Source organism: Heyndrickxia coagulans DSM 1 = ATCC 7050 (assembly GCF_000290615.1).
Classification (GTDB): Bacteria; Bacillota; Bacilli; order Bacillales; family Bacillaceae_C; genus Weizmannia; species Weizmannia coagulans.
The window spans coordinates 1-50,737 of the sequence record NZ_ALAS01000287.1 but is presented as its reverse complement, the minus strand read 5'-3'; the positions used below and the strand labels follow the sequence as shown (position 1 = coordinate 50,737).

Below are 50,737 nucleotides of genomic sequence, written 5' to 3'. Positions count from 1 at the left end.
GAGCCAGGATCAAACTCTCAGTAAAGATGTTTGATAAAAGCTCAAAAAGAATTTGACGTTTCGTTTTGTCCAGTTTTCAAGGAACAATCTAAGTTGTTTTCTAAGCGACTTTAATATTCTACTGCAAACAAATACTATTGTCAACAACTTTTTCAAATCTGTATTTTTAAGCAGGCATTTAATTAGCCAACGAATAATACTATACCATGTATTTGGTACGAATGCAACAGCTTTTCGCCATTTATTTTTCAAACAAGCTGAAGCCTGCTCTCTTTCAGCAAAACAAGAAAAAGGCTTACCGCTGGCCGTAGCCAATACAATTCACAAAAAACCAGCCGCTTGAACGTTAATATTATATTAAAATGATGTTTACAAAAAGCAGCGGTTCCTGCCCCGCTGCTTTTTGTAAGTTTTGCTTTGCTTAATCCCTGCTTTTCATTAACGGGAAGAGCAGCACGTCCCGGATAGACGGGGCATTGGTCAGCAACATGACAAGCCGGTCAACGCCGATGCCGAGTCCTCCTGTTGGCGGCATGCCGTATTCCAATGCTTCAATAAAGTCTTCATCCATTTGGTGCGCTTCGTCATTCCCCTGCTCGCGCTCTTTCAGCTGGTTCACGAAACGTTCGCGCTGGTCGATCGGGTCATTCAGTTCGGTGAAGGCATTGGCATGTTCACGGCCGACAATGAACAGTTCAAACCGGTCTGTAAACCGCGGGTCTTTTTCATTTTTTCTAGCAAGCGGCGAGATTTCGACCGGGTGCCCGTAAACGAAAGTCGGCTGGATCAGTTTTTCTTCTACCCTTTGCTCGAAAAATTCATTGACGATATGCCCGTATTCCATATGTTCCGTGATTTCAATATGGTGTTCTTTTGCAAGTGCCCTTGCTTCTTCGGTGCTTGTCACATTCCAGAAGTCGACGCCCGTATATTCTTTAATTGCATCGACCATATGCAGGCGGCGCCATTCCGGTTCAAGATTTACTTCATGTTCGCCGTACCGGATGGCGGTGGTGCCGAGTACTTCTTTTGCTGTGTGCACAATCATGTTTTCAGTCAGCTGCATAATATCGTTAAAATCCGCATATGCTTCGTACAGCTCAAGCATCGTGAATTCCGGGTTATGGCGGGTATCGATTCCTTCATTGCGGAAAACGCGGCCGATTTCATAGACTTTTTCCAACCCGCCGACAATCAACCGTTTCAGGTGGAGTTCAATCGCAATCCGCATATAAAGGTCGATATCGAGCGCATTGTGATGGGTGATAAACGGCCGTGCAGCCGCCCCACCTGCAATGGCATGCATCATTGGCGTTTCGACTTCCAAATAGCCGTTCTTGTTCAAATAATTGCGGATGGACTGGATAATGCGGCTTCTTGTAATGAACGTGTTTTTACTTTCTTCACTCATAATCAGGTCGAGATAACGCTGACGGTACCGCTGCTCGATGTCCCGCAGGCCGTGGAATTTATCCGGCAACGGGCGCAGCGCTTTTGTTAACAGAATAAATTCTTTGACTTTGACGGACAATTCGCCCACTTTTGTCCGGAAAACCGTGCCTTTAAGCCCGACAATGTCGCCAAGGTCCGTGCTTTTGAATAACTCGTACTGTTCTTCGCCGACTGCGTCCTGGCGAATATAAAACTGGATTTGCCCTTTCAAGTCCTGGATATGGGCAAACCCGGCCCTTCCTTTCCGCCGTTTTGTCATGATCCGCCCGGCAATGGCAACTGGAATCTCTTTTTCTTCCAGTTGTTCTTCCGTGCATTCACCGTATTTTTGTTTTAATTCTTCCGTGTCGGTTGTCCGTTCAAAACGCTTGCCGAACGGGTCCACCCCTTTTTCGCGGAGCGCCTCCATTTTTTCTTTCCGGACCAGATACTGTTCATTTATATTTTCGCCACTCATCTTTTTTCCTCCAATCGTTAAAAATGCCGGCCAATATGATAGAAAAGGAAAGACGTCTTTCCTTATTTTCCGCCCTCTTCAAGTATGAAAGGTTCTGCCGCCCAACATTAGCCATTATAGACGTATACCTCTATTATTGTACACAATCTTTCGCGTTCAGACATCCTTTCACCAGGTTTTTTCTTTGTATGTATACAAGCAAGTACTGCCGGGATTCCTCCGGCAGTACTCCGTTACATGGCCTGTCGTTGTTTCCGTACCGGTTATACACCAATCCGTATTTCAGTATAAAGCCGCCGCCGGGTTGTTTAAAATGCCCGGGGGTACCCTTTATGGCAAGAAAGCAGTATCCCCTGTGATCTGTTTCCACAGCCGGACGCCTTCTTTGTCTGCGCATTTTTTCAGCAGCTCCGCATACGGGATTTTGGTTACAGGGTCGCAAAGTGCATTGTCCAATTCCGTGAGGGGAACCAAAACAAATGCCCGTTCATGCATGCGCGGGTGCGGAATGGTAAGATTCTCTGTTTTCATATTTTCCTGATTATACAACAAAATGTCAAGGTCTATTGTCCGCGGCCCCCAATGAATTTTCCTTTTTCTCCGTAACTTTTTTTCAATCTCAAGGCAGGCAGCGAGCAGGCCAAAAGGGGATAACCCCGTTTCAATTTTGACAGCCATGTTTAAAAACTGTCCCTGGTCTGTGTACCCGACAGGTTCGGTTTCATAAATGGATGAAGCTTTGCAAACCTTTATGCCCGGGTTGTTTCCAAGCAACCGGACGGCGTGCTGAAGATAATCAAATCGCGGTTCAATATTGGATCCGAGTGCCAAATAAGCGAGATTATCCATTCTTTCTTCTCCTTGTAATTTCTACCGCAACGGACTTGTAATGGCCGGGAATGGGCGGGTCCGGTTTGGTTACTTTGACTGTGACTTCCGCAACTTTTTCATATAAAGCGAGAATGGAAGCAGCCAGTTTTTCTGCAACAGCTTCAAGGAGCTTGAAAGGCTGCCCTTCAACAATTTTTTCCACGCATGCATAGACATCCGCATAACTGACGGTTTCTTCCAGCCGGTCGGTTTCGCCCGCCCACTTTAAATCCAGACCAAGCACGATGGATACACGGAAGCGCTGGCCCAGTTTGTTTTCCTCGGGCAATACGCCGTGGTAACCGTAAAATTCCATATCATGAATATAAATTTTATCCATCCTGTTCCCCTTTTCCGACGAGGGCGTCCATCATTTTCACCATTCTGCTTACGGGTTTTACATCGTGGACACGGACCATATGGCAGCCTTTCATGATGCCAAAGCAGCATACCGCCCCGGTGCCTTCCATTCTTTCGCCAGTCGGCAGCCCGAGCACGCTTCCGATTATGCGCTTTCTTGAAGCAGCAAGCAGGACGGGATAGCCGAGTCCAACAAGTTTGTCGAGGTTCCGCATCATTTCCATGTTTTCCTGAAAACCTTTCGCAAACCCGATACCCGGATCGAGGATGATTTGCCGGTCTTCGACACCTGCTTTTTTTGCAATCGTAATGCTTTCATACAGATCGTTCAAACAGTCCCGCATAAAATGTTCATATTGCGGGTTTTCGCGGTTATGCATTAAAATAATCGGAACATCGTACTGTGCGGCTACATCGGCGATTTCCGGATCCCGTTTTGCCCCCCATACATCATTGATGATATGTGCGCCCGCTTTTATTGCTTCTTCCGCAGTTCTCGCTTTATACGTATCAACAGAAAGCGGCGCCTGGACTTTTCCTGCCACAGAATGAATGACCGGCAAGATTCTGTCCAGTTCTTCCTCCGCTGATATCGGCTGATGCCCCGGCCTTGTCGACTCTCCGCCAATATCGAGCAGATCGGCACCGTCCTGTACCATCTGATACGCATGTTCCACCGCTTTTTCAGGCTGAAAAAAATTCCCTCCGTCCGAAAAAGAGTCGGGCGTTACATTTAATATGCCCATCACATAGGTTTTTCGGGTAAAGTCGAACGTAAACGGACCACACTTCAACTTCTGTTCTCCCCTTTTCTCAGTTCAATAATTATAGTCTACCACATCCGCAGCCGGGGATTAATACGATATGCAAAGATGCCGGCTTCCCGCAGCGGGCCCGGGTCCTGCACTGAAAATCCCAATCTTTACTGTTCAGGCAGGAAGGGGGTTGCGTTTCAACCCGCATACATAGGTTTGCGAAAAGAAAAACCCGCGGGGGCCGTTCCTCCGCGGGTTTTGCCGTTCTTAGTCTTCAAACTGGTAAAGCGGGGTACTCAAATAGCGTTCGCCGGTATCCGGAATGATGGCAAGCACTTTTTTGCCTTTGCCGAGTTTTTTCGCCACTTCAAGCGCGGCATAAACAGCAGCGCCGGAAGAAATCCCGCCGAGAATGCCTTCTTTTGCAGCTGTATCTTTTGCCGCTTTGAAAGCCTGGTCCGTTGTGACACGGATAATTTCATCGTAAATTTCTTTATCGAGTGTTTCAGGGACAAAGTTGGTGCCGATCCCCTGGATTTTGTGCGGGCCCGGTTTGCCTTCAGACAACAGCGGGGAGTCATCCGGTTCAACCGCATAAATTTTGATGCCCGGATAAGCTTCGCGCAGCGCCTGGCCAGCCCCTGTAATCGTTCCGCCGGTGCCGACACCGGCAACGAATGCATCGAGCTGGTCTCCCATTTGTTCAATAATTTCTTTACCGGTTGTCAAACGGTGGATTTCCGGGTTGGCCGGGTTTTTGAATTGCTGCGGCATAAAATAGCCGTTTTCTTTTACAAGTTGTTCCGCTTTGTTTACTGCACCTTTAATGCCTTCAGAGCCCGGGGTTAAAACGAGCTTTGCCCCGTATGCACGCAGCAGGCTGCGGCGTTCCATGCTCATTGTTTCCGGCATGACAATGACAGCTTTGTATCCTTTTGCAGCCGCAATCATTGCAAGCCCGATTCCCGTGTTGCCGCTTGTCGGTTCAACAATGGTGTCGCCTGGTTTTAAGCGCCCTTTTTGTTCAGCGTCTTCAATCATTGCAAGGGCAATCCGGTCTTTGACACTGCTGGCCGGATTGAAATATTCCAGCTTCAAATAAACTTCTGCATCATTTTCATTTGTCAGACGGTTTACTTTTACAACCGGTGTGTTGCCGACCAATTCAGCAACAGAGTTCACATACTTTGCCAAAATCATCCACTCCATATTCCGAGTATTTTTATTGGTTTAATATCTAAAAATTAACATCTTTTTACGCAATTGTCAACCAAAACGCCTTGCTATTCTATGACAAAGTGCCTAAGAAAACGGAAACGGCAAAGAGTCGCTTTTTTAGCCACTGGCGCCGGGTCTTCTTGATCAAACGGCGGGGCAAGCTTCCGGCAATCGAACAGGCCGGCCCCGGTTAGCCAACTTGGTTAAAAGCTGCCTATTCGCGCTCGAGGGGCCCGCATTCATCTGAAAAGGAAGGCCGTTTTGCTGAAAATCTCCTGCCCTCACGGCTTTTACCTTACCCTTTTGCTTCTTCAAGCATTTGTTCCAGATCTTCACGACTGAAATGGTATTTTTGGCGGCAAAAATGGCAGACGGCTTCAGCTTGTCCGTCTTCCTCGATCATGTCCCGGAGCTCCTGTTTGCCGAGGCCGATCATGGCAGAAGCAAATTTTTCTTTGGAGCAGGTGCATTCAAACCGTACTGCCATTTTCTCCAATATCTGCACATTTTCTTTGCCGAGCAGATTTGCCAATATTTCTTCCGGCGAAAGCCCCTCGCGGATGAGTTCGGAAATCGGCGCGGTATCGGAAATTTTATTTTCAATTTCCGAGATGACTTTCTCGTCTGTTCCCGGCATCAACTGGATGATAAACCCGCCGGCAGCCAGAATCGTGTTGTCAGGATTGACCAGCACCCCGACACCGACTGCAGATGGCACTTGTTCGGAAGCGGCAAAATAATACGTAAAATCTTCGCCAAGCTCGCCGGATACAAGCGGAACCTGGCCTGAAAAATGCTCGCGCAGTCCGAGGTCTTTCACAACGGTAAGCGTCCCGTCTGTCCCGACTGCACGCCGGACATCCAGCTTTCCTTTTTTGTTTAAATCAAAATGGGTTTGCGGATTGGTAACATAGCCCCGGACTTCCCCGTGTGCATTCGCATCTACCAGAATGACACCGATCGGGCCGCCGCCTTCCACTTTGATCGTAATTTTTTCATCCCCCTTCAGCATGGCCCCCATCATCGCCCCTGCTGTTAACGTTCTGCCCAGCGCGGCGGAAGCCGTCGGCCAGGTGTAGTGCCTCCGTTGCGCTTCTCCAACGGTTTCCGTTGTGTCCGCAGCGTATGCCCGGACCTGTCCGTCATACGCTAATGCTTTAATTAAATAATCCGCCAAAAGAAAAATCCTCCTTTAATGCTGTAAGTTTCGGTTATAAATCAAGTGCAACCCTTTTAAAGTCAAAAATTGGTCGACAATATCAATGCTTTTTGATTCTTTTGCAATGAGGGGCGCATGCCCGCCTGTTGCAATGACGACCGGGTCTTTTTTACTTTTTGCTTTCATCCGGGACACGATACCTTCAACCTGCCCGACATAGCCGAAAACAATGCCTGCCTGCATGGCGCTGACGGTGTTCCGGCCAATAATATCATCCGGGCTCGCGATTTCTATCCGGGGCAGTTTTGCCGCTCTCGAGTACAGGGCTTCCGCCGAGATGCTGATGCCCGGCGCAATGGCTCCCCCCATATACTGCTTTTCCTCGTTAATATAACAATAAGTGGTTGCTGTCCCGAAGTCGACAATAATTAACGGGCTGCCGTATTCGTGGATGCCGGCGACTGCATTGACAATCCGGTCTGCCCCGACCTCACGCGGATTATCATATTTAATGTCGAGCCCTGTTTTAACCCCCGGGCCGACGATCAGCGGCGAAACGTGGAAATATTTGCTGCACATCCGCTCCAGTGCGTACATGATCGGGGGCACCACAGAAGAAATAATAATGCCGGTAATATCTTTAAAGTGAATGCCGACATGGCGGAACAAGGCTTTCATGGACATGCCGTATTCGTCTTCTGTTTTATCCCTTACTGTTTGAATGCGCCAATGGTATTTTAATTCATCTTTATCGTATACACCTAATACAATGTTTGTATTCCCAACATCGATCACCAATAACATTATGCTCACCACTTTGTTTTTCTGTTTAGTTTTTATGCAACCATCATACCATAATCTCCGTGATTTAGAGAATGCTTTCATTTGGTTCCCGCTGCCATAAAAAAACACCGCCTTTTTTTCAGACGGTGCTTTTTAAAGTGGTTTTACACAATATTAAAGCTGGTCATCATCTGCCGGTCTTGACGGCCCCAGTTTCCCCGGGCGCTTTTCTTCCGGCATCCCGTTATCCGAATTATTTCCGGCACCTGGATCCACTTCTTTTATGCCGCCCTGCTTCGGCTGCAGGTTCACGCGCGGCTCGGTCCCGCCGATTTCAGCCGGATCCTGTGGCTTCGCAGACGGTTCTGGCAACGTGCCGTGTTCAAACAGATGCTTGATTTGTTTAGCATCCAATGTTTCCACTTCAAGCAGCGTTTTTGCGATCAGCTCCAGCTTGTCGCGGTGTTCGAGCAAGATCTGCCGTGCCCGTTCATAACAGGTTTTGATGATATTTTGAATTTCCGTATCAATTTCGTAAGCAATTTTATCGGAATAATTTTGGTCATTGTTAATGTCTCTGCCCAAAAATACCTGGCCTTGCGAAGAACCGAACTGGAGAGGGCCGAGCTTATCGCTCATCCCGAATTCAGTTACCATCCTTCTCGCAATGCCGGTTGCGCGTTCAAAGTCGTTGGATGCACCCGTTGACACTTCACCGAACGTAATCTCCTCGGATACACGACCGCCAAGAAGCCCCGTAATCTTATCGAGCAATTCCGGTTTTGTCATGAAGTAACGGTCTTCCTTCGGCACCATCATCGCATACCCGCCGGCCTGTCCGCGCGGCACAATGGTCACTTTCTGGACAATTTCCGCTTCATCGAGCACGAGCCCGATAACGGTATGCCCAGATTCATGGAAGGCCACAATATTGCGTTCTTTTTCTGAAATGACCCGGCTCTTTTTCGCCGGTCCGGCAATGACGCGGTCTGTCGCTTCATCAATGTCCTGCATGTCAATTTTTTTCTTGGAAGCCCTCGCCGCAATCAACGCTGCTTCATTGAGCAGGTTTTCCAAATCGGCTCCGGAAAAACCCGGTGTCCGCTGGGCAATCGCTTTTAAATCGACGGACGGGTCAAGCGGTTTATTGCGCGCATGGACACGCAGTACAGCTTCACGCCCGTGGACATCCGGCCGGTCAACCGTAATCTGGCGGTCAAAACGCCCCGGCCGCAGAAGCGCAGGATCAAGAATATCCGGGCGGTTTGTTGCCGCAATAATGATGATCCCTTCATTGGCGCTGAATCCGTCCATTTCAACAAGCAGCTGGTTCAACGTCTGTTCGCGTTCATCATGACCGCCGCCGAGCCCTGCACCACGCTGGCGCCCGACTGCGTCAATTTCATCAATAAAGATAATACAAGGCGCGTTCTTCTTCGCATTTTCAAACAAATCACGAACCCGGCTTGCACCGACACCGACAAACATTTCGACAAAATCTGAACCGCTGATGGAGAAGAAAGGAACCCCTGCTTCACCTGCAACTGCCCTTGCCAGCAATGTTTTACCGGTTCCCGGAGGCCCGACAAGTAGTACGCCTTTCGGTATACGGGCACCCAGTTCGGAAAACTTACGCGGATCTTTTAAGAATTCGACGACTTCGACAAGTTCCTGTTTCTCTTCATCCGCGCCGGCAACATCACGGAAACGGACTTTCTTTTTGTCGTCATTGTAAAGCCTTGCTTTGCTCTTCCCGAAATTCATGACACGGCCGCCCCCGCCCTGTGCCTGATTCATCATGAAGAAGAACAGAATGAAAATAATCACGAACGGAATAATGGACGTTAGGAAAGAAACCCATCCATTCGTTTCTTTTGCCTGGAGGACATCGACTTTCACTTTTTGATCGTGCGCCGCTTTATCGATCCGGTTCAGCATGGACTGGTCATCCATGACATACGTAATAAACTGTTTATTGCCGTCTTTCAGCAGGCCCCGGATCTCATAAACGCCCCTTGAAGGCTGCGTTGTTATACTCTTTACACTGCCATTATCCAAATAAGAAACAAATTGATCATAGGATATCGTTTCCGTCGTTTCGTTGCTGCGGTTAAAAAAACTTACGATCCCGATCAAGACGACAAATAATAATACGTAGAAAATTGTATTTCTGAAGATCCGATTCATTCCTTACCTCCTCCCACGGTCTTAAAAAACTATATTCAATAGTACTATAGTGGTTTTTAATTTAACAATATTTTGCACCCGTTTTTCATCTTTTTTTCACAGACCGTCTGCTTTTCCATACATATAGCCTGAATTTCACAAGGATAGTCCTCTTTTTCCGGAATTCTTATTCCCCCTCATGGGTATAAACAGCCGGCTTCAGGATGCCGATATACGGAAGGTTGCGGTATTTTTCCGCATAATCAAGGCCGTATCCGACAACGAATTCATCCGGGACAATGAAACCGACGTAGTCAGCCTGGATGTCCGCTTTCCGTCCCGATGGTTTGTCGAGCAATGTGACGATTTTAATGGATTTTGCTTTCCGGTAGCGGAACAATTCAACCAGGTAACTGAGCGTCATCCCGCTGTCAATAATGTCTTCAATAATCAAGACATCGCGCCCTTCCACCGAGGTATCCAAGTCTTTTAAGATTTTGACTTCCCCGGATGAAACAGTGGAATTCCCGTAGCTCGATACGTCCATAAAATCCATTTCCAAATATGTATCAATATGCTTGACAAGATCGGCCATAAACATCATGGCGCCTTTTAATACCCCGATTGCAAGCGGAAATCTGCCATCATACTCCTTCGTCAGCTGCTCCCCCAATTCCTTTACTTTTCGCTGGACTTCCTCTTCTGCAATTAGGATTTTTTCAATATCCTGATTCATCTTGCGATTGCCCCCTAGAAGTTGTTTGCTTACAATAGTGCACGACATAATAGGTTTCATCAGGTAAAATAAGCCCGGATTCAAATTTTGCTTTTTTCAGATTCGGAAGCCACAGGATGTTCCCTTTTGAATCGGTTACAACCGGCCACAAATCCCGCTCCGGCTTTGAAATTTTCTCATCAATAAATATATCTTTTACCTTTTTTGAACCATTTAGTCCTTTTGCTTCAATTCTGTCCCCCGGTTTCCTTGTACGGACAATAAGGGGGAGAGAAGTGTCGTTTATGTGTAATAATAGCATATTCTTTGGCAGGGATGAATATGAAATTTTGCTTTTTACAAGCTTTATCGTATACCCGTTCGGCAGATCAATCTTCATCCCTTCATCCAAGACGTATTGATATGCAGAACGGGCGGGGCGGCGCCCGAAAGAAAAGGCCATGCGCCCGTAATCCCTTACAGCCTTTAATCCGCCGGGGAGATCGGCGCTCCCGGACGGATTGGAGCCTGAAGCCAGTTTTAAAACGGCATCTGTATGTATCGCTGTGACGTCTTTTATGTCTTCATTGTAAAGATATTTTAATATTAGATGAATCGCCCGCCTTTGTAAAGGCATAGGCATCTCTTTGAACTTCCGGAGATCGAGCGTGCAAGTTCCGGGCCCTGTTTCCGCCATCTGCTTTAATTTCTCCTGCGCCAGCCCGTAAAGATAGGTTTCATCTTCCAAAAGCTCTTCACTGAATCTTTGAAAATGCAAATGGGCCCGCGGGTTTTCTTTTTGTAGAAAAGGCAGTACGGACGCGCGAAACCGGTTTCTTGCAAAGGCGGGGGATGCGTTGCTTTCATCGGTGCGCGGCTCCAGATGATAATGGGCGCAGTAATCTATGATTTCTTTTTTGGCCGTGCCCAACAGCGGGCGGATGATGTCACCCTTTGCAAACGGCCGGCGAAACGGAATGCCTGCCCTTCCCTTTCCGCCTGCGCCCCTGGTAAGCCGCATAAGCACCGTTTCCATCTGGTCATCGCCATGGTGGCCCAGTACAACTTTATTGGCGCCGGTTTTCTCCATTGCTTCAGCGAGAAAAGCGTACCGGTATTTTCTCGCTGCCTCTTCAATGCCAAGGCCTTCTTCCTCCGCTTTTTCCAGCACCGGGATTTCTGCCGTTTCACAACCGATACGGCAAGATTCACAGAAGCTTTTGACAAACAAAAGGTCTTTACGGGACGCTTCCCCTCTTAGCATATGGTTGACATGGGCGGCTGTTATCTTTACACGGAAGCGCTCTATCCGCGAAGTGAGAAAGTGGAGGAGCGCAAGGGAATCCGGCCCGCCGGAAACCGCTACGAGCAAATGGTCTCCCGCCTCAATCAGCTGGTGTTTCCTGATAAAATGGAATACGTTGTCCTCAAATGCGAGCATAAAACCTGTCCTTTTCGGTACCGTTTTGTTATTTCCATTGTAACACGGGCATTTCCAAATTTCTAAACATATTCCGCCTTGAGAATGGGTGCCGGTGTATTTATCCTGAACATTTATTTCCACCCCTTTGGCGCTGATCTTGCGGCATGGACGTTTTCGTAAAAATTTGCGCTGTCATTTTTAAACGGCCAGAAATTTGCGATGCTTTTCTTTATAAAAAGGCGCCTGTCTCAATAAAACATGTGATGGCCATCCTTGCCCGTACCCGCATGTTGCCGCTGCGCGCATCTTTTCGCCCATGCTGAAATCCCGGACAAGGAGCCGCCGCATGAACCGGCATAAATTTGTGGATATTTAAAAAGGGATGCTGGTTTGTCCGTAAGTATAATACCAGTATAACATAGAGATCATCAAGATGATCATCATGGCAGCCACGAACCTTTTAAATTTTCGGAATCTGCGCCTTTTTGAACGAGACTGTCCGGGTTTTTGTTTTTCCGGCCTGTGCGTTGTTTTGGCTTTCTTCTTTTCTCCGTCCGCAGTCAGCAGATTAAGCATGTCCTGCCTCATTTCAAAAGCTGTCTGGTATCCACCCCCCAGCGCTTTCCGCAGCACCGCCTCAAATTTGCACAGCCCGGCATGTTGCCTGACCGCCGCCATCAGCTGCGGGAAGCCATTTGCCTGTTTTTTTAAAAACCGGTTCGGATAAGCGAGATTGATCATCACCATTGCGGCGGAAAACAAATCATAGGAGGGCTCGGCTTTCCGCGATCCCAACCCCCAGTAACCCCTGTCAAAAAACTCCGTAAATTCTTTTACAGAACGCCCGATCTTTGTCATCCCGCCCGGGTCAATGCAGCGGATCCTGTTTCCAGGCGTCCCGACCAGCAAGTTTTCGGGCTTCAAATCCCCGAAAATCCATCCCTGTTCATGCAAATGCTGCAAATCGGAAAGAAGCTGGATCACAAGCACTGCCGCCCAGGAAAAACCTTTCCCGGAAACAAAGGAAAGCAGGTCCGGGCCTTCTATATATTCCATGACATAAAAGGGAATGACCTCCCGCCCGCGTTCCCAGTCATCCGCTTCCAAAAAGGAAGGCCCGAGGGACTGCCCCCGGGCCTTGGATATGGTTTTTAGTACGCTGGACTCGGAGGCCACCTGGGCAGTGCTCACACCGGCTTTTAATGCAACCAGACCGGCCGCCGATTCCGCCAGATATACAGCGCCATTTGCACCGGCCCCAAGGCGCTTTAGCAATCTGTACCGGTTTTTATGCCATTTCCCCGTCACAACCGTACCCGGCGGATCATTAAATGGATTCTTCAAAGTATTGTCCGTCATCATGCGTATGATATCCCCTCAGCTTCCTTTTCCGGTCAAAATGGCGGATCGCCTCATGAATGGCCGGCCCTGTCGGCGTAATCCCGCCTGTCTGCAGTTTCGGAAATATTGCCGCCAGCGATTCCAGTTTCGGTGTCCAGTCAAGCAGTTTCTCCGTCTCTTTCCTTTTCCCAGGAAATATAAAAACTGAAAATTGGTTATTTCCCATCCGCGCATTCAGGCTTAAAGACAAATCAAGCAAAGCTTCTTTTACCGTCTCAAGCTTCGGTTTCATGCTTGCGCTTGTATCGACGAGCACAAGAATGTCCAAATCCACTGTTTCCCCCAGCTCATCCACCACCTCCAACACATCGCCGCGTTTTTCAGGCGGCAGTGCTTCAATGGATCCGTTACTTCCCAAAATGTGTTTTAATTCCTTGTTCACGATTCCCTGAATCGTCTGGGTCATCGCTTTCCGTGTGACCATTTGCACAGTTTGCGATAATTGTTTCGTATATACGATCTGGCTGACGCCGCCCCCTGACATGGCGATATTTTGAATTTCCGCTGCCCCTTTTTCATCAATGATATCCCGTTCCATGACGCCAATTACATTAATGGTTATGCCTGCTTCCCTTGCCAGTGCCGCAGCTGCAGCCGGATCACCCCCTTGGTTTGAACATCCGTCCGTAATCAGCAAAATTTGTTTTAAAGTGCCTGCATTCATCTTTTCTCCTCCTTGTCATTGACGGCATTTCTTGCGTTTTTACCATCATCGACAATCGGGAGAAAATATATACCGTTGCCTTCCGCTTCTTCTATTTAATTCCCGCTTTTCAGACGTATCTTCGCTTGTAAAGTGCCCGCCTGAAATTCGGGCGCTTTATCAAGCAAACGTTCCAATCCTAACGAAATTCCCTTATCCGGCCGCCCGCCTCCTTTTCTATCCTGAAAAATGGTGCCCGTTGATGTTCATTCCTTTTCTCCTGTTGCCGCGTTCATTGCGGCACAGGCTTCTGTCCTGAAAATGTGCGGCAGCTGATGTTCACCCTTTTGCCCGCCCTGCACGCTTTAGCATAGGTGCCCCGCCTGAATATTCAATTTTATCCTTTCCGTACCGCATTTTTAGCTGATCGTGGACACGTGCGCTGTTTCTGCTTGCAGCCGCCGTTTTGGCCCGGCCGTTTCAGCACGTATCGCATTCAGTGTGGCACGGCATCTAAGAGATCATTTTTTTTCCTTTGCTGACCGGGATAGCCGCCCATTTCGGCGTATTGTGTTTGATTTTTGCAACGACGACCGTCATATCATCTTCAATTAAACCGGATCGCGAACGGATCACTTCTTCTATGAGCAGGTCGGCAATTTCCTGGGGATTTTCCGTTTCCAGCTCCCGGATTTTCCGCTTAATCCATAATTCCGGGTTTTCAATGTAACGCGGGCCTTCCAAAATCCCGTCACTCATCATGATTAAAATATCGCCGGCTTTCAGCTGCCGGGAAACGACATCCACATCAAATTCCTGGATCATGCCCATCGGCAAATTCCCGGATTCAATTTTGATCACTTTATCGCCGCGTTTGATAAAACTCGGCGTCGATCCGATTTTTAAAAATTTGCTGCTTGCATCCTGCAGGTCGATCATCGCCAGATCAAGCGTGGAAAATACTTCTTCCTGCGTCCTCAGCGCCAGAATGGAGTTCACCGATTTGATCGCAATTTTTTCTTCTATGCCCGATTCCAAAATCTGCCGCAAAAGCCTCAGTGTCTCATTGCTTTCGTGATGGGCGCGCTCGCCGTTTCCCATGCCGTCACTGATGGCAATGGCATACTTTCTTGAGCCAAGCTCGATCATTGAATAACTGTCACCGGATATAAAACCGCCTCCTTTTGCGGCATGCGCCACACCAGTGTCGACGACAAACGCCCTTGCCGAACGGAATGTCACATAGCCAAGCCCGCCCGACTGCGAACCGAACTCTTCTTTCTGGACAACAATTGTTTCCCCTAATATATCGGAAAGCATTGGCGCGATGATCTTTTCGCATTCGCCATAGCCACTGTACTGCGGCAAGGTTATATCAATGTCAATATTGCCCGACTCCAGGCTGTAAATTTCCACCTGGTCAATATCGAGCCCGAAGTCCTGTAATGACTCAAGAATCATTTCTTCCTGCCGCTGATGGTTCTCGCGCTCCCGCTGAATTTCCTTTGCAAAATCCCCCATGACTTCCGAAACGCCCTGCAGCTGTTCTGCGACGATTTTCCGGCTTTCTTTGATCATTTTTTTGAACTTTTGATTGGCCTGGTAAAACGTCAATTCCTGGTTGATCGCCTCTTCCACTTTTTGGGCCCTGACACAATGTTTCTCCAATTCGCGATGGACACGCCTCGAAACCGCTCCGTCCCTTTCACTCAGGTCCTCCATCGTCATTTTCATCAAATCATATGTCTTATCAAAGTTTTTCGCCCAGCACTGCTCTTTTTTGAAGCAGGTCTGGCATGTCCGTTCCGTGACATTGCTGAAAAAATAATCCAGATCCCGTTCGCGGTCCTCCTCTTCTTTCGTATGGTCATACTGCGAAAAGCTTTTGGACAGCGCCTGAAAAACGGACGAGAACTGCTCCACGCGGTGAACCGTCACATCGCGCACTTTCCTTAAATATTGCTGCTGCTCCTTCATATATTCGGCTGTCCCCGGGATATGCCGCGCCATTTTGGCCGTAAACGGGGACGGCGTTAAAAAGAAAAGGGCAATGCTCACGCATGTTTCATACAGCGCAGCGCTTAAAGACGCCCCGGCATCGCCGTACATCGTAATCAGCAGGGTAGCAACAAGCATCCCGGCAGCAGCACCCCCACGCTTCCCTTCTTTTAACAATCCGCACAGGAGCCCTGCGAACGCAAGCAGGCTCATTTGATAAAAGCTGGACACGTTGGCGAGGCTGAAAATGAGGCCGGTCACAACCCCGACAGTGGAACCGACCGTCGCACCGCCGACAAACGCAAACAGCAGGACAAGATAGCGCGAAAAAATATGCTCGACGGACAGCCCGTTCACCGTCCAGCCGATTGTCCCGGTCAAAACGGACGCGAGCACAATGATGAGGCTGACGACTTCCTCCGTCTTTAATGTTTTTTTTCGCCTTGTTTGTGATAAGATTGGAATGCTTTGCATAAATATCATGGTAAGGATAAAGGTTAAGCACGATTCCACACCCGCCATCAGGCCGTCATAAAAAGAGAGCTGGAACTGCTGCTGAAGATAAAGATAAGCGCATTTTGAAACGAGCGAGACAGCAAAGATGTAAAAGGGCAGCACCCGTGTTTCCTCTTTATGGTATTTGCCGAACAACCTGAATACAAGAATAAAGAGGATGGTCGAAGCCAGCGTGTACATCCCGTTCGCAACGGATAATGTTAATCCGCCCGCAGTGAGGCCGAGCAGCGTGATGGGCGCCTTATCCCGTTTCATCACATAGACAGCTGCGAAAAAGGGCAATGCAAACGGCGTAAAATGGGACAAAATAAGGGCCCTTCCCAGCAAAAAGCCGATGATCAAAAGGCTGATGCCTTTTTGGATAAACAACGATTCAAATTTCCCCCGGAGCTGCTTCCACCCTTTCGCAAACTCTTTTTTTGTTTCCTCAAGATCCACATGGCCCCCCTGCTCGATCATTCCCCGCTCAACTTTCCCCAAATTCATCATAAACTCCCCCTCATCACTTTGATACAAGCAATTATAAAAGGACAAGTTTTAAAAGTTTGTCAAAATTCCAATGCAACACCAAAGAAAAGTTCGACTTTTTCCACAAATATGCGATGCATTTTACAATTTTTTTTAAAAAGAGAAGTTGACAAATGGGTGCAGTGCCGTTATTATAGAAAATGTGCTTTTTCATTTAAGCCATGGCGGCGTAGCTCAGCTGGCTAGAGCGTACGGTTCATACCCGTGAGGTCGGGGGTTCGATCCCCTCCGCCGCTATATTCGTTTTGAAAAAACCGGCCCGTTAAAGGCCGGTTTTTTTCGTGTGATTCGGCGATTTTTGTCCGAAACAGTAAAAAGAAAAAGCGGATCCGACAAACATTTCTGTTTGAACCGGTTCCGCCCTCCAATGAAAAGCAATGATACGGATATATGAGTCAACTAGACAGCAAGTTAGCCTCTTCTCGCGCCGCGGCCGCCGCGTTTCGATTCTGTATTTCGTTTGAGCGAAGACAGGCGATCTTCACTGTCTTTCAAAAAGCGCGCCATTTTGGATTCAAAATCTTCTTTTCCGCGGTTATTTCCCCGGCCATGCCTTTGCGGCCGATGGGACTGGGATTGGGATTGGGATTGCTGCGCCTGGTCTTTCGCCTTGCGGATCGACAAACCGATTTTCCCGTCTTTTTCGACATTCAGCACCTTTACTTCAACGATATCGCCGACTTTTAAATGGTCATGAATATCTTTTACATAGTTATCAGCAACTTCACTGATATGAACCAGCCCGGTTGAGCCGTCCGGCAATTCGACGAAAGCCCCGAAATGCGTGATGCCTGTTACTTTACCTTGTAACTTGCTGCCTGCTTCAATTGACATAAAAAAATTTTTCCTCCTTAAAAGATAAAAAATCAACCTTTAACATATTATAACGAACATGAAAAAAGAGTGTCAATAAGACACGTCTTCTTCTTGGGCATTCTTTTTGGAATCAGGCAGATTAAAGATGATCTCCCCTTTTTTGGAAAGGAAATATTCGCTGCGGGCGAGTTTTGCAATATAGTTATCATCTTTCAGTTTCTTAATCTCGCTTCTAAGCATCGCCTGCTGCTTGTCAATGTCCCTTACCTGGTGCTCCAGCTTTGCTTTTTGTTCTTTTTTTGCAGCGAGCTGTGCGTTCCGTGAGACTAGGGTAGAGACGAGCAGTGCGGAAACAAGCACTGCCATAACACCGAAAAGCGCCAATCGCCGGAAAAGCAGCTTGCGCCTTCTTGCCAGTACTTTTTCTTTGACCGATTGCTGTTTCGTATAAGCATTGTCCATTGAAGCAATATTGCGTCCCAACATACTCCCTCCTAAAAAGCCCTAGGCAGAGCGGAAAGTACAGCCACCGGGCTTATCTTTTAAAAAACCTGCCGATCCGGTTTTTCAGTTTGATAAACTTATTCTGGATTGTTTTCCAAAATCCTGCCGTTTTCATAAAAAAACGGTCAAAAGAGGCGCGCAGCGGATTGATGCGCCATAAAAAAACACCCAGTGCGGAAAACGGTTTAAGCCCGGTCTTTAATATCCATATTACCATTTTTGCCATCATTTTTACAATCGTATAAAGCAATCGCCCTGCGCCGAGAAAAAGGGCAAACAAAAGAAGGACAAATCCTTTGGCCGGGCGGAAAACAAGAAGCCGGAACATGCCGGCTGTAAACCGGCCAGTGCGGCATGCTGCCTGGATGCACCATTCCAAAAGCTTCAAGTAACCGTTTTTGAATAATGCCTGGTAAGCGGCAAACCCGCACAAGAGAGCGATAAAAATATAAAACCGGACTTCCCCGGCGTTTACCAGGAACAGGACATAAAACAGCAGCAGGCTCTGGAACAGCCAAAAAAGGACATCATGGACAAAGACAACCCAGCGCTTTCTGTTCCGCCTTTGCAAAAAACGGTTATACGTATCAAGGGTGCCGCCAAAAAAGCTTCCCATCGCGATCATGGCAAGCATCGTATAAAATTGCACGCTCAGGCTCATCTAAACAGCTTGCTAAAGAGTCCCTTAGCTTTCTCCCCGTGATGGTCATCCAAATAAACAAGATCAAACACTTTCCCTTTTATCGAGACGACCCCTTTGTCAACATCCAGGTTTTTCATTTGCAAATTCTGCCCGCGGATGGCGAGAAAACCCATTACCGTTTCCAGCAAAAACTCCTCATTGTCAAAGCTTTCCACCTGTTTCACGCCGGTAATATCCAGCAGCTTGCGGCCGCGCATCATCACATCGTGTTCCTGGAGAACCGGTTTGCTGCCTTGCGGTGTATTATAAAAGTCACTCATCCTGATCCCCACTTTCCTTGTCCAAACTTTGTACTATACTATGCCCGTCCGGACAAAAAAAGACCAAAAGGGAACGGCACACGAAACGGAAGCACGGCCATGCGGAATTCGCGCGGCCCTCCGGAAACGCCTTCCCGCAAAGCTTCCATTCCGCAACTGCATCGGGCGTATGGCCCATCTCCCGTATATCCCGGGGGGCGCGTTTCTGTCAGAAAAATAAAAAGAGCGCCCATAGCCGGTTCACAGCTTCGGGACACCCTGAAACATTTTTATTCGTTGACCCGCGTTTCACTGATCATCGTGTACATGCCGGCGGCGTCTTCTTTTTTTGTCGACTCCCTTAAGTTCTCCACTTTCACCTTGACCACTTTCTGGCCGAAACGGATGGTCAGTTCATCCCCCGTTTTCACGTTTGAACTGGCTTTTGCCTGGACGCCGTTGATCTGGATTCTGCCCTGGTCGGCGACTTCTTTTGCAAGCGTACGCCGTTTAATCAGCCGCGAGACTTTTAAAAATTTATCGAGGCGCATTGTCGTGTTTTCCATGTCCATCCCTCACTCCCGTTTTTCCTGTTTTTCGGCGGCTTTTATCCGCTCCCAGTTTTGCGCGACTTCTTCCGCGCTTTCGACTTTCACATTGCCAAACACATGCGGATGGCGCCGGATCATTTTTGAAGCAAGCCCTTCTATCACATCTTCCATCGTAAACATGCCTTCCTCTTCGCCAATTTGCGCATGCAGCAAAACCTGGAGCAGCACATCGCCAAGCTCTTCAACGAGGTTTTCCTCATCTTCATTGTCAATCGCCGAAAGCACTTCCCCGCACTCTTCAACCAAATATTTTTTCAGCGAAAAATGGGTTTGCGCCCGGTTCCATGGACAGCCATCCGGCGCGCGCAAAGCCGCGATGATTTGCCGCAGTTCGGCGAAGTCCCGCAAATCCTGCTCTTTAAGCGGCGGAACGTAGACGCTCGTTAAATTATTGAGCTCAAATCCGCGGTCCAGTTCATACAGCTTCAGCCATTTGACAGTTTCGTCCGTACTGCCGGCAGCGCGGACGATTGCCACCCGGTGTTCATCCGGATATTTTTCCATGAGGGCCAGCTTGACTTCAGAAGCCGCCAACGCATCATACACCTGCCCGACTACGAGATGCTGATCCGCCTGGATGTCGTGCGGGTTTAAAGCAGTGCCGTCTACAAGCTGAAAGCCCTCAATCGGATCCGCCCTGACAGAAGCGAACAGCGCATCGATAAAACTATGCCCGCCCGCGATTTTGATCTCCGTCTGTTTCGCCGCGCTTTGTTCGAACAGCAGCTGCACTGTCCGTTCCGCTACAAACGGGTGGCCGGGCACGGCATAAAGAATATCCTGATGTTCCGCTTCCCGGAAAAGGATCCCCACAATTTCTTCGTATACCGCTTCAAATTGGTCGTGGCGCTCGTATACGTCATCAAATGCCGTATACTTCATCCCTTCCCGTTCAAGTTCCGGCACGGCCGGATGTTCTTTTGTCCGCAGAAAAATTTTCTTGTTTGCTTTCAGCTGCCTGTATACACCGAGCGGAAGCTGGCCCATATCCCCGGCCCCGAGACCGGCAACGGTAATGCTATGGTTTTTGTTTTCCAATCCGATTCTTTCCTTTCAGGCCGGCTAATTTTGTTCCAAAAGGCACAAGCCCCCATTCTTCATCCGTCAGCAAACGCAGCCGGGCGGCACAAAATAGAAAAACAGCCGCACCGATTGCCGTCCCCCCCAAAGCAGCCAGAACGCTTGCCGCCCTGCCAGGAAGCCCGTAGGCAAACAGGCGGAGCCAAAGCTGCAAACAAGCGGACATGGCGAAAAGGGAGAGAGCGAGCTTGCCGAAAAATAGAGCCGGCAGCATTTGAAAATAGGCTTTACCCAATTTTATCATCAATATAAGCGAAATAAACCCTAAAGCGGCAACGGTGGCAGCGGAAGCGCCCATGGTCCCGAAACGGGGGACCCAAATCTCGTTCAAACCATATTTCAACAGGACGCCTGCCGCAATGGCCACTGCAGGAGTGTACACCTTCCCCATTCCCTGCAAAATCCCCGACAATGTCAAAATCCAGGTGCTGAATAAAATGGAAACCGAAAAAACAGACAGGACAGCTGTTCCCGCGCTGTTTTCAAACAGCATCGTATTGGCAAACGGCATGATCCCGATCAGTCCGGCTGCAGCGCCCGCGCCGACCGCCGTGCTGATTTTTAAAGCAGCCTGCACCTGTTTTTCAAGGCTTTTTCGCCTGCCCTTCTTATATTCAAGTGCAATCACCGGGACAAGGTTCAGGGCAAAGGAAGACGCTGCCACTGTACCAAGCTGCAAAAACGGCTGTCCGCGGTCGTAAATGCCTTTTAGTTTTTTTGCCGCTTCCGCCCCCCAGCCGGCGTCTGTTAACAACGCGTAAAGATGGAGGGAATCGACAAATTGGAACAAAACCAGGACGAGGCCGCTGATACAGACCGCAATCCCGCCGCAAAACAGGGAGCGGGCCGCCTGCTTTACGTCTTTCCATTCAAGGAGCCGGGCTGCCTTTTCCTGCCTGCCGCCCTTGACCAGATAAAATACAAGGACTGCTGCAGACACCGCTCCCCCCAACACGGAACCGGCCACAGCCCCTTGCCCCGCTGCATAAAGCGAAAAACCGCCGTGGACCAGCCAAAAGGAAAGAAGAAGAATGGCCGCAACCCGGACCGCCTGTTCGAGCACCTGGCTGAGTGCAGTCGGCACCATCTTTCCTTGCCCCTGATAAACACCCCTGATCGCAGAAATGACCGGCATCAGCAAAAAGGAACAGGAAACCGTCCGGATAAGCGGAGAAAGACGGGGATCCCCCATCCACGCCGCCAGTTTCCCTGCGGTGAAAAAAACGGCAAGAAACAATCCGGAACCGAATAAGCCGAGGGTGAGGAATACCGCGTTTAAAAATGCGCGGTGGCTGTTTTCCCCCGCTGCTTCCCGTTCCGCCACCATTTTGGAAACGGCAACCGGAAAACCGGAAGATGAGAGTGCGATCACAATCCCGTAAATCGGATACACTTGCTGATAAATATAAAAACCGACATCGCCGACAATATTTTGGAACGGCACGCGGTAAACTGCACTGAGGATTTTCGTAATGACGGATGACAAGGTTAAAATCAGAATGCCTTGAAAAAGCTTTTTTGACTCATGATCCTGCTGCACGTCTTTTCTGCCTTTCACACGGCCGTAACACCGTACATAGAATAAAATCGAATGTATTATACCATAAAAGGGAATACAAGACGCGCCTTACAGACAACCTGCGAAAAAACAGATCAAAAAAACGCAGACCCTTTGCCTGCGCTTTTTTGGCCGTGCGTGAAAACAAATGATGACAAAAAAATCCCGGAAAAAAACGGGAGAAAAAAGCCTTACTGTTCCATCTGGCGGGCCAGGAATCCGGCAGCCGTTTCCGCCGATTTCTGTTCCACTTCCCCGAACGTGCGGTCTTTTGAAAAAATGACGACAGCACCAATCGGATCGCCGCTTGCGACAATCGGGGCAATCGTATAAGAAGCCAGTTCCTCTTCCACCCCGTCCACCAGCGCTGTTTTCCCTTTTTCTTTTGATAAAACCGGCATCCTGTCCTCCATGACTTTTTCGATCACTTCGCCATTTCTTTTATTTAAGTATTCTTTTTTTGAACCGCCGCTGACTGCAATCACGGCATCCCGGTCACAGATCAGGACAGGGCTCGTTAAACTGTCATACAGCGCTTCGGCATACTCCTTGGCAAAATCACTTAGTTCACTGATCGGCGAATATTTTTTCAAAATAACTTCTCCGTCGCGGTCCACAAAAATTTCAAGCGGGTCCCCTTCACGGATACGAAGCGTCCTTCGTATCTCTTTCGGGATGACAACTCTGCCTAGATCATCAATACGACGAACAATACCAGTTGCTTTCATCTAAAGTTGCCTCACTTTCATCAGATGATTTTTTTCCATCCTCAGATGGCTCTTGAATCCTTTACCTACGTTGACATTAGTATCTTTCATCTGGCAAGTTCTATACATCATGAACGTTTTTTGTACAATTGCTATCGATTGGATTGATTTCCAATTCTTCTCTATCTTTTTCCCGGAATTTTTCCACGGCAAACATCAAGAACCATAAAAAGCACGGAACAAACCGCTGTTCCGTGCTTTTACAAACAGGCCTTTGCCAAAAAGCCGCTCCTTCAGGTTTTAGCCTCCAACTTACCGGGAAGCGCTCGTCGTTTCGGCCCTTTCGAAGGCACCCCGCAGTTCCCGGATCATTTCCGTGCAGGTGTAAAGCCACTCATGTCCCTTGCTTTTTTTAATATCCAGCGTAATTTTCAGCTGGTTGCCTTCCATGCCGAATCCGGCCGAACGCCCGTATTTTCTCACAATGTCCACGACTTTCGGGCCGTTTACCTGTTTCGAGCCTTTTTCGGACATTAAAATCGTAATCAATTGCTTGTTTTGTTTAATCGATGAAAGCATCGCTTCTTTGGCGTATACTTTCATCGCCGCAATCGTAAACAGGTCGCTCACCTGCTGCGGATACTCGCCGAAACGGTCAATCATCTCTTCTTTTAATTCTTCAATATCTTCAATCATCTCAATGCCTCTGAACCGTTTATACATTTCAATTTTCTGGTATCCGTCTTTAATATAGGCATCCGGAATATACGCATCAATTTCGAGTTCGACTTCAAATGGCGGCAGTTTTTCCTCTGCGCCGTCTGTCCCTTTCCGTGCTTCGATCGCTTCCTTCAGCATTTGCGAATACAAATCGAAACCGACCGAATCGATGAACCCGTGCTGTTGTGCGCCCAGCAGGTTGCCGGCGCCGCGGATGGACAAGTCGCGCATCGCAATTTTAAAGCCGGATCCGAGTTCCGTAAATTCTTTAATCGCCTGCAGCCTTTTTTCCGACGCTTCCGCCAGCACCTTGTCTTTTCTGTACGTAAAATAAGCATACGCTACCCGGTTGGACCGCCCGACACGCCCGCGCAGCTGGTATAATTGCGACAGCCCCATCCGGTCCGCATCATTGACGATCAAGGTGTTGACATTCGGGATGTCCACGCCTGTCTCAATAATCGTCGTCGTCACAAGCACATCATATTCGCCTTCAAGAAAACCGAGAATGACCGTTTCAAGCTGGGATTCTGTCATCCGGCCGTGGGCATACGCCACGCGCGCATCGGGAACAAGCCGCGCAATTTCCTCCGCCTTCCGCTCAATATCTTCAATCCGGTTATACAAAAAGTACACCTGCCCGTCCCGCGCCAGTTCGCGTTCGATCGCTTCCCGCACCATCTGGTCATTATATTCCAGCACGTAAGTTTGCACCGGGAAACGGTTCTCAGGCGGCGTTTCAATAACAGACAGATCCCGCACGCCGACCATGGACATATGCAGCGTCCTTGGGATTGGCGTTGCGGTCAGGGTCAGCACGTCGACATTCGTCTTTAATTTCTTGATTTTTTCCTTATGGCTGACACCGAACCGCTGCTCCTCGTCAATGATCAAGAGGCCCAGATCACGGAACTGGATATCTTTTGAAAGCAGCCGGTGCGTGCCGATCACCATATCAATCGTCCCGTTGCGCAAGCCTTTAATCGTTTCATTCTGCTCTTTCCGCGTCCGGAAACGGCTCAACAGCCCGACTTTTATCGGATAGCCATGGAACCTTTCCGTGACCGTTTCAAAATGCTGCTGGGCAAGGATGGTGGTCGGCACAAGCATGGCCACTTGCTTGCCGTCCATCACTGCTTTAAAAGCGGCGCGGATGGCCACTTCCGTTTTGCCGTAGCCGACGTCCCCGCACAGCAGGCGGTCCATCGGTTTCTCTTTTTCCATGTCCCGCTTGATTTCCTGGATCGACCGGAGCTGGTCTTCCGTTTCTTTATACGGAAAAGCCGCCTCGAACTCACGCTGCATATCCCCATCCGGAGAAAAGGCAAACCCTCTTGATGCTTCCCTCTCCGCATACAATTTGACGAGGTCGTCCGCGATATCCTGGATGGACGACTGGACTTTCCGTTTAACCCGTTTCCATTCGCTGCCGCCCAGCTTGTAAAGTTTCGGCTCTTTTCCTTCCGAACCGACATATTTTTGGACAAGGTCGATCTGGTCAACCGGCACATATAGCTTATCCGAACCCTGGTACTTAATATGGAGATAGTCTTTATGGACGCCGTTGATTTCAAGCGTCACAATCCCCAAATATTTCCCGATCCCATGGTTGACATGAACCACATAGTCTCCTACATTCAGCTCGGAATAGTTTTTAATCCGCTCGGCATTGGACAGCTTTTGCCGGCGCGTTTTTTTCTTCGCCTTTTTATTGAAAAGTTCTTCTTCCGTAATGACGGCAAGCTTGCACATCGGAAGCTCAAAACCGGTGTTCAGGTTCCCTTCCGCCACCTGGATATGCCCAGGGATGATACCCGCCGCGTAGGCAGCTTCAATCTCATAATCTTCCAGCACACTTTGGATTTTTTCAGCCCGGTTTTTGTCCGCACCAAGGAAAACCACCGTAAAACGGCCTTTCTTCCAGCGTTCGATTTCCGCCTTCAGCACATGCATCTGCCCATGGAACGACTGCATCGGTTTGCAAGCGATATTTACAATGTTTTGCGGATTTGTATTTTGGATATGGCGCAAAAACAGTGACAAATAGAGCTTCTTCCATTTTTTTCCTGACAACAGTGTATCTAAGGCATGGGAAACGGTCAAATCATAGATCATTTCACCTTCTTCCACCATCGCCGTGTACCATTCAGCTTCTTCTTTATCGAGGCGCTCCTGCATTTCCTGGATCCGGCCGAACTCATCCAAAAACAAAATGCCGGAAGTTTCCACATAGTCTAAGAGACTGGCAGGCTGGTCATACAGAATCGATAAATATTTAAAAATTTGATCGGGTTTTTCCCCGTTTTTCAGCTTTTCGATGTCAAAACCGATGTTTTGGGCAAGCAGTTGTTTGACCTGGTCATCTTTAATTTTAGCCAGTGTTTTGCTGAGCCCTTCTTTTACGGCTCCGGCCGCTTTGATGAGCAAAGGGCGGCCTGCCGGATATTCCGTCGCCGGCCCGATGGAGACAGCAGAAAGTTTATTCCGGGAACGCTGGTCTTCAGCGGAAAACGTCCGGATGGAGTCTACTTCGGTGTCAAATAATTCGATACGGACCGGGTCTTCTTCTGTCAGCGGGTATATATCGAGAATTCCGCCGCGCACACTGAAATCTCCCGGTGAATCGACCATATCCGACCGGGTATAACCCATTTCCACAAGCATTTCCAATACACGATCAAGCTCAATTTCTTTTCCTGTTTCGAAGTGCAGCTGGTACTTTTCCCAAACCGTCTTCGGCGGCAAAATTTTCCGCATTCCGGCCATCGGGACAACGATCAGGCAATTTTTTCCCGATAGTAACGCATTCAGCACATCTATCCGTTGGGCCATCAGTTCGGGGCTTGCCACGCCCAGTTCGGCCGCAATCAGTTCATTTGCAGGATACAGAAATAAGGCGCTTTCATCCATAAATTGCAGGAGATCATCATACAACTTTTGCGCCTGTAATAGATTATAAGTTAACACAATGGCCGGCTGTTCCGTTTTTTGATAGACCGAAGCAATAAAAGCGCTGCGGGCGGAACCGGACAACCCGGAAACAAGCTGCTCTTTCAGACCGGCCGTTATGCCGCTTATGACCGATTCTGCTTCCTTGTGTTCAAGGATCATTTTTTGTATTCCGTCCAAAAAGGGCCAACTCCTCTCTTGATCCGATTTCCTTTTCTCTACTATTCACACTGTTTTGTAAAATTTAAACGGGAAGGAGCTGCAGAAAGCATAAATGTTCCTGCAGCAAAACAGAAAAATGCTTTGGACTCCCTTCCAAAGCGGATTATTGGATTAAATAACCGTATTGATGAAATATGGGTTCGCATTCAAATGAATCTTGGCATTCTTCGCAAATCGACTGGATGCGGACGCTCCCGTCTTCCTGGGGAAGCACCATTTCCTTCCGCTCCTCATTCGTCAAAAAGAAAAGTCCCATCCGGTCTGCTTCGATACCCGGGATGGTGCCGATTTTTATGCCACAGTGCCGGCAATAGTAATGAACGGCCATCTTCCGGCCCCCTTTTTCATATCGTCCTTATATAGTATGGGCGCAATGGGAAGGGGTTATTCGTTTTTTTATAGAAACGGAAGAAATGGCCGCGGAATTTCGCGGAAATTCCCCATATTCCGCATAAATGGTGGCTCAATTATAAAGGTTCATCACGACAGGGAACGGCTTTTCCAGCCAAGCTTCGCAAGCATCGGCGCTTTTTTCAACCGCCAGCTGCATTTTCACCCGGTCCTCTTTTGAAAAGCGGCCGAGCACATAATCCGGCATGTAGATATCTCTGTCCGGCCGCCCAATACCGATGCGGATCCGGTTAAACTCCTGTGTTCCAAGATGGTGGATGATGGATTTGATTCCGTTATGGCCGCCGGCGCTTCCTTTTTGCCGCAGGCGGATTTTGCCGGGCGGAAGATCGAGGTCATCGTAGACGACAAGCAAATCTCCGGTGCCAAGGCGGTAATAATCCATGGCTGCTTTGACCGACTCGCCGGATAAATTCATATATGTCATCGGTTTTAAAAGCAGCACTTTTTCGCCGTTTACAGTTGTTTCTGCACACAACCCCTTGAATTTCGACTGTTTAAAAGGGGCCTGCAGCCGTTCTGCAAGCAGATTGACCACTTCAAAACCGATGTTATGCCTTGTATGTTCATATTGGGCTCCCGGATTTCCAAGCCCGACAATACATTTCATATTCACACCCCGATTGATTCATTCCCTGCTGAAATGAAATAAGCTGCTAAGGAAAACTGCCTGCAGCCGTTTTTAAGGGACAGCAAGGCCAGGCATCATGTTACCGTGATGCCTTTTCAGCCAACAGGCAGCCCATTTGTGCATGCAACGGGCAAAAAACAGGGCACGCCCGTTTTCCACCCGTGCCGGTTTCTCTCCATACGTAAAACCCTGTTTTAATTATCCACGAAGACAGATAAAAGTGCAAGCAGGCCGGACTGTGGGCATATGGCAAGTTTTTCCCGGAAAATGCTGCTCCTCATGCCTTCCATGCCACTTGAAAATAAAGGAACGGAACAAGTGGCGCATTTTGTGCCCCCATCATTTGCCCCCGGCAAGCTTGCTCGTGCATAAAAAACGTAAAATATTTTATGAAAATTCACACACAACGCGGCGGATACTTTTCTATCTTAGCAAAGGATCCGGCATGACGGCAAAAAAAGGCGTATGCTCATACGCCTTTTTTTCACAAACCCGGATGTTATGCTCCGCTTGTTTCCCGTCCTTCAAGATTTTCAGGCGTCCCTGATTCCTGCTGTTCGCCGGTGCTGATTTCTTCTTCCTGGCGAGGCGGCAGAACGGAGCAAATTGTTTCCGTATCTTCATGATTGATGGTAAATCCATACTGTCCGCGGATGTCCGCAACAGTAATGTTTTCCCCAACTTGCAGATTGGAAACATCCACCGTAATGGCATCAGGAATTTGATCCGGTTTTGTTGTAATCGACAATTCATGCAGTGCCTGCTGCAGCACGCCGCCGTCCTTTACGCCGGCGCTTTCTTCAGAAAGGACAACGCGCACAGTGGCATCGACATCTTCCGACATATTGACGGCAAGAAAATCGACATGAATGATTTTATTTTTCAAAGGATCGGTTTGCACTTCATGTACCATCACATTCCGCTGTGTCCCGTTCACATTCAGGGAAAGCACCGCATTTCTCCCGTTTTCGCGCAGTAATTTTTCAAACTCGGCGTAATTGACATAAACTGGCGTATTTTCCGTCTGGTAGCCGTAAACAACACCCGGTATGCAGCCGTTTCTTCTTAACTGGCGGCTGGAAGAATGGTGTTTATCCTGCCTTTTTTTTGCTTCAAGTACATCTGCCATAAATATTGACCTCCTAATGTTTAAGCAAACATCAAATATATCTTTACCCTGCCATTATCCATTATAAACCTGTTTTGAAAAAATGGCTTAAAATTACCGATATAAGTGAGGCTTTTCCTGATTTGCAGGATCGCGTGCTTTTCTTGTGAAAACTTGGACTGCTTTTGAAAAATATTTTCATACCCCAATCGCCGGATTCTTTCATATATCGAACAACGGGCTTACGGACTGGTCTTCATGCACACGGATAATCGCTTCGCCCAAAAGCGGGGCTACAGACAATTCAACCAGTTTTTCACTTTTTCGTTCTTCCGGAATGTTAATGGAATTGGTCGCCACCAGTTCTTTAATCGGGGAATTGTTAATCCGTTCAATCGCCGGCCCGGATAAAACCGGATGAGTGCAGCTGGCGTACACTTCTTTTGCGCCGCTTTCAATCAGCGCTTTTGCCGCAAGCGTAATCGTGCCTGCCGTGTCAATAATATCATCAATAATGATGCAAATTTTTCCGTCAACATTTCCAACAATATTCATTACCTCCGCCACATTCGGGCGCGGGCGGCGTTTGTCGATAATGGCGATCGGCGTTTTTAAACGTTCAGCCAGTTTGCGCGCACGGGTGACACCGCCATGGTCAGGGGAAACGACAACGATATCTTCCGCTTGGAATCCTTTATCTTCAAAATACTTTGCAATAATTGGAACGCCCATCAGGTGGTCGATCGGAATGTCAAAAAACCCTTGAATTTGCGGGGCGTGCAGATCAAGGGTAATGACCCTTGTCGCACCGGCCGTTTCGAGAAGGTTCGCCACCAGTTTTGCGGTAATCGGTTCACGTGCACGCGCTTTTCTGTCCTGGCGCGCATAACCATAGTAAGGAATCACAAGATTAATGGTCCGTGCCGATGCCCGTTTTAAAGCATCAACCATAATCAGAAGTTCCATCATATGTTCATTGACAGGATCGCTTGTCGACTGTATCACATAAACATCGCAACCACGGATGCTTTCTTCAATATTGATCTGGATTTCCCCGTCGCTGAATTGTGAAACGGAACATTTTCCAAGTTCGACTCCGACAACGTTGGCAATTTCCTTGGCAAGTTTCGGGTTGGAGTTCAGGGTGAAAATCTTTAAATTCGGATCTAAATACTGGTTAGACATGATGGACCTCCAATTATTGTTGTTTATGTTTTAACTTCTGGACATAGTTTTCCTTGTTCACCTGGCGTGCGCGCGCAATGGACAATGCTTCGCCCGGGACATCATCTGTAATGGTCGAGCCTGCTGCAATATAAGCATTTTCCCCGACTGTAACCGGCGCAATCAGATTGGAGTTGCACCCGACAAACGCGCCGTCTTCTATGACCGTTTTAAATTTATGTTTCCCGTCATAATTCACTGTAATCGTGCCGCAGCCGATATTGACACCTGCCCCGACTTCCGCATCGCCTATGTACGTCAAATGGGATGCTTTGCTGCCCTTGCCGACTGTTGATTTCTTTACTTCCACAAAATTGCCGATCTTCGCTTCATCGGAAATCGAGGAGTCCGGCCGGATATGGGCAAACGGGCCGACATGGACAGAAGCGCCAATTTCACTGTTTTCTGCAACGGACTGGCTGACTTCTGTTCCGTTTCCGATCACGCAATTTGTAATGTCGGAATTCGGGCCGATTTTGCAGTCTTCCCCGATGACTGTTTTGCCGGACAGCTTTGTCCCCGGGTAGATTACCGTGTCCTGCCCGATTTCAACATCCGCTTCAATGTAAGTTTGCGCAGGGTCGAGAATGGTCACGCCGTTACGCATATGGCGTTCATTGATGCGCTTTCTCATGATCCTTTCCGCTTCCGAAAGTTGCACCCGGTCATTGACCCCTAATGTTTCTTCGATACTTTCTGTCTTGTAAGCCACAACCGTTTCCCCTTGCGATTTTAAAATGCCCACCACATCAGGAAGATAATATTCGCCCTGGGCATTATCGTTGGAAACGCGCTTCAACGCTTCAAAAAGCGCCCGGTTGTCAAAGCAGTAAACGCCTGTGTTGATTTCCTTTACCTGCTGTTCTTCAGGGCTGGCATCTTTATGTTCGACAATTTTTTCCACAAAGCCTGCCGCATTGCGGATGATCCGCCCGTATCCGGCAGGGTCGGGGGCCGTTGCTGTTAAAATGGTCACTTTTGCCTGTTTCCGTTCGTGTTCTTCAAACAGGGCCTTTAAGGTTTCCGCCTGAAGGAGCGGCGTATCCCCGCAAACAACCAAAGTGGTCCCGTCCTTGTTGCCGAGAACCGGTTCTGCCTGCAGGACGGCATGCCCTGTGCCCAGCTGTTCTTCTTGCAGGACGAATGCGGTTTTTCCTTCCAGGCAGGAGCGGACCTGTTCTGCACCATGCCCGATCACCGTCACAATCTTATCCGTTTCAAGCTGTAAAACCTGGCTGGCAACATGTTCAACCATGGGTTTCCCGCAAACGGGATGCAGCACTTTGTACAATTTCGACTTCATGCGGGTACCCTGGCCTGCAGCCAGGATTACAGCGAATCTGTTTGTCATTTATGATCCCCCAATAAACCTTATTATCCATAAAAAAATATATCGTAAATAAGGGCATATTTCAAGGAAAGGCAGGATATTACAATTATTGGGAATGTTGGGGCATGGATTGGGGAGGATTGCCAGCCCTTTCTATTTATCTAAGTCCATCTAAGTCCCATACTTTGTTTGCATGAAAGAAATAATGCTAACCCTGAATTAAACCCCCGCTTTATGCGGGGGGCATTTTATGGGGCTTTTTTGTGAAACTTCATTATCCATGAAAATCGCCCGTCTTCTGGTTGACGGTTACATATGGATTTTCACCCGTATCCACTTCTTTCACCCAAACTTCCCAATTCCCGTTGCCAATATATTTATAGCGGCTGGGTGTGACGTGGTAGCCTTTATACAATTCTTTCTCAAAAGTGGTTACCCAGGCAACCTTTTGGACGGTTTACAGCCTGGCTGGTCTTATCCGTGCCGGAACTGGTGCTGTTGCTTGATGTTCCTCCATTATCCGATGCCGGATTCCCGGATGCCGGTGAATGCCTTGATGTGGGCCGGCCTATTTTGCATTGCCAGACCCGGTAGCTGCCGGGCTGCTTTCTTTTGACTGTCCCTCAGAATGATTCCGGCCGCTTCCCGTTGTTGTTGAAGCGGCGGATTCATCCTAACTGGCGTCCTTTTGTTCCGCTTTATCTTTAGGCTGCGGAGAGGGGCTTATTTCAGAATGGTCCCGGCCACTTGATACGCTTTGATTTTGATTGTGTTGGTATATAAAGAACCCGCCAATCACAACCAGAACAATAACCTTACGGGCAAAACTATTTTTTCATTTAAAATGCCTCCTCTCCCGCCCACACATCCGCAAAAATTCAATCAATAATGGTGAAAACAATAACAGTGCAGGCTGCCAAACGGCGCCGGGAGGACAAAAAAGAAGAGCCTTACTGTTGAAGTAGGCTCTTGTTGCAAAAATCTATCAGGACGCGCCAGCTTCTTCAAATTCCACTTGTTCCAATTCCCCTAAACGGTGATATTCCGACAAGACTGCATCGTGAATCTTATTGCGCGTACCCGAATTAATAGGGTGGGCAATGTCCCTGAATTCGCCATCCGGCGTCCTTTTGCTCGGCATTGCAACAAACAGGCCATTGTTGCCATCAATCACCCGGATATCATGGATGACAAATTCGTTGTCCATGGTAATCGAGGCAATCGCCCTCATCCTGCCCTCCGTATGGACACGGCGCAGCCTTACATCCGTCACTTCCATTCTTTCACCACCTCAAAAGATTTAGGATCATCTTTATTATTCAACACCCCTTTAAAATTTCCTTCTTTTTCAGAAAAAAATTCTAAAATTTTTCATAAGGTGAAAAAATGGAAGCGTATAAAGATCACGGAATAAGCGCGACCACTTCGATTTCGACGCCGGCATTTTTCGGGAGCCTTGCCACTTCAACGCAGGATCGCGCCGGTTTATGGTCCGTAAAATAGGAACCGTAAACGTCGTTTATTTTTGCAAAATCGTCCATGTTTTGAATAAAAACCGTCGTTTTGACAACCGTATCAAAAGAAGCCCCGGCTGCCTCAAGCACCGCTTTTAAATTTTCCATTACCTGGCGGGCCTGCGCTTCAATGCTGCCTTCCACAAGCGTGCCGTCCGCTCTTAGCGGAATCTGTCCCGAACTGAAAAATAAATTTCCTGCCACAACGCCCTGTGCATACGGCCCGATTGCCGCAGGCGCCTGATTTGTTGAGATGGTTTTCATTCCTTAATCCCCTCCGAACAAGCTAACTTTTGAAAAATAATTCCCTTCCACCACTTTGATCTGCTGGCTGCGGACATCGACATCCCTTAATTTCACAAGGGACACGTAATCATCAACAAGCCGTTCTTTCGTGTCTTCCGATTCAACCAAAACGCCGATGCCCGAAACAGAAGCATCGAATTCTTTCAGCAGATTGATCATGCCGTTAATCGTCCCGCCTGCTTTCATAAAATCATCGACAATTAAAACGTTTGCGCCTTCCCGCAGGCTCCTTTTTGAGAGGACCATCGTCTGGATCCGTTTTTGTGATCCGGAAACATAGTTAATGCTGACAGTCGGTCCTTCCGTCACCTTGCTGTCATTGCGGACAATCACAACCGGAACATTTAAATAAGCCGCTGTTGCCAGCGCAATCGGGATTCCTTTTGTCGCGACCGTCATAATCGTGTCAATCTCCCTGTCCGCAAATGCGGTTGCCAAAAGCTTCCCGACTTTGCTGACGACCTGCGGGCTGCCGATCAGGTCCGTCATATACAAATAACCGCCCGGCAAAAGCCGGTCCGGATTCTCCATCAGCGTGCAAAGTTCGCTGATGGCCTCTTTTGCTTCCGCCCTATCTGTACGCGAAATAAATTTAACGCCGCCCGCTGCGCCGGGAACCGTCTGCAACGTCCCAATGCCCCTTTTCTCGAATGTTTCTTTGATAATCGTCAAATCTTCACTGATGGAAGATTTTGCAGACTGGTAACGATCGGCAAAAAAACTGAGGGGAACGAGAATCCTTGGTTTTTCCAACAAATAATGTGTCATATCTACAAGACGTTCACTTCGCCGAAATTTCACGTCAAAAACCCCCGTCATAATCCCGTCTGTCAAAAATGCCGGCCCCGCTCTTCTCCGTACAAAATCGGCACGGCGGCTCTGGAAACTCGGATTCAATAACATTAATATACCGCATTTTTTTCTTTTTGAAAACAAAAATCCGTACAATCATTATTTTATATTTAAAATTGTTCGCGTTCTCCAATCATCCTGACAGCAAATACCTGGCCGCAGAATCCCCGGAGGCCGTTATAAATCCGCTGCAGCCGCGAATCATGCCGGACAAGCCCGAATACTGTCGGGCCGCTTCCGCTCATTAAGACGAGATCCGCCCCGAAGCGCTGCATTTGTTTTTTGATTTGCGCCACTTGCGGGTATGCCTTTAATGTGACGCTTTCCAGCACATTTCCCGCATGCTTGCATATGCCGGCATAATCACGGGCGCACAGGGCGCTGATCATGCCGGGAATATCCGGGTGCACCACTTCATTTAAGTCCAGTTGGCGGTAAATTTCTGCCGTTGACACGCCGATGGACGGTTTCGCCAAAATGACCCAGCAGTTTGGCGGTGCCGGCAGTTTTGTAATATTTTCTCCCCTTCCTTTTGCGAGCGCAGTGCCGCCGTATACGCAAAACGAGACATCCGACCCGATTTCGGCACCGAGTGTTGCAAGCTCATCTAAGGAAAGGCCGAGATCCCAGAGCGTATTCAGGCCGCGGAGGGTAGCTGCCGCATCACTGCTGCCCCCCGCCAGCCCGGCAGCCACCGGAATGACTTTGTCAATCGCAATTTCGACCCCCTGCCTGACGCTACACCGCGTTTTCAGAAGCCTTGCAGCCTGGTACGCCAAATTTCTCTCATCATCCGGCACAAACCGGTTTTGCGACACAATTTTAATCTCCTGATCGTGCCGCTCCGAGAGCTCGATATGATCTGCAAGGTCAATGGTTGTCATGACCATCTCCACCTCATGATAGCCATCCTCCCGTTTGCCAAGCACATCGAGCGATAAATTAATTTTTGCCGGTGCCTTGACCAACAACTTCAAATCCTTCACCTACTTCCAACATCCAATCCAGCCGTATTTCCTGCTTCATTTTTCTTATTCTAACATAACGCCCGGCAAATATTTACATCAAAACGCAAATTTCGTAGAACATAAAAATTGACAAAATTGCCGCATGTGCATTCGCCGCCCGAATATGCAAAAAGCCGGGGAAATTCCCCGGCCCGGCGCCATGCAGCAGTCGCAAAGATTGTCAGGTCAGTTGCCCGATTGTTTTTCCGAAGCAAGGTGCGCTTCAGCCAGTTCAATGGCACGCTTTACCATATTCCCGGCATCCCGGGCTTTAATGCCGCCCCAGCCTTCTTCCTGGACGACATCATAAAAGCCGAGATCTTTCGCCAGTTCTTCTTTAAAACGTTCAGACATGATCCCTCTTCTTCGGCCCATTAGATAAAATTTCCCCCTTTGATGGGAAAGGCAAAAAAGCCCCTGCCTTTCCTTTCATTTGGTTGTCATATCCCTGCATGCGCCTCTTTGTAGTATGTACGAAACAAGCCTGGAATATGAAGAAAGCGGCAGCAGGGATCCCTGCTGCCGCCCGTAAAATAGAAAACAGCAAACATATGTCTGCTGCCGCTCATCAAACCTCTTGTTGTTTATCCATAAAAACAAGCTGTACTGTTTCTGTCAGGACATCTGCATAGCTGTAGGAAACACGTTCAAAAGCATTTTCCTCCTGGTCTAATTCGATGACAAAAACTGCTGGGTAAGTTTCTGCCAAAACACCGGAACGTTCAATCGTCTTTCTTCTGCCGCCATTGGCTCTTAACATTAATCTTTTTCCCAAGTTTGAATCCAAGGATCTTTTAATGTCTGTTAACGTTTTTGGCATTTCGCTCCACCTCACTAGTTTCAATTATAACACAGCTTGCGCTTCCGGTCAAATAAAACGTATATTTTATCAGTGATCAAGCCGGTCTGTCAACCATTTTTCATTGTTTCTTTGCCGTTTTTCCGGTCGCAGGTTTGCATGTTCAGTGTATGGGGCTGCCTTGGAGAAAATGTTATACCTGTCAAAGGCTCATATTCTTATCAATAGGATATGCCAAATGCAATCGAATTATGTAAAATCCTGCAGCCCGGCCAATTTTGAGGAACCGGGACGGGGCTCCCACTTAGTCCTCATCCATTGGCTTATATGGCATCCCGGTCCGCAGCACGCCCTTTGTTTCCACGCCTCCCAGGCCTTTTTGCCCTGTCAGTGTATTGCGGAGCACGTCCCAAACATTCACTTGTTCCATAAACGAGGTGTAACAGATTTTGGCCACAATGTAGACCGGATCGAGCGCATGAATATTCACCCGGAGCGGGGAACTGGCAAAATTGGCGCCTGCCTGGATAAGCGACTCAAAATGAGACTGGCATGCGCCTGCAAAAATGACGAGCTGATCCAAATTCGGCACCTTTTTCCTTGCTTCCATCACGGTTCTGACAAAAGATTTTGAGTGGCGGTATGCATTTAAATCCGCTATTTTTCCCTTTGATTTTGAATAAGCATCATGGCCGGTAATCACCAGAATATTCGGCCGGTATTGGTCAAGCAGCGCATTGATGCGAACCGGCATTTCTTTTTCGTAACAATGGATGCCGTAAACCGTCACGCCGATTTTTTCATATAAATTCAGGCATTTTTTTAAATAATGGGGATCGCCGTCCAAGTGCAAAACCCTTCCCGGCAGCTGGAAATAACTCAGTTCCTCTTTATAGCCGTGTGTGGCCTCATAATCGCGCTTTTCCTTCAACAGTTCGATATCCTGTTTAAACAGTTCGAATGACTGTTCTTCCAAAGAACGAAACTCCTGCGTAATTTTAGATCTTTCCGCAGGGTCGGGGGTGACCAGGTCTTCAAACGGGGCATCCGCGATCAGCCGGACATCCTCCCCGTACAAAACAGCCACTTTCCGCCCGTTCTGCTCCTGTATATCGATGACCCGGAATAAAATATCACAATTGTAAGACTTCCTTCCAACAATTGCGTTGAGCCTTGCTTCCATTGCCGTCAACTCCATTTGGTTTCCATCTCTCGCCTGCATAACACTATATATGCACTGCCTTCGGAAATGGTGAAAAAGCCGGGGTGGAACGCACTCCCCCGGCTTGATGCGGCATTTATACTGTTGTGTGAAAAACGGGAAACAAAGCATTGCTTAAGGCGGCAAATTCCTCGAGGCTGAGCGTTTCCCCCCGCCTCGATGGTTCAATGCCAAGCTGCCCGAGTACGGAAAGCAGCGTTTCTTTCTTGTCTTTTCCGCCGGGAAGGCCGGCAGTCAAATTATTGATCAAGGTTTTCCGCCGCTGGGCAAAGGAAGCTTTTGCCACCTGAAAAAAGAACGCTTCATCGGTAACCCCGACTTTCGGTTTGTCCCTTTTCACAAGCTTGACCACGGCGGAATCCACATTCGGCTGGGGCATAAAGACCGTTTTCGGCACAATCATCGCCACTTCCGCCGTCATATAATACTGGATTGCAATGGAAAGCGTGCCGTAGTTTTTCGTGCCGGGAACCGCCGAAATCCGGTCGGCCACTTCTTTTTGCAGCATCACGACCATGCCGCGGATCGGATACTGTCCGGTGACAAATTTCAATATGATCGGGGTCGTCACGTAATACGGCAGATTGGCGACAACCATGATATCGTTTATACCAGCAAATTCCGTTTCCAGCACTTTTTCAATATCGGCCTTTAACACGTCTTCATAGATCACGTTTATATTCGGGTACGGCGCCAGCGTATCTTCAAGGATCGGAGCCAGCCTTTTGTCAATTTCAAAAGCAACGACTTTTTTGCTGCTGCGGGCGAGATGTTCCGTGAGCGCGCCGATGCCGGGGCCGACTTCGACAACGCCGCTTTCTTGCGTTAAATCCGCCGTATCCGTAATATTCCGGAGTATGTTCGGGTCAATTAAAAAATTTTGGCCCAGGCTTTTTTTAAACGAAAATCCGTAGCGGTTTAAAATCGCTTTTGTCCGGATGGGGGTGGCAATGTCTTTTTGCAAGTTGATTCCTCCTGTAACACTTTCATCAGGGCGTCCCGGAACGTGTCTTTATCGATTTGGAACACCATCAGCCGTTTATGGAGCTGCTTGCCGTTCGTGTATCCGATTTTTAAAAGTTCCCCAATTCTTGCCCTTCTTTGTTTGGCCAGCGGTCCGGCAATCAGGCCTGCAGCCATTAAATCATCCCTTGTGATGACTTCCGGCACGGCTTCCTCCATTTGATGCGCCTCCCGCAGCGCTTGCCGGATCGCCGCAGGACGTGCATGTTCGACCCCGATTCCCCGGTCCTCGGGCGCCCGTGCCTCCTGTTTGTCCAAAAATGCGTGTTTGCAGCCGGGCACCTTTTCCGCGATCGTTTTGCGGATTTTTTCACCGGGAAAATCAGGATCGGTGAAAATGATGGCGCCCCTTTTTTCCTGGGCAAGGCGGATTTTTTCAATCGTACTTTCCGAAATGGCCGACCCGTTTGTTTCAATCGTGTCGGCATCGAGCGCCCGCTTGATGGCCGCTGTGTCGTCTTTGCCTTCCACGACAATAACCTCTTTTAATTTTGCCATGCGGATAAAACTCGCTTTCTATGCATGATCTTTTATTTTAAACAATTTTTCTGCATTTAACATCGTCTGCTCGGCAACTTTTTCAAAAGGAATGCCTTTGATTTCCGCAATCTGCTCAGCGACCAGTTTTACATATGCCGGCTCATTGCGTTTCCCGCGGTACGGATGCGGGGCAAGATAAGGGCAGTCTGTTTCAATCAAAAGCTTTTCAAGTGGAACCTCGGCAGCCACTTCTTTCGGTTTTTTTGCATTTTTAAACGTCACCGGGCCGCCAAGTGAAATGTAGAAATTCATTTTGATGCATTCCTTCGCCGTTTCCGGGCTGCCGCTGAAACAATGCATAATACCGCCTGTTTCCTGTGCATTTTCCTCTTTTAGAATTTGCACACAGTCTTCTGTCGCTTCCCGGTTATGAATAATAATGGGCAATGCCAGCTTTTTGGCCAGCCGGATTTGCTGCCTGAACACTTCCTGCTGCACCGCTTTCGGCGATTTATCCCAATGGTAATCCAGCCCGATTTCACCGATCGCCACCACTTTCGGATGATGGGCAAGAGATTCAATCCAGTCCAGGTCTTCATCTTTCATGTCAATCGCATCAACCGGGTGCCAGCCGATCGCTGCATACAGAAACGGGTATTGGTCAATCAGCGCCATCGCTTTTTGGATGGTCGGCCTGTCAAACCCGACGACTATCATCTTTTCCACCCCGGCCGCCCGCGCACGTGCGATGGTGGCTTCCAAATCCTCTTTGAACGCTTCATCATTGATATGCACATGGGTATCAAATAACATCTTTTTCACCTCAAATTCTTCACGTTTGTTTTCACATATGATCGGGAAAAACATCTATTTTTCCTGAAAAGTAAAAGAAAAACATAGAGAGATCCGTCGAAATTTGTTCCACGTGAAACATCTCTATGTTTTTCATCTCATCTGGTCCCTTTATTTGACAATCGCGCCGAGCGGCAGGCTTTCATCAATGGTTGCCAATGACAATATGCCGTCTTTTTCGCCTGCGAGAATCATGCCTTGTGACCATTCACCGCGCAATTTGACAGGTTTCAGATTGGCCACGACAATGACTCTGCGCCCGACCAGTTCTTCCGGTTTGTAATATTCCGCAATGCCGGAAACAACCTGGCGCTGTTCATTTCCAAGGTCAAGCTGCAGTTTCAACAGTTTGTCGGCTTTTTTTACCGGCTCACAAGCGGTTACTTTTGCGACACGTAATTCCACTTTTGCGAAATCATCGATCGTGATCCCGGATTTTGTGTCTTCCGCTTTCGCTTTTTCTTCTTTCGTTTCTTCTTTTTTCGGAACCGCACCTTGCATTTGCGATTTGATAAACTGAATTTCTTTTTCCATATCGAGACGCGGGAAAATCGGCTTGCCTTTTTTCACAACCTTTGTGCCTTCCGGAATGCTGCCGAATAAGGACAGGCTTTCCCATGTATGCAAGCTCTCATCCGTAATGTTCAGCTGGTCAAACATTTTCTTTGGCGTTGATGTCAAAAACGGCTGTAAAAGGATGGCGATATGGCGCAGCGACTCCGCCAAATGGACCATCACTTCGGCAAGATCCGCCCGTTTGGTTTCATCTTTTGCCAATGTCCACGGAGTTGTTTCATCAATATATTTGTTTGTACGGCTGACAAATTCCCATAAAGAAGCGAGCGCAATCGAGAACTGCATGTTTTCCATCGCATCTTCGTATTTTTTCACAGCCTCTTTATATGCGGTCACAAGCTGGATGGAATACGGATTGTGCGAACCGGCAAACGTTGGAATGACACCGTCAAAATACTGGTTCATCATCGCAATCGTACGGTTCAGCAGATTGCCCAGATCATTGGCGAGGTCAAAATTGATCCGTTCCACAAACCCTTCCGGCGTAAAAATGCCATCCGCCCCAAACGGCACTTCACGCAGCAAGTAATAGCGGAGTGCGTCGAGCCCGTACCGGTCAATCAAAGTAACCGGGTCAATGACATTTCCTTTTGATTTCGACATTTTCCCGTCTTTCATGAGCAGCCAGCCGTGTGCAAACACTTTTTTCGGCAGCGGGAGGCCGAGCGCCATCAACATAATCGGCCAGTAAATCGTATGGAAGCGGACGATTTCCTTACCGACAAGATGGACGTCAGCCGGCCAGTATTTCCGGTAGTTCGAATCGTCATCGCTGCCGTAACCGAGCGCTGTAATATAGTTGGTCAAGGCATCAATCCAGACATAGATGACATGTTTCGGGTCCCCGGGCACTTTTATCCCCCAGTCAAACGTTGTCCGCGATACGGCAAGATCCTCAAGCCCCGGTTTGATAAAGTTATTGATCATTTCATTTTTCCGGCTTTCCGGCTGAATGAAATCTGGATTTTCCTCATAGTACTGCAAAAGCCGGCCGACATATTTCCCCATTTTGAAAAAGTACGATTCCTCTTTTACTTTTTCTACCGGCCTGCCGCAGTCCGGGCATTTGCCGTCCACAAGCTGGCGTTCCGTGAAGAAGGATTCACAAGGCGTACAGTACCAGCCCTCATACTCTCCCAAATAAATATCGCCCTGGTCGAGCAGCTTCTTGAAAATCTTTTCCACTGCCTTTTTGTGACGGTCCTGTGTCGTGCGGATAAAATCATCATTGGATATTTCGAGTTTTTTCCATAGATCCTGGATGCCGGCGACAATTTCGTCGACATATTGCTGCGGTGTCACGCCTTTTTCCTTTGCCTTGCGCTGGATTTTCTGGCCGTGCTCATCCGTGCCGGTCAGGAACATGACGTCAAACCCGCGCAGCCTTTTATAACGGGCCATCGCATCGCCTGCAACGGTTGTATAGGCATGGCCGATATGTAAATTTCCGCTCGGATAATAGATCGGCGTTGTGATATAAAAAGTTTTCCGTTTTTCTTCCAAACCAGCCTCCACCTTTCGATAACATTAGACATTTCTTTTGCACATTTCACGCGCTGCTTAGAACTTCTAAACAATAAGTATAAAACTTTTCGTGAAAATAAGCAAAAAACGTGGATTTTTAAAAAAAGTCCCTTATGTTTAGTATACCGCATCAAGGAGATGACTTGCATCTTCATGGCGCCCGGTGCAGCGCATTATCCATTATAGACGGCATACCGCCGGCTTAACCGGTGCAGGGCCATGGTTTTTATCCTTGTCGAAAAATATTTTAAACAAATTTGTTTTTTTATTCCAATTTATCTTCTATAATACAATTAGATAGGTTGTACAGGTTTTGAAGATTCAGGGGTATTCGCCAGTTTTTGATAGATATAGACGTACAGCATTTGCGCAATCGGGTTTGGTATCAGGGTTCTGTACAGGTTCACATCTACTTTAAGGGAGGAAAGCGTTAATGAAATCAACAGGCATTGTACGGAAAGTCGATGAACTCGGCCGTGTTGTCATCCCAATTGAATTGCGGAGAAATCTTGGCATTGCTGAAAAAGATGCATTGGAGATTTATGTCGATGATGACAAGATCATTTTGAAAAAGTACAAGCCCAATATGACCTGCCTCGTCACCGGGGAAGTCTCGGATGACAATCTCCGGCTGGCAGGCGGAAAAATTGTTTTAAGCCGTGAAGGCGCAGAATTGCTGATGAAAGAAATCCAAGAAAATTTCCATTTGGAAGATCAGCCGGCTGAAAATGAACAGGCAGCGGACGAAGCAGAACCATTCGCATCCAAACCTGAGCCGGAACCGGAACCCCGCTGAAACGCGGGGTTTTTTTACGCCTTGGACAGATCGTTGTTGCCAAACATCCTCCCCGGTTTTTGATTCACAGTTCGTGATAGATTTGGTAGACTTCCCTTTTTGGCAGTTTCCGGTCTTTTGCCGCAAGCTTGATCGCTTCTTTTGTTGGCAGCTGTTTTTGCTGCATATAGGCTTCCACATGTTCTTTGACGGATAGCGCCGTCCACCAGAAATTGCCGTCTTCTTCCCCTGTTTCCGGGCTTCCTTCCACAACCAGGCAGAACTCGCCGCGCACTTCATTGTTTTCGGCCCATTCCACCGCTTCCCTGATCGTCCCCCGCAAAAATTCCTCAAATTTTTTCGTCAGCTCGCGGCTGATGGAAATTTTCCGGTCCCCCAGCACTTCCGCCATCATCTGCAGCGTATGTTTCAGCCGGTGCGGCGCTTCATACAAAATGAAGGTGGAAGGGATTTTTGCGAGCCGTTCCAGTGCCGCCCGCTTTTCCTGCTTTTCCCGCGGCAGAAACCCGTAAAACGTAAACGGCTGCGGTGCAATCCCGGCAGCAATTAACGCCGTAAGCGCCGCGTTTGCGCCCGGAAGCGGCACAACCGGGATCCCTTCGCGAATGCAGGCAGCGGCAAGCTCATAACCCGGGTCCGAAATGCACGGCATGCCTGCATCGCTTACAAGGGCAATCTTTTCGCCGCGCGCGAGCCTCGTGATTAAATCGCGTGCGCTCGCTTCTTTATTATGTTCATGATGGCTTACAAGCGGCGTGTGGATATCAAAGTAGCTGCACAATTTTTTGCTGTTTCTCGTATCTTCAGCAGCAATCAAGTCAGCTTCTTTTAAAATGCGCACTGCCCGGAATGTCATATCCTCGAGATTGCCGATCGGGGTCGGGACCAAATAGAGAATCCCTTTATTTTTTTCATCATGGAAACTTTGCTGCCTGTGCAAGGTCGACACCTGCCTTCTCCAAAAATCGCTCTTTTTCCCGGCGCGGGAGTTTTTTAAAAGCATATTCCGCTTTCATGGCCCCGCTTTTTGTCTCATATTCCTGAAAATACAAAAGCTTAACCGGTGTCCGCGTTCGCGTATACTTGGCGCCCCGGCCTTCGCTGTGTTCGCGGAAGCGCCGTTTCAAATCAACGGTATACCCGCCGTAAAAACTGCCGTCACAGCATAGAAGCACGTAAAAATAAGATTTAGTTTTTGTTTCCATACAGCAGTTCTTTCACTTCTTCCGTATATTCGCCATCCTGCCCGTACACGAACAAGGGCGGGAGAATCTTCAAATCCGGTTTTCCGTCTTTTATGCCTTCAACCAGAATCGTATTCGCTTCTTTGCCTGCTTTCGGATAAACAAACCGGAGCCGTTTCGGTTCGAGGCGGTGTTTTTTCATCAACGTAACCAAGTCGACCAGACGTCCCGGGCGGTGCACAAACGCTGCTTTGCCGCCCTGCTTGAGCATCCGGCTGCTGACTTTTACGACATCTTCCAATGTGCAGAAAATTTCATGGCGGGCAATCGCAAAATGCTCATTTTCATTTTGAAAATTCTTCGTCTGCGAAGGAAAATAAGGCGGGTTGCACGTCACCACGTCAAATTTGCTGCAGCCGAGCACATCCGGCATTTCCTTCAAATCGCCGTGAATGATCCGGATCCTGTCCTCAAGCCCGTTATAAGCGACGCTTCTTTTTGCCATATCCCAGAGGCGTTCCTGGATTTCGACCCCGGTAATCTCCGCTTTCGTACGGCTGCTTAATAAAAGCGGGATCACCCCGTTTCCCGTGCATAAATCAAGCACTTTCCCTTTTTGGATCGGCAGCCAGGCAAACTTTGCCAGAAGCACCGCATCCAATGAAAAAGCAAACACGGACGGGCTTTGCACAATCCTTAAATTTTCCGCAAGCAAATAATCCAATCGTTCGTCTCCTGATAATGTCACCATCATCCTGTAGCCTCCAAAAACAACGGCTGCATAAAACAGCCTTCCCGGTAAAAGGAAGGCTTTTCATCTTGGACCGTTCGTTACTTCTTATTCAAAAAGGAAAGGCAGAACAGGCAATCTTCCCCGTTGCGCGGGCTGCCGAAATGGACATTGCAAATATGGAAGCCTTCCTGATAAAGGCGGGCCAGATTGTCATACCCTTCGCCGATATCAAGAAGCGTCTGCGGCACGCCCTTTTCCTTGATTTTCCGAACAATCTCGGCCGGTTCATCATGCGGATCTGTGCCTTCCCCGCCGGATTCAGGCTGCAACTGGCGTCTGAAATAGTCATTCTGGATTTTCAGAATGCTGTTTTCTTCAATGACTTCCGTTAAATCCCGTTTCAGTTCCCCCAACTTTTCCTGGAGCGCCCCGATCTGCACTTCCATTTGCTGTATCTCCTCAAATAATTCTTTCCTATCCATCAGTTCTCCACCTCATTAATCCGTGGATTGAATTGACACAACATCCGCACTTAGAAATTCTTCCATCGTATACTCAATCGTACGCCCCTGGCTTTGTAATTCAATTTGCAAAACTCTTTCCAAAATGTTCAAGCCGGTTACTTTTCCAGTTCCGTAAGGCGTTTTTACCATTTCCCCGACATCCGGAAACGCTTCTTTTACCGCTTCATATTCATCATTTTCATATTTCAGGCAGCACATCAGCCGTCCGCAAAGCCCGGAAATTTTTGCCGGATTTAATGACAAATTCTGGTCTTTTGCCATTTTGATCGATACCGGCTCAAAATCGCCCAAAAACGTGGAGCAGCACAGCATCCTGCCGCAAGGGCCGATGCCGCCAAGCATTTTCGCTTCATCCCGCACCCCGATCTGGCGGAGTTCGATCCTTGTCCGGAAAATGGACGCCAAATCTTTTACGAGCTCCCGGAAATCGACGCGCCCGTCAGCGGTAAAATAAAAAATAATCTTATTCCGGTCAAATGTATACTCCACATCCACCAGCTTCATCTCAAGCTGGTGTTCCGCAATTTTTTTCATGCAAATCCCATATGCTTCTTTTGCGGCCGCTTTATTTTCATCCACTGTCATATGATCTTTCTGGTCGGCAATCCGGATGATTTTTTTCAGCGGCAGCACGACATCATGTTCCCCGACAACCTTGGGATTTGTCACAACAAAGCCATACTCAATGCCGCGCGCGGTTTCGACGATGACGGCATCATTTTTTTTAACGGGAAAATCGCCTGGGTCGAAATAATATACTTTGCCGGCTTTTTTAAACCGGATTCCTACTACATTAAACAAAGGCCGTTCCCCCCTGCAAATTTAAAACAAGCTGTTCCATGAGCAGCTGTTGATTGACATTGGCACCCAATTTCTTTTTTGCATCAAGAATGGCTGCCAGTTTTTCAGCCAGAGAACGCGGGGAGCAGGAAAGAAGATCTGCAGAAAAAAGGTTTAGCTGATCGGGATAAACGACATCTTCCTGTTTTCCCAGATGGATGGAAAGAAGATCTTTATAAATCCATATCAACAGATCCAACCCGAGATCCAGTTGATTTTTTTCTTTAAAATGCCCAAACCACGCTTCCTGCAAAAAAACCATTGCGCGGGAAGGCGATTTTGAAAGGGTTGTATACAATTTTAACACGATTTTTCGGGCTTGTGCAAACCACTCATCATTGCTTAATTCAAGCGCTTCTTCCAAGTGGCTTGTCATATGGGAAAGAAGCGGGGCCAAATTGGGGCTGACCCCGCCCTCAATCAGCTGTTGTTTCAGTATGGCGGGCGGGACCGGCTTAAATGAAACGACCTGGCAGCGTGATAAAATGGTCGGCAGGATCCGGTGCAGCTGGGTTGTCATGAGCACGGCCGTCGTGCCGGGGTTCGGCTCTTCCAAAAACTTCAGCAGGCTGTTGGCGGCGCCTGTCGACATTTTTTCGGCGTCCGCAATCATATACAGCTTTCGTTTCGACTCCACCGCCCGTTTGGAAAACTCCTGCTGCAACGCTTTAATCTGCTCTTTCTTGATTGAAAGGCCGTCCGGTTCAACCAGATGAACGTCAGGATGTGTGCCGTGGCTGATTCTTAAGCAATTCGAACAGCTTTCGCATGGAAAAAAATCATCCGCCGGCTGCAGGCAAAACAATGTTTTCGCCAGTAGCTGCGCGGCCCCTTTTTTCCCTGTGCCGCGTCCACCTTCAAATAAATAAGCATGTGCCATCCGGCTGCGCCTGATGCTGTTTTTCAGCAAAGTTGCCGCAACAGGCTGGATATTTTCAAATTCTTCCCATGTCATGGCTTCTTCCACTCTCTTAAGTATATAAATTAATCAGCAAACCTTTTACCTCGCCGATTTTTCCCAGTATATCGAGTGCGGGCTGCTCTTTTCTGAGACAGGCGTCGGTAAGATCCGCCAGTTTTTTGTCTATTGTTTCCACTATATTCAATTTGCGGCTTTCCCCGAACCGGTCGAAGCTTTGTGACTGTTTATTTTTCATCCCGTATTCGACAGTTTGCTTCACAAATTGTTTTACAAGCGACTTGAATTTGGACAAGTCTTTGAGACTGCGCGAACGGGCAAGCCGGCTGCCTGCTTCGTCAATTTGCGACAAGAGCTGTTGAAATTCATCCATTTGCAGCTTTTCCCTGCTTGTGTCCATCACTTCGGCAAAATTTGTTGTGCCCGTTGCCATGCTTTTTGCTTCCCGGGCCGTTTTGTCCAAACCAATACGCAAATCCTGTTGTATTTTCAATCCATTATTCCCCCGTTAAAACTGGTGAAATTCATCTACCGGCAGGACAAATACCGTCGCGCCCCCCACTTCGATTTCGACCGGATACGGGATGTAGCTGTCGGCATTTCCGCCCATCGGTGAAACCGGGGTAATAAACTGTTCCCTCGATTTGCAATTTTCCTTAATGACCTGCAACGCTTTATTGACACGAATTTCTTCCGTTCCGATCAGAAAAGTCGTATTGCCCGATTTTAAAAACCCGCCTGTCGATGCAAGTTTTGTCACACGGAAATTATGGTCAACCATGGCTTTCATCAACCGGTTGCTGTCCTGGTCCTGTACGACTGCGACTATCAGTTTCATTTTTTCCCCTCCTGAATTTCCAACCGTGTATTTATCCTTCATTATATCATCTTCCATTTACCGTTATATATGAAATTCTGCTTCTGTATGTGAATTTCCTTTTATCCGGGGAAATTTTTCCCGTAATGCCGGCAAATGGCGCCCAGCACTTTTTGCAAAGCGGTATGATATATATATTCTACCTCTTTATTGGCATCAATGGCATGGATTCTATCCGGAAACCGTTTTAACAATATTTGGAACCCTTCTCTTACCTTTCTATGGAAGTCGATGGCTTCCAGGTCAAGGCGGTTTACTTCCCGGTTTTGATTTTTGGCAATCCGGCTGAGGCCTGTCTCTGCTTCCACATCAAAATAGAGCGTCAAATCCGGCAGCAGACCGCCCGTTGCAAACTGGTTGATCCGGTACACTTCCTCTATTCCGATTCCTCTCGCATAGCCCTGATACGCGAGCGAACTGTCAATAAACCGGTCGCACAGGACAATGCGCCCCTCTTCCAGTGCCGGCAGGACCTTCTCCGCAAGATGCTGGCGGCGGCTTGCCGCATATAGCAAAGCTTCCGTCCGCGCATCCATTTCCGTATTTTCCGGGTTCAAAATAATGTGCCGGATCTGTTCGGCAATTTTAATGCCCCCGGGTTCCCGCGTCAACACAATGGGATAGCCGTTTTCCTTTAAGTGTGCGGCAATCATCCCGGTAATGGTCGTTTTCCCCGCGCCCTCAGGCCCTTCTGCTGTAATAAAAATTCCTTTCATGTTCTCTCCCTTTCTATCTATAAACTGCCAGCCTGTTTTCAAAAAACGGGGCATCCGCATGAAACCCCGCCCCGCAAGCACGCAGTTGTTGGATTTGGTAAAGATGGGCGTCTCGAACCTGTTCACCCGGCACAAGCAGCGGCACACCGGGCGGATACGGCGTAACCATTTTTGCCGCAATCCGCCCCTTTGCTTCTTCAAATGATACCCATTCCGCCTCTTTTTCTTCCATTTCATCATAGGCAAGGTGCAATTCCGTTAACCCTTGCAGGGTGTCCAAACCTGCTGTTTCTCCCGATGCCGGTTTTTGTTCCGCCCGTTCCAGCCTGGGTTGGTTCCCGGCTTGTGGAGATGCTCCGGCAAGCGCTGCTTCGATCCGCCCGGCAGCATCCTCATACGGAAAAGGCATGCCGTTTTTTAAAAGCGGCAGCACAAAGACAACCCGTTGTAAATCCGCCATTTCTGTGTACACACCGGCTTTTTCAAGCACGGATTGAAGCTTGAACCCGGAGAGGCCGGGGAATGCCGCCAGCAATTTCAGCGGATCCTGCCCCTTTTTTTCCTCCAGTTTTAACATCTTGCCGAGCCGCGCGGAAAATTGCTCCCTTTGTGACAGGGTATAGCAGATATCTTCACGGCTGAAATTGGCGGCATACCACCTTGCGTAATCGAGCGACATCATAATGGGATACGACGGGCTGCTCGATTGCAGCGCTGATAAATAGAATTTTAACCTTTCAAACGGAAAATGCGGCGCCCTGATATGTAAAAAAGACCCCATTGTCATCGCCGGCAGCATTTTATGGGCAGACTGGACGGCGGCATCTGCCCCCTGGTGGAGCGCCGTCTCCGGAAACGGGGAGCCAACCTGAAAATGCGCACCATGGGCTTCATCCACCAGCACATAAGCGCCGTTTTGATGCGCGATTTCAGCCACGGCCCGCAAATCGCAGGTAATGCCATAGTAAGTCGGATAAGTCAAAATACACGCTTTCACGTCCCGGTATTGCCTGAACGCCTGTACAAATACTTTTTCTGAAAATCCGGCCGGCATTTGGAGTTCCTCATCAATTTCAGGAAAAACAAAAACCGGATTGGCCCTGGCAAGCCTGAGGGCATGCAAAACCGATTGATGGCAGTTCCGGTCCACAAGCACACGATCCCCCGGCCGGCACACGGAAAGGATCATGGCGAGGTTGCCAACGGTGCTTCCGTTTACGAGAAAATAGCTCTTTTCACTGCCGTAATAATCTGCCAACAAATCCTGGGCTTCTTGAATGGCTCCTTCCGCATGGTGCAAATCATCCAGCCCGGACAGTTCTGTTGCATCATATTGCAAAAAAGACGCGCTTTCTTTTAATAACGGCTCGATCAACAAGCCATTTTTATGCCCCGGCACGTGGAACGAAACGGGATTGGTATGTTGATAGCGGCATAGCGCTTCAAATAACGGCATTCGATTTTGATCCATATCCGTACCCCTTATCATACGGGGCCGCCTGTAAAAATTGGCCCCGGGTTTACTTTTTCTATTTTACTATAAACGGGCAAAAGCGGGCAGGAAACGGATAGATGAAGTTTTTTCCGATTGTCCAGGCATCGCTTTTCATAGAACAGAATTTACACGGGCAGGGCAAAAAAAATAACCAAGCCTGTTTTAGTACGCTTGGTCTTGTATACATTTTTGATTTTGGACTGCCTTCAACTGTCGGACAAAATAGGAATAACGCGGATCTCCTGTATCAGTACGGACCATTTCCTGTTCGCAGTCACTGCAGATAAATGATGTATAAAGATGGATGCCGCTATGTTTTAATTTCTCACAAACAATGCACATTTCCGGTTCATTTCTCCGGGCACTCCGATTCATCTGCTCCACCCCCTGCTCATTATATTTGCCATCATTCCTGCCGACTATTCACAATCAAAGGAATTTTTTCAAATGTTGCAACGAAATAGATTGATGTATGGTATCGTATGCCGGTTTTCCAGGTGTGTGTATGTCTGAAAAGAACCGCCCCAATGCGAAAAGAAGCCGTTTTTAACGGCTTTCCGAAAGAAGTCTCCCATCCTCAAGGAATGTGAAGGTGCGAATAGCACCAGTGAGTAGGTGGGAGATGAATTTCGGTTGGCTTTAGCCAAAGTTATTTTTCCATAAAAACAGGCAAAAACCGCAGACAAGTCGCCTGCGGTTTTGATTTGGCCCGGCAACGTCCTACTCTCGCAGGGGGAAACCCCCAACTACCATCGGCGCTGGAAAGCTTAACTTCCGAGTTCGGGATGTGTTCGGGTGTGACCTTTCCGCCATCATCACCGGACCTGTATTTTATTTTGGGATGCGTTCCCTGAAAACCGGATGGGAGAAAAAACTGTAAACGGAGAATAGCTTTGGTTTCTAACTTTGAAAATTATCCAGCTCCAGCGCCTATCGGCTAGCGTATTTCTGCGCTTTCTCCCTACGATAAGCGGGCATCGGCTCGCCTTTAGGGCTCGTCGTGTTTCCTTTATCTCAGTCGAAAGCTCCGAAATCCGTACGCCGATGGGCAAGGCGCTTCCGCTTTTCTACTGTCCAGCTTCGGTGCCTAGCCCCTCGAGGTCGAATCACCTGCCCGTCACGGAGCCAAAAGACGGCTCCGTGCCGGTCAGAACATTCGCTTGTCGGGGCTAAACAAGGCACCTTCGCTTTTCTATTTGGTTAAGTCCTCGATCGATTAGTATCCGTCAGCTGCACGCGTC

50 protein-coding genes, 1 tRNA gene and 1 rRNA gene are annotated in these 50,737 nt (G+C 48.3%); 2 read left to right on the top strand and 50 right to left on the bottom strand.

Translation table 11 applies throughout. The features are described from left to right. Positions 1-421: 421 nt before the first annotated feature. The 13 genes from lysS to spoIIE form a co-directional block, all read right to left on the bottom strand. Positions 422-1,909, bottom strand: a complete 1,488-nt coding sequence (gene lysS, locus IC21_RS15150; RefSeq protein WP_019722065.1) for a lysine--tRNA ligase — start codon at positions 1,907-1,909, stop codon at positions 422-424. A 330-nt stretch (positions 1,910-2,239) separates the two neighbouring features. Further along, positions 2,240-2,758 (bottom strand): 2-amino-4-hydroxy-6-hydroxymethyldihydropteridine diphosphokinase, encoded by a 519-nt coding sequence (gene folK, locus IC21_RS15145; protein ID WP_013858028.1) that lies wholly within the window; start codon positions 2,756-2,758, stop codon positions 2,240-2,242. Further along, the gene (gene folB / locus IC21_RS15140; RefSeq protein ID WP_029141882.1) at positions 2,751-3,119 is read right to left on the bottom strand and encodes a dihydroneopterin aldolase; all 369 of its coding nucleotides are present in this window, start codon (positions 3,117-3,119) and stop codon (positions 2,751-2,753) included. The genes folK and folB overlap by 8 nt, the downstream gene beginning before the upstream one ends. Beyond that, positions 3,112-3,933 (bottom strand): dihydropteroate synthase, encoded by an 822-nt coding sequence (folP, locus tag IC21_RS15135; RefSeq protein WP_029141383.1) that lies wholly within the window; start codon positions 3,931-3,933, stop codon positions 3,112-3,114. Before folP ends, folB begins: the two co-directional genes overlap by 8 nt. A gap of 228 nt (positions 3,934-4,161) precedes the next feature. Next, positions 4,162-5,088 (bottom strand): cysteine synthase A, encoded by a 927-nt coding sequence (cysK, locus tag IC21_RS15130; protein WP_014096549.1) that lies wholly within the window; start codon positions 5,086-5,088, stop codon positions 4,162-4,164. A gap of 319 nt (positions 5,089-5,407) precedes the next feature. Further along, positions 5,408-6,289, bottom strand: a complete 882-nt coding sequence (hslO, locus tag IC21_RS15125; RefSeq protein ID WP_017553408.1) for an Hsp33 family molecular chaperone HslO — start codon at positions 6,287-6,289, stop codon at positions 5,408-5,410. A 15-nt stretch (positions 6,290-6,304) separates the two neighbouring features. After that, the gene (locus IC21_RS15120) at positions 6,305-7,075 is read right to left on the bottom strand and encodes a type III pantothenate kinase (RefSeq protein WP_017553409.1); all 771 of its coding nucleotides are present in this window, start codon (positions 7,073-7,075) and stop codon (positions 6,305-6,307) included. 153 nt (positions 7,076-7,228) lie between these two features. Further along, the gene (ftsH, locus tag IC21_RS15115) at positions 7,229-9,241 is read right to left on the bottom strand and encodes an ATP-dependent zinc metalloprotease FtsH (protein ID WP_029141883.1); all 2,013 of its coding nucleotides are present in this window, start codon (positions 9,239-9,241) and stop codon (positions 7,229-7,231) included. A 166-nt stretch (positions 9,242-9,407) separates the two neighbouring features. Next, positions 9,408-9,956, bottom strand: a complete 549-nt coding sequence (gene hpt / locus IC21_RS15110) for a hypoxanthine phosphoribosyltransferase (protein ID WP_013858021.1) — start codon at positions 9,954-9,956, stop codon at positions 9,408-9,410. Further along, positions 9,940-11,376 (bottom strand): tRNA lysidine(34) synthetase TilS, encoded by a 1,437-nt coding sequence (gene tilS / locus IC21_RS15105; protein WP_013858020.1) that lies wholly within the window; start codon positions 11,374-11,376, stop codon positions 9,940-9,942. Before tilS ends, hpt begins: the two co-directional genes overlap by 17 nt. A 354-nt stretch (positions 11,377-11,730) precedes the next feature. Continuing rightward, positions 11,731-12,720 carry a serine/threonine protein kinase PrkT gene (gene prkT / locus IC21_RS15100; protein WP_013858019.1) on the bottom strand — a complete coding sequence of 330 codons (990 nt, stop codon included), beginning with the start codon at positions 12,718-12,720 and terminating at the stop codon, positions 11,731-11,733. Continuing rightward, on the bottom strand, positions 12,686-13,423 hold the full coding sequence (locus IC21_RS15095; RefSeq protein ID WP_013858018.1) for a VWA domain-containing protein: 738 nt from the start codon (positions 13,421-13,423) through the stop codon (positions 12,686-12,688). The genes prkT and IC21_RS15095 overlap by 35 nt, the downstream gene beginning before the upstream one ends. Positions 13,424-13,915: 492 nt before the next feature. Continuing rightward, the gene (gene spoIIE, locus IC21_RS15090; RefSeq protein WP_013858017.1) at positions 13,916-16,402 is read right to left on the bottom strand and encodes a stage II sporulation protein E; all 2,487 of its coding nucleotides are present in this window, start codon (positions 16,400-16,402) and stop codon (positions 13,916-13,918) included. A gap of 205 nt (positions 16,403-16,607) precedes the next feature. On the opposite strand from spoIIE, the gene IC21_RS15085 reads away from it, so the two are divergent. Next, a tRNA-Met gene (locus tag IC21_RS15085) sits at positions 16,608-16,681 on the top strand. Between the two features lie 174 nt (positions 16,682-16,855). On the opposite strand, the gene IC21_RS15080 is transcribed toward IC21_RS15085, so the two are convergent. The 25 genes from IC21_RS15080 to metG form a co-directional block, all read right to left on the bottom strand. Next, on the bottom strand, positions 16,856-17,278 hold the full coding sequence (locus IC21_RS15080) for a S1 domain-containing RNA-binding protein (protein WP_029141884.1): 423 nt from the start codon (positions 17,276-17,278) through the stop codon (positions 16,856-16,858). 72 nt (positions 17,279-17,350) lie between these two features. Further along, positions 17,351-17,746 carry an FtsB family cell division protein gene (locus IC21_RS15075; protein WP_013858014.1) on the bottom strand — a complete coding sequence of 132 codons (396 nt, stop codon included), beginning with the start codon at positions 17,744-17,746 and terminating at the stop codon, positions 17,351-17,353. A 49-nt stretch (positions 17,747-17,795) separates the two neighbouring features. Further along, positions 17,796-18,425: a spore cortex biosynthesis protein YabQ gene (gene yabQ / locus IC21_RS15070; RefSeq protein ID WP_017553418.1), complete on the bottom strand. Its 630-nt coding sequence runs from the start codon at positions 18,423-18,425 to the stop codon at positions 17,796-17,798. Next, a complete protein-coding gene (gene yabP / locus IC21_RS15065; RefSeq protein WP_017553419.1) occupies positions 18,422-18,727 on the bottom strand; it encodes a sporulation protein YabP in 306 nt (101 codons plus the stop codon). The genes yabQ and yabP overlap by 4 nt, the downstream gene beginning before the upstream one ends. Positions 18,728-18,996: 269 nt before the next feature. Beyond that, positions 18,997-19,257: an RNA-binding S4 domain-containing protein gene (locus IC21_RS15060; RefSeq protein WP_277613379.1), complete on the bottom strand. Its 261-nt coding sequence runs from the start codon at positions 19,255-19,257 to the stop codon at positions 18,997-18,999. 24 nt (positions 19,258-19,281) lie between these two features. Then, positions 19,282-20,355 carry a MazG family protein gene (locus IC21_RS15055; protein WP_029141885.1) on the bottom strand — a complete coding sequence of 358 codons (1,074 nt, stop codon included), beginning with the start codon at positions 20,353-20,355 and terminating at the stop codon, positions 19,282-19,284. Next, positions 20,336-21,955, bottom strand: coding sequence for a putative polysaccharide biosynthesis protein (locus IC21_RS15050; protein ID WP_050996568.1), 1,620 nt, complete (start codon positions 21,953-21,955; stop codon positions 20,336-20,338). The genes IC21_RS15055 and IC21_RS15050 overlap by 20 nt, the downstream gene beginning before the upstream one ends. Before the next feature lie 191 nt (positions 21,956-22,146). Beyond that, positions 22,147-22,683 (bottom strand): stage V sporulation protein T, encoded by a 537-nt coding sequence (spoVT, locus tag IC21_RS15045; RefSeq protein WP_013858007.1) that lies wholly within the window; start codon positions 22,681-22,683, stop codon positions 22,147-22,149. Positions 22,684-22,974: 291 nt separating this feature from the next. Next, positions 22,975-26,511: a transcription-repair coupling factor gene (mfd, locus tag IC21_RS15035; protein ID WP_029141888.1), complete on the bottom strand. Its 3,537-nt coding sequence runs from the start codon at positions 26,509-26,511 to the stop codon at positions 22,975-22,977. Between the two features lie 145 nt (positions 26,512-26,656). Then, complete coding sequence (locus IC21_RS15030; RefSeq protein WP_029141889.1) at positions 26,657-26,881, bottom strand: anti-sigma-F factor Fin family protein; 225 nt, start codon at positions 26,879-26,881, stop codon at positions 26,657-26,659. Between the two features lie 135 nt (positions 26,882-27,016). After that, positions 27,017-27,574, bottom strand: a complete 558-nt coding sequence (gene pth / locus IC21_RS15025) for an aminoacyl-tRNA hydrolase (RefSeq protein ID WP_029141890.1) — start codon at positions 27,572-27,574, stop codon at positions 27,017-27,019. Between the two features lie 520 nt (positions 27,575-28,094). Beyond that, entirely contained in the window at positions 28,095-28,724 is a 630-nt protein-coding gene (locus IC21_RS15020) for a 50S ribosomal protein L25/general stress protein Ctc (RefSeq protein WP_029141891.1), read from the bottom strand. A 201-nt stretch (positions 28,725-28,925) separates the two neighbouring features. Then, positions 28,926-29,888, bottom strand: coding sequence for a ribose-phosphate diphosphokinase (locus IC21_RS15015; protein WP_019722084.1), 963 nt, complete (start codon positions 29,886-29,888; stop codon positions 28,926-28,928). A gap of 13 nt (positions 29,889-29,901) precedes the next feature. Then, on the bottom strand, positions 29,902-31,278 hold the full coding sequence (gene glmU, locus IC21_RS15010; RefSeq protein ID WP_029141892.1) for a bifunctional UDP-N-acetylglucosamine diphosphorylase/glucosamine-1-phosphate N-acetyltransferase GlmU: 1,377 nt from the start codon (positions 31,276-31,278) through the stop codon (positions 29,902-29,904). Between the two features lie 964 nt (positions 31,279-32,242). After that, a complete protein-coding gene (gene spoVG, locus IC21_RS15005; protein ID WP_029141893.1) occupies positions 32,243-32,536 on the bottom strand; it encodes a septation regulator SpoVG in 294 nt (97 codons plus the stop codon). Between the two features lie 124 nt (positions 32,537-32,660). Beyond that, a complete protein-coding gene (locus tag IC21_RS15000) occupies positions 32,661-33,035 on the bottom strand; it encodes a RidA family protein (RefSeq protein ID WP_013857997.1) in 375 nt (124 codons plus the stop codon). A gap of 3 nt (positions 33,036-33,038) precedes the next feature. After that, entirely contained in the window at positions 33,039-33,878 is an 840-nt protein-coding gene (gene purR / locus IC21_RS14995; RefSeq protein ID WP_029141894.1) for a pur operon repressor, read from the bottom strand. 161 nt (positions 33,879-34,039) lie between these two features. Continuing rightward, on the bottom strand, positions 34,040-34,906 hold the full coding sequence (gene ispE, locus IC21_RS14990; RefSeq protein ID WP_026104901.1) for a 4-(cytidine 5'-diphospho)-2-C-methyl-D-erythritol kinase: 867 nt from the start codon (positions 34,904-34,906) through the stop codon (positions 34,040-34,042). A 216-nt stretch (positions 34,907-35,122) separates the two neighbouring features. Beyond that, positions 35,123-35,311: a small, acid-soluble spore protein, alpha/beta type gene (locus IC21_RS14985; protein ID WP_017554888.1), complete on the bottom strand. Its 189-nt coding sequence runs from the start codon at positions 35,309-35,311 to the stop codon at positions 35,123-35,125. A 193-nt stretch (positions 35,312-35,504) separates the two neighbouring features. Then, complete coding sequence (veg, locus tag IC21_RS14980; protein ID WP_013857992.1) at positions 35,505-35,756, bottom strand: biofilm formation stimulator Veg; 252 nt, start codon at positions 35,754-35,756, stop codon at positions 35,505-35,507. Between the two features lie 283 nt (positions 35,757-36,039). After that, a complete protein-coding gene (gene yabG, locus IC21_RS14975; RefSeq protein ID WP_029141895.1) occupies positions 36,040-36,918 on the bottom strand; it encodes a sporulation peptidase YabG in 879 nt (292 codons plus the stop codon). A gap of 115 nt (positions 36,919-37,033) precedes the next feature. Next, on the bottom strand, positions 37,034-37,921 hold the full coding sequence (rsmA, locus tag IC21_RS14970; protein WP_013857990.1) for a 16S rRNA (adenine(1518)-N(6)/adenine(1519)-N(6))-dimethyltransferase RsmA: 888 nt from the start codon (positions 37,919-37,921) through the stop codon (positions 37,034-37,036). Further along, positions 37,876-38,478: a ribonuclease M5 gene (gene rnmV / locus IC21_RS14965; RefSeq protein ID WP_013857989.1), complete on the bottom strand. Its 603-nt coding sequence runs from the start codon at positions 38,476-38,478 to the stop codon at positions 37,876-37,878. The genes rsmA and rnmV overlap by 46 nt, the downstream gene beginning before the upstream one ends. A gap of 18 nt (positions 38,479-38,496) precedes the next feature. After that, on the bottom strand, positions 38,497-39,273 hold the full coding sequence (locus IC21_RS14960) for a TatD family hydrolase (protein ID WP_174760516.1): 777 nt from the start codon (positions 39,271-39,273) through the stop codon (positions 38,497-38,499). Between the two features lie 150 nt (positions 39,274-39,423). Further along, a complete protein-coding gene (metG, locus tag IC21_RS14955) occupies positions 39,424-41,391 on the bottom strand; it encodes a methionine--tRNA ligase (protein ID WP_029141896.1) in 1,968 nt (655 codons plus the stop codon). A 454-nt stretch (positions 41,392-41,845) separates the two neighbouring features. Here metG and IC21_RS14950 point away from each other — a divergent pair, with 454 nt between their 5' ends. Then, entirely contained in the window at positions 41,846-42,208 is a 363-nt protein-coding gene (locus IC21_RS14950; RefSeq protein WP_029141897.1) for an AbrB/MazE/SpoVT family DNA-binding domain-containing protein, read from the top strand. A gap of 64 nt (positions 42,209-42,272) precedes the next feature. Here the strand turns inward: IC21_RS14950 and rsmI are convergent, their stop codons facing one another. The 12 genes from rsmI to rrf all read right to left on the bottom strand — a co-directional run bounded on the left by rsmI (position 42,273) and on the right by rrf (position 50,319). Beyond that, complete coding sequence (gene rsmI, locus IC21_RS14945; RefSeq protein ID WP_017553984.1) at positions 42,273-43,157, bottom strand: 16S rRNA (cytidine(1402)-2'-O)-methyltransferase; 885 nt, start codon at positions 43,155-43,157, stop codon at positions 42,273-42,275. Then, a complete protein-coding gene (locus tag IC21_RS14940; protein WP_013857984.1) occupies positions 43,123-43,413 on the bottom strand; it encodes a GIY-YIG nuclease family protein in 291 nt (96 codons plus the stop codon). The genes rsmI and IC21_RS14940 overlap by 35 nt, the downstream gene beginning before the upstream one ends. Beyond that, positions 43,397-44,143: a tRNA1(Val) (adenine(37)-N6)-methyltransferase gene (locus IC21_RS14935; RefSeq protein ID WP_026104833.1), complete on the bottom strand. Its 747-nt coding sequence runs from the start codon at positions 44,141-44,143 to the stop codon at positions 43,397-43,399. Before IC21_RS14935 ends, IC21_RS14940 begins: the two co-directional genes overlap by 17 nt. 80 nt (positions 44,144-44,223) lie before the next feature. After that, positions 44,224-44,607: a DNA replication initiation control protein YabA gene (gene yabA / locus IC21_RS14930; RefSeq protein WP_019722094.1), complete on the bottom strand. Its 384-nt coding sequence runs from the start codon at positions 44,605-44,607 to the stop codon at positions 44,224-44,226. 15 nt (positions 44,608-44,622) lie between these two features. Further along, a complete protein-coding gene (locus IC21_RS14925) occupies positions 44,623-45,450 on the bottom strand; it encodes a PSP1 domain-containing protein (RefSeq protein WP_013857981.1) in 828 nt (275 codons plus the stop codon). Then, positions 45,443-46,444, bottom strand: a complete 1,002-nt coding sequence (holB, locus tag IC21_RS14920; protein WP_029141898.1) for a DNA polymerase III subunit delta' — start codon at positions 46,442-46,444, stop codon at positions 45,443-45,445. Before holB ends, IC21_RS14925 begins: the two co-directional genes overlap by 8 nt. Positions 46,445-46,460: 16 nt before the next feature. Beyond that, positions 46,461-46,901, bottom strand: a complete 441-nt coding sequence (locus IC21_RS14915; protein ID WP_013857979.1) for a YaaR family protein — start codon at positions 46,899-46,901, stop codon at positions 46,461-46,463. Between the two features lie 15 nt (positions 46,902-46,916). Then, positions 46,917-47,246, bottom strand: a complete 330-nt coding sequence (gene darA / locus IC21_RS14910; RefSeq protein WP_013857978.1) for a cyclic di-AMP receptor DarA — start codon at positions 47,244-47,246, stop codon at positions 46,917-46,919. Positions 47,247-47,347: 101 nt separating this feature from the next. Then, positions 47,348-48,001: a dTMP kinase gene (gene tmk, locus IC21_RS14905; RefSeq protein WP_017553989.1), complete on the bottom strand. Its 654-nt coding sequence runs from the start codon at positions 47,999-48,001 to the stop codon at positions 47,348-47,350. 13 nt (positions 48,002-48,014) lie between these two features. Continuing rightward, complete coding sequence (locus IC21_RS14900) at positions 48,015-49,472, bottom strand: aminotransferase class I/II-fold pyridoxal phosphate-dependent enzyme (protein WP_029141899.1); 1,458 nt, start codon at positions 49,470-49,472, stop codon at positions 48,015-48,017. Between the two features lie 186 nt (positions 49,473-49,658). Then, on the bottom strand, positions 49,659-49,838 hold the full coding sequence (locus IC21_RS14895; RefSeq protein WP_371836569.1) for a sigma factor G inhibitor Gin: 180 nt from the start codon (positions 49,836-49,838) through the stop codon (positions 49,659-49,661). Between the two features lie 365 nt (positions 49,839-50,203). Beyond that, positions 50,204-50,319: ribosomal RNA gene (gene rrf, locus IC21_RS14890) — 5S ribosomal RNA — on the bottom strand. Positions 50,320-50,737: the final 418 nt, after the last annotated feature.

Excerpts from the sequence above, each read along its gene's own strand:
- lysS (WP_019722065.1), bottom strand. The coding sequence starts at position 1,909 with ATGAGTGGCGAAAATATAAATGAACAGTATCTGGTCCGGAAAGAAAAA.
- folK (WP_013858028.1), bottom strand. The coding sequence starts at position 2,758 with ATGGATAATCTCGCTTATTTGGCACTCGGATCCAATATTGAACCGCGA.
- folB (WP_029141882.1), bottom strand. The coding sequence starts at position 3,119 with ATGGATAAAATTTATATTCATGATATGGAATTTTACGGTTACCACGGC.
- IC21_RS15120 (WP_017553409.1), bottom strand. The coding sequence starts at position 7,075 with ATGTTATTGGTGATCGATGTTGGGAATACAAACATTGTATTAGGTGTA.
- ftsH (WP_029141883.1), bottom strand. The coding sequence starts at position 9,241 with ATGAATCGGATCTTCAGAAATACAATTTTCTACGTATTATTATTTGTC.
- hpt (WP_013858021.1), bottom strand. The coding sequence starts at position 9,956 with ATGAATCAGGATATTGAAAAAATCCTAATTGCAGAAGAGGAAGTCCAG.
- tilS (WP_013858020.1), bottom strand. The coding sequence starts at position 11,376 with ATGCTCGCATTTGAGGACAACGTATTCCATTTTATCAGGAAACACCAG.
- prkT (WP_013858019.1), bottom strand. The coding sequence starts at position 12,720 with ATGATGACGGACAATACTTTGAAGAATCCATTTAATGATCCGCCGGGT.
- IC21_RS15095 (WP_013858018.1), bottom strand. The coding sequence starts at position 13,423 with ATGAATGCAGGCACTTTAAAACAAATTTTGCTGATTACGGACGGATGT.
- spoIIE (WP_013858017.1), bottom strand. The coding sequence starts at position 16,402 with ATGAATTTGGGGAAAGTTGAGCGGGGAATGATCGAGCAGGGGGGCCAT.
- IC21_RS15080 (WP_029141884.1), bottom strand. The coding sequence starts at position 17,278 with ATGTCAATTGAAGCAGGCAGCAAGTTACAAGGTAAAGTAACAGGCATC.
- IC21_RS15075 (WP_013858014.1), bottom strand. The coding sequence starts at position 17,746 with ATGTTGGGACGCAATATTGCTTCAATGGACAATGCTTATACGAAACAG.
- yabQ (WP_017553418.1), bottom strand. The coding sequence starts at position 18,425 with ATGAGCCTGAGCGTGCAATTTTATACGATGCTTGCCATGATCGCGATG.
- yabP (WP_017553419.1), bottom strand. The coding sequence starts at position 18,727 with ATGAGTGACTTTTATAATACACCGCAAGGCAGCAAACCGGTTCTCCAG.
- IC21_RS15060 (WP_277613379.1), bottom strand. The coding sequence starts at position 19,257 with ATGCGCCTCGATAAATTTTTAAAAGTCTCGCGGCTGATTAAACGGCGT.
- spoVT (WP_013858007.1), bottom strand. The coding sequence starts at position 22,683 with ATGAAAGCAACTGGTATTGTTCGTCGTATTGATGATCTAGGCAGAGTT.
- IC21_RS15030 (WP_029141889.1), bottom strand. The coding sequence starts at position 26,881 with ATGGCCGTTCATTACTATTGCCGGCACTGTGGCATAAAAATCGGCACC.
- pth (WP_029141890.1), bottom strand. The coding sequence starts at position 27,574 with ATGAAATGTATTGTCGGGCTTGGAAATCCGGGAGCCCAATATGAACAT.
- IC21_RS15020 (WP_029141891.1), bottom strand. The coding sequence starts at position 28,724 with ATGGCAGATGTACTTGAAGCAAAAAAAAGGCAGGATAAACACCATTCT.
- IC21_RS15015 (WP_019722084.1), bottom strand. The coding sequence starts at position 29,888 with ATGTCTAACCAGTATTTAGATCCGAATTTAAAGATTTTCACCCTGAAC.
- glmU (WP_029141892.1), bottom strand. The coding sequence starts at position 31,278 with ATGACAAACAGATTCGCTGTAATCCTGGCTGCAGGCCAGGGTACCCGC.
- spoVG (WP_029141893.1), bottom strand. The coding sequence starts at position 32,536 with ATGGAAGTGACGGATGTAAGGCTGCGCCGTGTCCATACGGAGGGCAGG.
- IC21_RS15000 (WP_013857997.1), bottom strand. The coding sequence starts at position 33,035 with ATGAAAACCATCTCAACAAATCAGGCGCCTGCGGCAATCGGGCCGTAT.
- IC21_RS14985 (WP_017554888.1), bottom strand. The coding sequence starts at position 35,311 with ATGGGCCGAAGAAGAGGGATCATGTCTGAACGTTTTAAAGAAGAACTG.
- veg (WP_013857992.1), bottom strand. The coding sequence starts at position 35,756 with ATGCCAAAAACGTTAACAGACATTAAAAGATCCTTGGATTCAAACTTG.
- yabG (WP_029141895.1), bottom strand. The coding sequence starts at position 36,918 with ATGGAAGCAAGGCTCAACGCAATTGTTGGAAGGAAGTCTTACAATTGT.
- rnmV (WP_013857989.1), bottom strand. The coding sequence starts at position 38,478 with ATGGCAAAATTAAAAGAGGTTATTGTCGTGGAAGGCAAAGACGACACA.
- IC21_RS14960 (WP_174760516.1), bottom strand. The coding sequence starts at position 39,273 with ATGTTATTTGATACCCATGTGCATATCAATGATGAAGCGTTCAAAGAG.
- IC21_RS14950 (WP_029141897.1), top strand. The coding sequence starts at position 41,846 with ATGAAATCAACAGGCATTGTACGGAAAGTCGATGAACTCGGCCGTGTT.
- IC21_RS14940 (WP_013857984.1), bottom strand. The coding sequence starts at position 43,413 with ATGGAAACAAAAACTAAATCTTATTTTTACGTGCTTCTATGCTGTGAC.
- IC21_RS14935 (WP_026104833.1), bottom strand. The coding sequence starts at position 44,143 with ATGGTGACATTATCAGGAGACGAACGATTGGATTATTTGCTTGCGGAA.
- yabA (WP_019722094.1), bottom strand. The coding sequence starts at position 44,607 with ATGGATAGGAAAGAATTATTTGAGGAGATACAGCAAATGGAAGTGCAG.
- holB (WP_029141898.1), bottom strand. The coding sequence starts at position 46,444 with ATGACATGGGAAGAATTTGAAAATATCCAGCCTGTTGCGGCAACTTTG.
- darA (WP_013857978.1), bottom strand. The coding sequence starts at position 47,246 with ATGAAACTGATAGTCGCAGTCGTACAGGACCAGGACAGCAACCGGTTG.
- tmk (WP_017553989.1), bottom strand. The coding sequence starts at position 48,001 with ATGAAAGGAATTTTTATTACAGCAGAAGGGCCTGAGGGCGCGGGGAAA.
- IC21_RS14900 (WP_029141899.1), bottom strand. The coding sequence starts at position 49,472 with ATGGATCAAAATCGAATGCCGTTATTTGAAGCGCTATGCCGCTATCAA.
- IC21_RS14895 (WP_371836569.1), bottom strand. The coding sequence starts at position 49,838 with ATGTGCATTGTTTGTGAGAAATTAAAACATAGCGGCATCCATCTTTAT.